The following is a 57,671-nucleotide window of genomic DNA, read 5'->3' on the forward strand; positions in this document are numbered from 1 at the left end:
GATGAATCCTTTGAAGATCAGTTAAGAGATATCATATATAACTAGACATCCATATTATTACAGTTTGAGATTAGTTCAATTTATTATTGCAATTTAGATAATATTGATTTTATATAAATAAAGAATTGATTTTAAAATTAAATCAATATTTAAAATTAAACTTAAAATTTAATAAATAATCCCTTTTAATTTTCTTATTAGTTCTTTCTGCAGTTTGAACAGAACCATAAATGTTACCAGCATAAAAACTCAAACCAAATGCACCAAGTAAAACTCCTAATTGATCATTATTGTTTTCAAATGATTTTGCAGCACTTAATATAAATAAACTATTAAGAACAAAAGCTGACATAGCACTTTTTTTATAACCACTATACCAGTAGCCTAAACCTGGGATAACTCCTAAAACACCTGCAAGTTGCGGATTCTTATATTTTAAGTACTTTCCATTATCAGCTAGGTACATTGATTTTTGAGCTATACTATATAATTTTGAAGAAGAATCAACTTTACTAAATTTAGATTTTGCTTCATCCCACCTTTCCTGTTGGGCGAAAGATAAACCATCCAGTAAATAAGCTTTATATTTTAGCTCTAAGTTGCTCCCTGATTCCAACTCTTTAAAATAATTCCTAGCTAATGTAAAATTAGCAATTCTAAAGTAAGAAGCACCTATTAAAAATTTAATATCTAAATTATCTGCTGAAGAATCATTCTCTTTAATGATTTTTTTACCAAAAGAAATTGCCTCTATATATTTCTCTTGTTGGTAAAATATATTAAAAATAGACTTTAATGCATTAATTCTATATTGACTTTGAGGATAATAGGATAATAACCTTTTATATTCTATAATTGCTCTTTCATACTCTTGGCTAACCTCTAATTCCTTGGCAAATTCATATAGGAGTTTAGCACTAATATCTTTATAATCTTTTATATCTTCCATACTTAATTCTTGTTTACTATTAGAGCTTAAAATAGTTTTAACACTACTATCATAACTAACTGGATCAGCATATCTTGTAAATCCATTGATATTTACAGTATCATAATTAGTTAAATCATTCCCACACCTTATTAATCTATCAGATGTTTTTAATATAGCTACTAGTGGATTATATTCTCTAAATACTCCTTTCGCATATCGTGAATCAGTAGGATACATGGGACAAGTAGCTTGATTAGCAGGGCTAATATATTCTTGATAAAAATTGATAAAACCAGAAGTCATAGGACGGTAATATGGATAAACTACAGAATTATCATTAACAATATCATTTTTGACTCCTTTAGAATATATATTATTACTTAAAATCACTACAACAAATACAATACAACAAAAAATTCTACTAATTTTTTTTTTCATAATTCCCTTCCTTTAATTAAGTTTAGTGTATACATTTCTATAAAATGTTTTTTATTCCAATTAAATTATATTATAACAAAAAGATAATAAACCTTCAATAAATATTTCCAATTATTAAAGTTCAATAAACACAAAATCTAATAAATTATATATACTAACAGTTAAAAAACAGCCAATAATTGGCTGTTATCTCAAGCAATAATTACTTGTACTTATCTTTTATACAATACCTTGATCTATCATAGAATTGGCAACCTTTAAGAATCCTGCAATATTAGCCCCTGCTACTAGATCTCCTTCTTTACCATACTCTTTAGCGATTTCACTTACAGTTTTATAAATATTAATCATAATATTCTTTAGTTGTTTATCAACTTTCTCAAAACTCCACGATTCCCACATTCTATTTTGGGTCATTTCAAGAGCTGAGGTAGCAACTCCACCAGCATTAGCTGCCTTTCCTGGAATATATCCAACATGACTATTTTGGAATATTTTAATAGCTTCTGGAGTACAGGGCATATTAGCACCTTCTCCTACAGCTATTACACCATTTTCTACAAGTTTCTGGGCTGCTTCTTCATCCAATTCATTCTGAGTAGCACATGGTAAAGCAATATCACAATCAACTGTCCAAATTCTAGAACTATCTGCTATAAATTCAGCTGAAGAATGTGTTTTAACATATTCTTTAATTCTACCTCTCTCTACCTCTTTAATTCTCTTTACTGTTTCAAGCTTTATTCCTTCTGGGTCGTATATATATCCGTCTGAATCACTCACAGCTACTACATTTCCACCCAACTGCTGTACCTTCTCTACTGCATAGATAGCCACATTACCAGAGCCAGAAATTACAACTCTCTTATCTTCAAAATCATCTCCCCTATCCCTTAATAACTCTTCTACTATATAAACCAGTCCATACCCCGTAGCCTCTGTTCTAACAAGACTTCCCCCCCAGTTCAAACCTTTTCCAGTCAATACTCCTGCATCAAAAGCATTCTTAATTCTCTTATATTGCCCAAACATATAGCCAATTTCACGCCCGCCAACACCTATATCTCCAGCAGGAACATCAGTACTTGCTCCAATATGACGATAAAGCTCTGTCATAAAACTTTGGCAAAATCTCATAACTTCACCATCTGATTTACCTTTTGGGTTAAAATCACTACCACCTTTTCCTCCACCAATTGGTCGACCAGTTAAGGCATTTTTAAAAATTTGTTCAAATCCTAAAAATTTAATAATTCCAATATATACTGATGGATGAAACCTTAAACCACCTTTATATGGTCCAATCGCACTATTAAATTCAATTCTAAATCCACGATTAACTTGAACATCTCCATTATCATCTACCCATGGTACTCTAAATATAATTTGTCTTTCTGGTTCAACAATTCTCTCTAAAACACCGACCTCTTTGTATTCAGGATACTTCTCAAAAACTACTTCTAAAGATTCTAATACTTCTTCTACTGCTTGATGAAATTCTGGCTCATTAGGATTTCTATCTATTACTTTCTCGATTACTTTAGATATATACTGACTCATATTACACTCTCCTCTCCATCTTTAGTCTCTAAAAAGAATTTAAACATACTAACTCATTTCTTACTTTGAATTTATATTATATAAAAGGAGTGAAAATTCCTGATTTATAATAAAAATATAATTCTATAGCTATCTGTTATATATTTTCCTAACTTCTTGACATAGTATCAATATATTGAACACTAACATAAGTAATAATATCAACATTTTAAATATATTAATAAAGGCAGACTAGTCTGCCTTTAATCTACAACTCTATTTAGCTTCATCTAATTCTTTCACTTTTTGTAAAATCAATTCTCCCTTAACCTTTATAACCTCTTTTGATTGCTCCTTAACTGCTTGCTCTAAATCTTCCACTGCTTTAATCAGTTCTTTAACCTTACTTTTCATCTTCTGATCTTTTTCAAATTTGAGCTCTATCTGAGGGAGTATCTCCTTAACTTTATTTATATCTTCTAATTGTTTGAAATTATTATTCTTAGTATCAGCAAGAAAATTTAGATACATTATATCTCTAGTATAAGCCTCTACTTTCTTTAAAAGAGTTTTAATCTTTGCATCATAATTACTATATAATTCTGCTATTTGCAGATTAAATTGATTTATCTGTAATAGAGTAGCGAGTAATTTTTCATTATTTGATATCTCTGTTAAATCATTCAATTCTCCTTCTATAGAATTTATCTTCTGCTTATCTATTAACTCTTTGCTCTCATAACTATTCCAATTTTGATGTAAGCTTTTAATCTCTTGATTAACCTTCTCCCAACTTTCAGTTAAAGTCTTCTCTAAATCCTTCATCTTTCTTTCATTATTACTCGAGCCTTGATTAACCTTTGATTCATCCTTTTTAGAACTCTTATTCTGAGAGTTATCTTGATTAGATTTGCTCTCTTTATCTTTTGATTTCTTCTCTTCTTGTACCTTCTCATAACCTTCTTCTAGCTTAGTGATAATCTTTTCAACACTCATACTGATATCTGTCAAAGAATTTGGAGGATGATTTCCACTACTCTTACTCTGCTTATTCTCTTCTTCTTTCCCACTACACCCTGCCAATTGAATGAAAACTAGACTTATCATTAATAATAACAGCACTTTTCTTATCTTCATTCTCGCCACTCCTAATTAGCTATTTTACTTTAGTATAATACTAATACTGATTTAATATTCAAAATAGGCAGATAGTAAAAAATAAAGCAACCAAATAGGCTGCCTTATGGATCTCCAAATCCAAAGTGTAATTTAATGGGAATATTGCGACATTTTTAAAATTAGCGTGAGTGGGTGTGTGTGTAAACCCCAATAAAAAGAAGTTTTACACACACTCACACTCATAGCTCACACTCGACACAAAAGTGTCACACTATCTTTCTATTGTTTCATTCTAAAGTTGGATGACTATGTTAACATAGCGGTATTCAATATATATCTATTTAACTACAGTATCGATTCCTTTCTCAATAAATATCTCTTTAAACTCTTCCATCTTCTCTTTGCTAGGTGGTTCAACATCCTTTAATTCATAATCTAGTCCGATTGTCTCCCACTTATGAACTCCCAATTGATGATAAGGAATTAACTCAACCTTTTCTAGATTATCTAATGTTACTAATAATTTACTTAACTTCTTTATATACTCCACCTTATCATTGATTCCAGGTACAACTACATGTCTAACCCAAAAGCTCTTCCCCTTCTCCTCTAATAAGTTTAAAATCTCTAAAATCTTCTGATTGCTAACACCTGTTAACTCCTGATGTTCAATATCATCTATATGCTTAATATCAAGCAAGACTAGATCAGTATAGGGCAATAACTTCTCAAATTTATCCTTATCAACATATCCAGAAGTATCTAAGGCAGTGTGAATCTCTTCCTCTTTACATCTCTTTAATAATTCTAAAACAAAATCTATTTGTAGAGTTGGCTCACCACCTGAAATAGTTATCCCACCCTTAGATCTGCTAATAAAAGGCTTACATCTTAATATTTTGTTCATTAACTCCTCTACTTCTATCTTTTGACCATCGGTCATACACCAAGTATCTGGATTATGGCAGTATTTACATCTAAGAGGACAGCCTTGAGTAAAAACAACATACCTAATTCCAGGACCATCTTGAGTTCCTAAACTTTCAACTGAATGAATAAAGCCTTTTGCCATTGTAATCCCCCTCTTTCTATAATTATCTGATTTTTAGCTCAAAGCTTAATGTCACAATATATGGGGATATTGCGACACTTTTAAAATTAGCGTGAGTGGGTGTGTGAGTGTGAGTAAACCCTAATAAAAAGAAGTTTTACACACACTCACACTCATAGCTCACACGAGTTAATCTGATAAAGTTTACAGCATATCCAGAAACTCTAATAGTTAATTGTGGGTATTTCTCTGGGTGATCTACTGCATCTAATAATGTTTCACGCTGTAACACGTTAACATTCAAGTGATGAGCATCTTGATCAAAGTATCCATCTAAGATAGATACTAAGTTGTTAACTTGTTCTTCTTCATTAGAACCTAATGCTTTAGGAACGATTGAGAAGGTATTAGAAATACCATCTTGACAATAATCATATGGTATCTTAGCTACAGAATTCAAGGATGCAACTGCACCAGAAGTGTCACGTCCATGCATTGGGTTTGCACCTGGAGCAAATGGCTCTCCTGCTTTACGACCATCAGGAGTAGCACCTGTCTTCTTACCATAAACTACATTAGATGTAATTGTTAAGACAGACATTGAATGTTTTGCATCTCTATATAACTTATGCTTCTGTAACTTAGTCATAAATCTCTTAACAACCTCTACAGCTAACTCATCTACACGGTCATCATCATTACCGTATTTAGGGAAGTCCCCTTCAATTTCAAAGTCAACAATAATTCCTTCTTCATTTCTAATAGGTTTAACTTTAGCGTATTTAATGGCACTTAAAGAGTCAGCAATAATTGATAATCCTGCTACACCAAAGCCCATAATTCTTCCTACTTCACTATCATGTAATGCCATCTGTACAGCTTCATAAGCGTACTTGTCATGCATATAGTGAATGATATTTAAAGCATCTACATATTGTTCTGTTAACCAATCTAAGAATCTATCAAATTGATCCATTACTTTATTAAATTCTAAAATTTCTCCAGTATACGGAGTAAATTCTGGTCCTACCTGTACACCACTCTTCTCATCGCGTCCACCGTTTAAGGCATAAAGTAATGTTTTAGGTAAATTACATCTAGCTCCAAAATACTGAATCTCTTTACCAGAATCCATTGCAGATACACAACATGCAATACCGTAGTCATCACCAAAATTAGGTCTCATGATACAATCATTCTCATATTGAACAGAGCTTGTATCTTTAGATACTTTGGCACAGAATTTCTTAAATCCTTCTGGCATTCTTTCAGACCATAGCACTGTTAAGTTTGGTTCTGGAGCTGGCCCTAAATTATATAATGTATTTAAAATTCTAAAGCTTGTTTTAGTTACTAATGGACGACCATCGATACCCATTCCACCAATTACTAAAGTTACCCAAAGTGGGTCTCCACTGAATAAATCATTATAACCTGGTGTTCTTAATTGGCGAGCTAATCTTAATTTAACCACAAAATCATCAACTAACTCTTGAGCTTCTTCTTCTGTCAATTTACCTTCTGCAATATCATTTTCAATATAAATATCGAAGAATTCAGAGACTCTACCTAAGGACATTGCAGCACCGTTATTCTCTTGGATAGCTGCTAAATATCCCATATAAGTCCATTGGATAGCTTCATAAGCATTCTCAGCTGGACGACCTAATTCCAATCCATAAGTCTCTCCTAATCCTTTTAATTTCTTTAAAGCTCTGATTTGATCAGATATCTCTTCTCTTAAACGGATAACTTCTTCAGTCATTGGTCCAGTTAAATGAGCTTTATCCTCTTGCTTAGCTTCAATTAACTTGTCAATTCCATATAAAGCTACTCTTCTATAGTCACCGATAATTCTTCCACGCCCATAAGCATCTGGTAAACCAGTAATTACACCAGAGCGACGAATTTCTCTTAATTGAGGGTTATATACATCAAATACACCATCATTGTGAGTCTTTCTATAAGTAGTAAAGATTTCCTTGATTTTATCGTTTACTTCATAACCATAAGCCTCAGCAGCTTGATTGGCCATTCTAATTCCACCATAAACATTTAAAGTTCTCTTTAAAGGAGCATCAGTTTGTAATCCAACAACCTTCTCTAAATCTTTATCTATATATCCTGCATCATAAGCATTAATATCAGCTACTGTATCAACATCAACGTCTAAAACTCCACCATTTTCAATCTCTTTCCAGATCAATTCGGAACATTTTTCCCAAACCTTTGTAGTTCTTTCTGTTGGACCTGCTAAAAAAGAATCATCACCTTCATAGGCTTTATAATTTTTTTGAACAAAATCCCTAACATCAATCTCCTGTTGCCATTTACCATTTTTAAAATTAGACATTGTTGTAATCCCCCTTCATCTTATATTCTTATATAATTGAAATGATAATAATTATCGTTACGAACAAATTATAACATATCATGATTATAATTTCAATTGATTCAATAATTATTAAGAATAAAACTCTTTATCAAAACCATTATACTTTATACTAACATACTTCTAATAAATAAAATGTGAATTATATCACACCTATCTCTTAAATATAGAAATTTGTTAAAAATTTATTCTTCTTTTTTAGTAATGATAACTATTTATCTCGCTTAAATAATAACATAAGCAATTTTTATAGTCAATTAAATTAATTTTTTAGTGAAAACATAAAATTTTCACGCAATTCAAACTCAAACAACAATTTTAATCAGAGTTTAAATGTTATTTATTTATCAAGTTATCAAGGTTCTAATTGAAGAAATTTTAACAAAAAATAAGCCCGTCTGAATAATGACTAATAACTCATTATCCAGACGGGCGATTTTAAAATAGATTATACTCCCCCATGGTTAATTCCATGCTTTCCGCCAGTTGTATAATCATTTTATATTCTTTTCATACTTTTATTATATCCGATTAATTAATAAATATCAATTTAATTAGTTATTTTCTAATAACTCATCTAATACTATTGTCTGGTTTCTCTTAGGTCCTATAGATATAATAGAAATTTTAGTTTTCGTTAATTCTGATATACGCTCTAAATACTTCTTAGCATTTTCAGGTAACTTATTATAATCTGCGATATCACTTGTTTTAGACTGCCATCCAGGTAAGGTTTCATATACTGGCTTACATTCTTTCAAGATTTCTTCTTTAGTTGGAAATTCTGTAATAATCTCACCTTGATACTCATAACCAGTACAGACTTTAATCTCCTCTAATTCATCTAACACATCTAATTTAGTAATTGCTAGACTAGTCAATCCATTAATTCGAGCAGCATATTTTACAATTACAGCATCAAACCAACCACAACGACGAGCTCGTCCAGTAGTTGTACCGAATTCATGGCCTACCTTTCTTAAATATTCACCCATCTCACCTGTTAATTCTGCAGGAAATGGCCCTTCACCTACACGAGTAGTATAAGCCTTAACTATCCCTAATACCTCTTGTATCTTAGTAGGTCCTACTCCTGTACCACTACAAACACCACCAGTTGTTGGGTTAGATGAAGTTACAAAAGGATAAGTTCCATGATCGATATCTAACAGTGTTCCTTGAGCACCTTCGAATAAGATATTATTACCCTTTTCTATCTCTTGATTAATTAATAATGAAGTATCTGTAATATACTCTTTAATTCTTTCAGCATACCCCAAATACTCTTCAACTATCTCACTAGCCTCAAAAGTCTCTAATCCATATACTTTATCTAAAATTAAATTCTTCAACTCAACAGCTTCTTCAACCTTTGTTTTGAACATATCAGCATCGAATAAATCTTCCATTCTAATACCCGATCTTCCGATTTTATCCATATATACTGGTCCTATCCCTTTACCAGTTGTTCCAATCTTACTGTTACCCTTTCTCATCTCTTCGGCCTTATCTAATACTCTATGATATGGCATAATGATATGAGCTTTAGAGCTGATGTATAGGTTATTAACCTCTACTCCCTTTTCAGCCAAATACTCTAATTCCTCAATTAATACCTTAGGATCTACTACTACACCATTACCAATTACACATTTAGTATCATCATATAAAATCCCAGAAGGAATTAAATGTAGCTTATATTCTTTCTCACCTACTACAACAGTATGACCAGCATTATTACCCCCTTGATAACGGACTACTAAATCAGCCTCTTTACCAATCATATCTGTTATCTTACCTTTTCCTTCATCTCCCCATTGAGTACCTACTACAACTATAGTTGACATTTAACAAGCCCCCTCTAAATAAGTTTACAGTATACAGTGTACAGTTGACAGTAGTTTAAGTAAAAATATACTAACTAAATCATCTATAAATAAATTCAATTAAATAAGATTATAAGTCAATAATTTTTAAAATGTTTTAACTGTAAACTATCAACTGTCAACTTTTAACTACTTAAGTCCAAGTCTCTGATAAATCACATCTATATTCTTTAAATGATAAGAATAATCAAATATCTGCTCTACCTCTTCTTCTTTCATATGCTCTATTAGTTCTCTATCAGCCAATAATAATTCTTTAAAGGTCTTCTCGCTATTCCAAGCTTCAAGAGCATTACGTTGTACGATAGCATAAGCATCATCTCTTAATAATCCTTTATCTACTAAAGAAAGCATTACTTTCTGTGAGAAGATAAGCCCCTTAGTCTTAGCTAGATTCGCGTCCATATTCTCTTCATATACAGCTAAATTATCGACTACATCAGTAAATTTATTTAACATATAATCAATTAAAGTACTACTATCAGCTAAAACTACCCTTTCAGGGGAAGAGTGGGTCAAATCCCGTTCATGCCATAGGTTTACATTATCAAATCCAACATTAGCATTTGCTTTAACTACTCTAGATAATCCTGAGATTCTTTCACAGGTAATTGGATTCTTCTTATGAGGCATTGCTGAAGAACCTTTTTGACCTTTTTTAAAACTCTCTTCAATCTCTAAAATATCTGTTCTCTGTAAATTACGAATCTCCGTAGCAAACTTGTCCAAAGAACTAGCAATAATAGCTAATACACTAAGATATTCAGCATGGCGATCTCTTTGCAAAATCTGAGAAGAGATAGCAGCAGCCTTTATTCCTAATTTTTCACAAGCCAACTCCTCTACCTCTGGACTAATATTAGCAAAAGTTCCTACTGCTCCAGATATCTTTCCGACACTAATTCTCTCTAATAATTGCTCTACCCGTTCAATATGACGATTAACTTCAGAGTACCAATTAGCTAATTTCAATCCTAAGGTTACCGGTTCCGCATGAACTCCATGAGTCCGTCCAATCATAACCCGCATCTTATACTTTTTAGCTTGTCTAGCTAAAACTTGATTTACTTCCTGCAAATCATCTAAGATCAACTCCAAACTCTCTTTCATCTGCAAAGCCCTTGCAGTATCTTTAACATCAGAAGAGGTCAACCCCATATGTATATACTTTGACTCCTCTCCTAAACTCTCTGCAACTGCTGTTAAGAAAGCTAAGATATCATGGCGAGTCTCTTTTTCTATCTCTTTAATTCTATCTACACTAAAAGATGCATTCTCTTTAATCTTCTCCATATCACTTTGAGGAATCTCTCCAGTCTCTGTTAAAGCTTCACAGACTGCTATCTCAATATCTAACCATTTACTAAATTTATTCTCTTCATTCCAAATCTTTTGCATTTTTGGTAAGGTATATCTACTTATCATTTATCTATCCTCCTAGCAATTAATTTTAACATTGCTTTATCCACAACTTTAGTTACTAACTATCATTTATAAAATTCAAAAAATCTAATAATTTATAAAAAATAATTAACAACCAAAATTCAATGTTAGTAAATTATTATTCAACATTAATATGATAGCAAACTATTAAATAAAAGTCAACGATAAGTCGAATTTTAATGATTATTGTATTATGAATATTCGTATATTTTATTATTTTAGTGTGATGAAGTAATTTTCTAGAATATTAATTAGCAATATACAATTAATATTCATTGATAACCTTAAAATTATGCCCATCAATTCAGAATAACTGTAATATTAACTCAAAAGATTCTACTTCTTTATTAACCCTCATCTTACTACAAATCTATCTCCTACATTTAAACAATTGAAAAAAAGGATTTTTAAGTAATAATGTATAATTATTACTTAGATATCACTTTTTATCAAAAAATAAATTTTAATGTCAATTTAAAGGAGGAGAATAATGAAAAAACCACTAATTTTATTTCTATTTATGACTCTGTTGTTCATATCTCAGGGTATCTTTGCCCAAGATATTGAGATAGTAGGAAAATTGACTTATAACACCTTTGATTTAAAGCAATATGTTAATGGAAAAGAAATCCCTATTTATACAGATAAAGAAACAGAAGAAAACTTTAAAGACCAAGCTAAAGAAGGTAAAGGCTATTATTTGGGGCTAATTTACTGGTTCAATAATAAATGGGGAGTTGAAGGTGGCTTTGATAGAGCTGATAGCACTTATGATGGAGCCTGCCCCCAAGAAACTGTTAATACACTTGATTTTAATGTAAACCGAGAAATAACTACACAAAAATTATATGGACCTTATCTAGGAGTAGTCTATTCTATTAATCGAATATTTAAGCTTAAAGCAGGAGTACTACAATACTACATAACACAAAAAGATACCTTCAAATATAATGGTCAAACCATGCGCTCCTCTACCACTGCCAAGTCTAAAGGAGAGGGGGCTCTTTTAGGAGGAGAACTGACCTACCATATTACAAAGAATCTCCTATTAAATAGTGATTTGACCTATCGAATAGCTAGATTAGAAGTAACCAAAGCTCCTGCTTATAATCGAGAAACAGGAAAATATGACCCTAATAACCTGGTAGATTATGATGAAGATTATCCTGGATATTTTGGAAAATATGAATCAAAAATGGATGGCTTCCGCCTTGGAATCTCACTTTCTTACTTATTCTAATATTTATATAAGCAAAAACAAAGGCTTGTCCAAATGGACAAGCCTTTGTTTTATGATTACTTCTCTTCTTTCAAAGCCTCTGGTACTTCTGGTTGATAGATAAACATCATACTAGCAGATTTAGAACTCTTTCTTGCAATTCCTTTTAATACTTTAGCAGCAATCTTTTTAGTCTTCATCTGTATCCCTCCTCTTTTTATATACTAACTCTAAGAGATAATACGCTACAGGAGTTAGTGTAAACAACTGCCAAGCCAATCCCAATAAAACTGCTGTAATAAGCTGATTAGAACCTTCTTTCAAGACTATATATATATATGATACCAAAATTATTAATAAGAAGATTATTAGTGACTCTCTTTTTAATTTCATCCTTCTCATCTCAGAATTAATAGGATTACTTTCAACATCAGCAGGAGCATAGAGATAAATTATGATAAAGCCAATTATCATAAAGATACTAAATATTAAAAAGGCATTACTCTCTATCTCTAAGATATTCAAAGATGCAATTAAGCCTAAGGAAGTAAAGACAGTGGTACTTGTTACAATACACTGCTTATAAGTCTTAGCATGAATTCCACCTGAGAATAATCTCAATATAGCAGCCACAATGGCTGCTGTAACAGCCAACCTAGTCACACCAATTAAAGATGATATTATAATGATTAATAATAAGGAGGTCATAGTAGATATTAGAGCCATTAAGCCAAATGCTAAGATATCCTTCTCTTCTTGGTCATAATCCTTAAAGAAATAATTGGTACAGCTATAACTAATACTTTCAAGACCATTTCTCTCTGCCATATCAACCCCCCCCCTGCTTATTACAAAATATCTTAAATTAATACTTCTACACCATTATAATACCATATTATTACATGAAAATCAATGGTTTTGATGGTATTTTTTTCTACAAAAGATATTGAATTATCTGTTTTTTCGACATTTATTATCTTCTTATTTTTGCTCAACCCTAGAACTAAATATCCTAAACTTAAATCTATAAATTAGTACTGCTGTAAGAACTAAAGGAACTTTGCTGATATAAGATAATGAAAAGTACCACTTTAAATCATGATTCATAACTTTAATATCAATGTTGAATAAATCAAAAAATATAGAAAAAGTTACAGTTTCCCCAATGTATAATATGATAAGGCTTATCAACATAGAGATGATCAACTTTTCTGTAGCCACCTCAATACTAGATTTTATTAATAAAATTATTGTAGCTATTAATATAAAAGAGTGAAGTCCAAACAAGCCAAATAAATCTCTAACAATCCATATTATAAAGACATTTACTATTGCTATCTTCAAATAATCCTTAATATCCATTTTAGCATCTATCAAACCTAAGGAAACATAGATTAGCAATATAGTTTCAGGAATACCATTAAATATATATTTAACTAATGATAACTTCATTATTTTATCCTCCAATCTCTTAATATTTATTTGATTTTCTTTAAATAACATGAGAATTCTGTACCAAAACCATTTTTACTTTCTAGCCTCAATTCACCACCAAACTCCTCGATTAATGATTTAATAATATATAAGCCAAAACCTCTATCTTCACCTTTGGTGGAGAAGCCTGGCTTGAAGATATTCTCTTGTAGCTCTCCACCAATGACAGAGCCACTATTATAGACAGATAATAAGTACTCTTCTCCTCTATCTGTTCCTTTCACAATAATACTCTCTTTATTACCAGAATCTTTGACAGCATCGATAGCATTATCGATCAAATTAGATAGTACCCTAAAGAGTTTGTCAATAGGAAAATTAACCTCTTCAACACCTACTTCGACCTTACAATCAAAGTTTATCCCAGCTTTAACTGCTTCTAACTTTTTAGAGATGAGGATTGAATCGAGAATAGAGTTAGATAAAATATCCTGCTTAAAATCAACCTTGGAGATATCTTTATTTAAAGACCTAATATACTCCTTAACCTTATCTTTCTTACCTAGCTGTACCATGCCATAGATCGTCTGTAGATGATTTAAAAAGTCATGCTTCTGGCTTCTTAGATTCTTAATTGACTTCTTACTCTCTTCTAGCTTGACCTGTTGAATCTTAAACTCAGTCTCATATTCGACCATCTTATATAACTCTGCAACCATAATTATCGATAAGATAGATAAACCAACCACCATAAAGATGATTATATTGAATAATTTATCATAAGAAACACCAAATAACTCTACTTCATTCCAACCTGTTATAAATAATAATAAGAGGGTCTGAGTTAATAAGATAATCATCACTTGATATAAGCTCTTTTTATTGAAACTATCCACAGTTATCACCACCAATAGCTAAAATTAATACCTTGCTTACCTTAATATTTTCGACTTTAATTGACAAATCCCTTTATATTCTAGAAGAAAGCAATAATATCCTTTTATTTATGTACAATCATCAATTTATATTAAAAACAATCTATACCAGTGGAATCAATTGTGTTAAAATAATAACTTTATTACATTTAATTCTTTAATAGTTAATAAAAACCTTTATATTTCTAAATTAATTTATAACCAGTTGTATAGAACAAAATGGGCTATCGCCCAGTCTGCTACTCAAAGCCTTAAAAATAATTCAAAACAATTTTTAGCAACGAATCTCACTAATTTACGCGAATTTAAGTCAAAACTTTTTTAAGACCTAATTTAGTTTTTAAATTTTAATTCGTGCTATTCGCGTTAATTCGTTGCTACTTTTTTTAACCCCTTTAAATAAGTTACCCACACCCTCTAAAAAGGCATAATTTCCTTAATAATAATAAAAAAAGAGTGAAATAACCGATAATCGGTTATTTCACTCTTTAAAATTTATTTCTCTTCTCTTTTAGATAAATCAACAAACTTGGTATACTCTTTTTGGAAGGCTAACTCAACAACACCTACTGGACCATTACGTTGCTTACCAATGATTATTTCTGTAATTCCAGCACGCTCAGAGTCTGGATTATAATAATCATCACGATAAATAAAAGCTACTACATCGGCATCCTGCTCAATAGAACCACTAGAACGTAAGTCACTAAGCTGAGGTCGTTTATCATTACGCTGTTCCACCGCACGACTCAACTGAGATAATGATACAACTGGAACACTAAGTTCACGAGCTAAACCTTTTAAGGAACGGGAGATATCAGAAACCTCTTGTTGCCTACTTTCAGAGCCTGCACCACCAGTCATTAGTTGCAAGTAATCAATTAAAATTAAATCTAGACCATGTTCAGCTTGAATCCGTCTGGCTTTAGCTCTCATTTCCATTACTGTAATACCTGGAGTATCATCTATAAATATTTTAGACTCCCCTAAGCGACCAGCACCTTGGGAGATTCTACGCCAATCATTTTCATTTAGAAATCCTGTTCTTAAACGGTGACTATCTACTTGCGCTTCAGAACACAACATTCTCTGTACTAACTGTGATTTTGACATCTCTAAAGAGAAGATAGCTACAGACTTCTTCTCTTTTACAGCTGCATGCTGGGCTATATTTAAAGCCAATGCAGTCTTTCCCATACTAGGACGAGCAGCTAAAATAAATAGGTCTGATGGTTGTAGACCTGATGTCATCTTGTCTAAATCCCTAAATCCAGTAGCAATGCCCGTTACATCACCTTTATTATTATATAATTTCTCTAAGTTATCAAAGGTATCCATTAAAATATCTTTAATTCCATCAAAGGTCTGAACGGTTCTTCTTTGGGAGAGATTAAAGACCAACTGTTCTGATTGGTCTAAGATATTATCTATCTCCTGGTCTCCTTTATATCCTAGTTGAGCAATCTGATCAGCAGTTTTAATCAATCTTCTTAAAATTGCCTTTTCTTCTACAATCTTAGCATAATGTTCCACATTAGCTGCCGTAGGAACACTATTAACTAAAGAGGTAATATAGGAAGCTCCTCCAACTGCTTCTAAATGTCCTGTCTCTTTTAAATCCTCACTTACTGTAACTAAATCAACAGGCTCTCCTTTATCAAATAGACGATTTATTGCATTAAATATAATAGTATGAGCTTCTCGATAAAAATCCTTAGGTTTTAATATTTCAATTACCTTGGCTATGGCATCCCTGTCTAACAACATAGACCCTAATGTAGATTTTTCAGCATCTATACTATTTGGAGGAACTCTATCAATTTCTTCCATTATGAAACCTCCTTCTAGCCATCCAACATCTTATCCAAGACTTCTTGGATATCTACTACTGGGCTTACTTTAATCTTCATATCCTCTAAATCTACTTTATTATCAACTGGAATTAAGACTTCCTCAACACCAGCTTGATATGCTCCATAAACTTTTTCAATGACTCCTCCAACTGGCTTAACCTTTCCATGTAATGAAATTTCACCAGTAATTGCTATATCTTGACGAACAGCAATATTCTCTAAAGCACTGATAATCGCTACTGAGATAGCTGACCCAGCCGAAGGTCCATCTACTTGACCTCCCCCGATAATATTAACATGGATATCATAATCACTGATCTCCTTACCAGTGACCTTACGGATTACAGAAGCAGCAGTAAAGATAGAATCCTTGGTCATACTACCTGCTGTTTGATTAAATCGTAAACTTCCTTTACCTTCTTTGCTAGCTGGGAAAGCAATGGCTTCTACCTCCAATACAGAACCTAAAAATCCACTAACTCCTAACCCTAAAACCCTACCTACTTGACTTTTATTACTAGCCTCTTTTTTATTGATAGGAACCAATCTACTTAGCTTAACAGCCTCTAAAACCTCTTTAGTAGTAATCTTATCCTTTTGATAGTACAATGCTAAATTATAAGCATCTATTAAAATATTGACAGCACTTCTTCCTTGAATTGTGTATTCACTAATAGATTCAGCAACTCCCTTAGCTACTTTCATATCTAACTTATCAGCAGCCTGATCGATAATCCTAATTATATCATCCTTAGTTAATGGTTCAAAAAATATACTAGTAGTTCTAGAGCGTAAAGCAGGATTTAAATCCTGAGGACTTCTAGTAGTTGCCCCTACCAAAATAAAATCAGCTGGAGCCCCATCTTTAAATAGCTTTTTAATATATTGTGGAACATTCTCATCATCAGGATCATAATAAGATGAATCAAAATGTACCCTCTTATCCTCTAATACCTTTAATAATTTGTTCTGTAATATAGGATCTAATTCTCCAATCTCATCTATAAATAATACTCCTCCATGGGCCTTAGTTACTAGTCCCAGTTTTGGTTCTGGAATCCCTTCTTGGGCCAATTTACCCTTAGCACCTTGATAGATAGGATCATGAACAGAACCTAATAAGGGATTTGTTACTTCTCTAGGATCCCAACGTAATGTAGTTGCATCAACTTCAATAAAATTAGCCTCGTCACCAAAAGGTGTTTTGTCTCTATCTTTAGCAATCTCTAATGCTAAACGAGCAGCTGTAGTCTTTCCAACCCCTGGCGGCCCATGAATAATAATATGTTGAGGATAGGGTGATGATAGTTTAGCTAATAGAGCCTTAATCCCTCTCTCTTGACCAACAATCTCTTTTAAAGTTTTTGGTCTCAATAGATTAGTTGCTGAGACATTAAGCCCTTTATCTTCCAAACACTCAAGTTCGATATATTTCTTTAAAGTAGCTGGATTATCAGCACCATCATCCTTACTTTCTTCTTTTATAATCTCTTCTTTTATCTCTTTAATATATTCTTGATGCCTTAATTCTAGTTTCTTATTGATTTTATCTTCTAGCTCTTCCTTAATTGATTTCTTCGCTAAATCATCAACTAAAATATCTTCTAACTCTTTTAAAAGTTTTAATTTATCTTCAAACTCATCAGGAACTTTATCTAACATGGGGTGATCTAAAATTATTTTCTGTAAAGCAACCAATTGATCTTCAATATCTTCAGATTCTAATATATCTAATATATCTAATTTACCTGCCTTTAATAATAGCTTCTCTGTTCCATATATTTCTGATAAAAGGTCAAAAAGGGCAGTAATTTTATGCTCTAACTGCCCTTTTTCATCCTGAGTTCGTTTATCTAGCATAGAATCCCCTTTCTAAATCACTAGGCCTCGGTCACTTTAACTTTTACATTAGCAGTTACATTTTTATGTAACTTTATACTTACCTTTTTCGTTCCTAAAGTTCTAATATTATCATTTAAATCTATTTTACGTTTATCAATCTTTTGACCAGTTTCCTGCTCAATCTTATCAGCAATATCATTTGTTGTTACTGAACCAAATAATCTACCATTCTCTCCAGCTTTGACTTTAAATGTGAACATCTCACCTTCTAGAGATTCAGCTTTCTCTTTTGCTTCTTCTAATTCTCTCTCTCTTCTTCTCTTCTTGGCCTTCTTCTTCTGCTTTAAATTATGAATATTTCCTTCACTAGCTTTTTTAGCTAGACCACGTGGAATAAGATAATTTCGTGCATGTCCATCAGAAGCATTTACAACTTCTCCTTTTTTACCTAATCCTTTGACATCTTTTTGTAAAATGACTTTCATAATACCCCTCCATTATCTGTTATTATATAATAACTATTTAACCTTGACAATAATCTATTAATAACAAGAGACTAACTTTTATGTAATTTACGAAAATCAATCCAAATATCTAAAAAACCTATTAATAAACTCAAATAATTAATCATTGGCGTAAAGAAAAATATAGTTAACAAAATTAATGCAATTAATCTTCTATTTCTAAATTTAAGAAAATAGTAATAAAGCACAGATAGCCCTTCCATAAATAATAAGAAGGTAATTATTACAAAAATATTTTTCCCTATTATATTATTAAATAATATAATAGATATAATATAAATAATAGCTAATATTCTAGAAAACCTAAGCGATCTAAAAGAAAAATCTGGTTTATAATCATAGCCTAATTTGTTTAAAGTCAAACTACTGAAATAATAGTTAAACACTGAATTTATTATGGCAATACAGAAAGAAAATGCTAGATAGGTCTCCTTTAAGAAATTAATAGTTTGATTTATAACTTGATCAATATTAAACAAGCCCTCTTCTGACAGTCCAAATTGTTGATAAAATTCAGAAGATAATTGTAATATATTCTTTGATTCAGTAAAAATATCTATATTTAATATATAAGTTAATGTAGCTAAAATTAATAAAATTGATATAAAAGAAGTAATGATTCCAATTACTATAATGATTCTAGAAGAAAAACCTTCTTCAAAAGCAGCTCCCATAACAACCCCAACAAATCCTATTGTCAGAATAAATACTAAAGAAATTAAAGGGTCAATGAATATAAATAATATAAAAGCAGCTAAGATACTAGCTATTATACTAAACTTACTCTCTCTTCTAACAGCCAAAATAATCAAAGGGACAGGAGCTATAATCCCTAAAAAAGGCAAGAATAAGCCTAAAACGACTAACATAACCGTTATCATCGCAAATAATACACTCTCTATTATTATCTTGCTTTGCACTCTTACCCACCTCAAGTTCTGTCTTTTAGATGTTCTAATAGCTCACTTAAATCACCATACCAAGCCTCTATTTGATGCTTATCATTAATATTTAGTTCCAATTGTTTTTCCAGTTTTCTGTCTAATTGATCAAAAGAATATCCTAATCTCTTAGCTAATAAATATGTAGACATAATTATATTAGTCAAAATTTCTAATAACTTTGCTTCATTTTGTTTAATCATTAATTTAAATAGTAAGGAAACATTACTTAATATTTCAGTCTTTAACCATTCTATTATTTTCAAGTTTTTAGTTATAGAACCCTCGATAGAGTTGAACTTCTTCATGAGGAACCTCCTAATAAAGCAATATACCAATCAATATCTATAACCTAATTCTTCTTAAATCCGATTTTTCCTGCAAAGTAAAAATAAAAGGAGGCATAGATTGCCCCCCCCATTTATTAGTCAATTTTATAAGGTAATAAAGCGATATTTCTAGCTCTCTTAATAGCACTAGTTAATTCTCTTTGATGTTTTGCACAATTACCAGAAATTCTCCTTGGTAAAATTTTACCACGATCTGTTATATATTTACGTAGGATATTGATTCTTTTATAATCAATTTTATCTACTTTATTGGCACAAAAATCACATGATTTTCTTCTTCCTCGAGCCATCTGTTTTTCCCTCCTTTTAAATTTTTAGAAAGGGACTTCTATATCTTCTTCCATAGATTGTATATTACTATTATTGCTATTACTATTGCTACTAGTATTATCATTTCTATTAGAATTAGAATTATTATTACCCCAGTCTAAGAAGGTAACATTATTTGCTACAACCTCTGTAACCTTTCTTCTTTGTCCCTCATTGGTTTCATAATAACGAACCTGCATTCTTCCATCAACAGCAACTAGTCTTCCTTTTTCTAGGTGGTTTGCACAATTTTCTGCTTGCTTTCTCCAAACAACAATATCAACCCAGTCTACTTCCCGTTCACCTTGGGAATTTGTGTAATCTCGTTGTACTGCGAGAGTAAAGTTACATACTGCGGTTCCATTAGGAGTATATCTTAGTTCTGGATCAGCTCCCAATCTACCAATTAAAACAACTTTATTAAGCAAAATAAAACACCACCTTGTTATTATTCGTCTTTTAAAATTAAGTAACGAAGGACATTATCATCAAGCTTAAAGATTCTTTCTAACTCTTCAACAGTTGCAGGTTCACCTGCAAAGTTAACTAGTACATAGTATCCAGTCTTATCTTTGTTGATTTCATAAGCTAACTCTCTAGTTCCCTTTTTATCTAGATTAGCTACTTCACCACCGTTGTTAGCAATAACACCAGTCATCTTCTCGATTACTGCTTCAGTAGCTTCTTCGCCTAAATTAGACTTAATAATAAACATAGTTTCATATTTTCTCATCCGTTTCACCCCCCATTTGGTCAATGGCCCTGTATAGAGCATGGAATAACATAATAAATTATAACACTAGCTTGTCTAGATTTCAACTATTTTTTATTAGTTTATAGCCTTCAATAAATTTATTATGCTAAACCTTTGAATTTAAGCTTCATTAACTCAGAATTTATCCACTTTATATGGAGCATTACACATTGAATTTAAAGTAACATACATCTCCATCTTCAACAATGTAGTCTTTGCCTTCAAGTCTTAAAGTTCCAGCTTCCCTTGCTTTAGCAAAAGAACTCGCTTCTATTAGATCTTCATAACTGACTACTTCTGCCTTGATAAACCCTCGTTGCATATCAGTATGGATAACTCCAGCTGCTTCTGGTGCTGTAGCACCTTTTTTAACAGTCCATGCTCTTACTTCCTTCTCACCAGCCGTAAAGTAAGTGATAAGACCAAGTAATTCATATCCAGCTCTGATTAACTTATCCAAACCAGATTCTTTTATACCTAGCTCTTCTAAAAACATATCTTTTTCTTCCCCTTCAAGTTCAGCAATCTCTGCTTCTAAGCGGGCACTAATAGTTACTACTTTAGCATCTTCTCCAGCAGCCTTCTCCCTGACCTTTTGAACTAATTGGTTATCTTCCTGAGTAATCTCATCTTCTCCTATATTAGCAGCATAAAGAACTGGCTTTAAAGTTAATAGATTCAAATCACGAATTAACTTTTGCTCATCATTAGATAATCCAACACTTCTTGCAGGATTTCCTTCTTCTAATACTGGAACCAACTTATCTAAAACAGCCATCTGCTCTTTATAAATCTTCTCTCCTGTTTTAAGCATCTTTTGAGTTCTATCTCTCTTCTTAGTAGCACTCTCTAAATCTGCTAAAACAAGCTCTAATTCTATAATTTCAATATCTCTTAAAGGATCCACACTACCCTCTACATGGGTAATATTCTCATCATCAAAACACCTTACCACATGAACAATCGCATCTACCTCTCGAATATTTCCTAAAAACTTGTTACCTAGCCCCTCTCCCTTACTAGCACCTTTAACCAAACCAGCAATATCAACGAACTCAATTGCTGTTGGTACTGTCTTTTTTGGATCAATAACCTCTGTCAATTTATTTAACCTTTGATCTGGCACCTCTACAATTCCAATATTAGGATCAATTGTACAGAAAGGATAGTTTGCTGATTCAGCACCTGCTTCTGTAATTGCATTAAATAATGTTGATTTTCCTACATTAGGTAAACCAACAATTCCACATTTCATTCCCATCTAATAAACAGCTCCTTTATTTTAGTTTACAGTGTATAGTTGGTAGCTAAGTTCAAGATATTAAAATAATTTATTTATTTCACTAGTAACTATACACTATCAATTATCAACTTTCTTTTTAACACTCTTCTCAAATTTAGGACGTGGGAGCATAATCACTCTACCACATTCTATACATTTTATTCTAAAATCCATTCCTGTTCGCAAAATCTCCCATCTATCCTCTCCACAAGGGTGTTTCTTTCTAAATTGAACCACTTCACCAACAGAAAACTTCATTCTGCCACCTCCTAAAATTGTAACTAGATAAAACAACAGCTTAAACAAATATCATTACATAACTTTTATGTATATAGATTGAATTAAATAATTTCATTAATTAAAAATCAATAATTCAACTTATTTAGCGACGAATATAGCGAATTTAAAACAAAGAAAATTATAAATTATTAATTTATTCTTTTTGCCTTTTATTCGTGTAATTTGTGTTAATTCGTTGCAAAAAAAACTTTTTGATTCTTTAAAGAAAAACATTAGTTCAACTTATATAGATTTAAATTCTAAAGTTGGATGACTATATTATGGTCACCTATCAGTATATAAATAATTAAGAAAAATTGCAAGACAGAAAAATAGCTTAAGCTTAAGTTTAAACTTAAGCTTAAGCCAAAATAGATACTTAATTATACTCAAACTCAATCTTCTCTCTAAACTACTGCTTATTCACTATAACCATATGATTATAAGGGATATCAATCCCCTTCTCATCAAATCTTTCTTTTACTCTTTGGCGTATAATCCTTGCTATTTGCCATGATTCTAAAGGTTCTACCATAGCCACTAATCTGATATTAACACTTGAGCCTGCAAGTTCTTGTACTCCTTGTACTGTAGGCCCTTCATAAATTACTGGGTATTCATCTTTTAATTCATTAGATAGCTCTTTTAGGATTTCAATAGCCTCTTTAATATCTTGATCATAATCTATAGGAGCATCAATTACTACCCTTCTAGCTTCTGAACTAAGATTTGTGACCTGCTCTATCTTACCATTAGGAATAATATGTAAATCTCCATCGAAATTTCTTACCTTTGTAACCCTTAGCCCAATCTCTTGAACCACACCATCTATTCCTGCTACTTTGATATAGTCACCAATAGAAAATTGCTTTTCAAATAAGATAAAAAAACCTGTAATTACATCACGAACAAGGTTTTGAGCACCAAAACCTACAGCTAGTCCAACTACCCCTGCTCCTGCAATAATAGAAGTAGTTGGTACTCCTAAAACATCTAGTGCCATTGTTCCACCAAAAAAATAAAGGGTATATCTTAAGGCACTCTTTAAAACAATCTGTAAAGTTTTATTTCGTCTCTTTATATACTTGTCATGCCTTTCCTTCTCCTCAAATAAGCGATCAATTAAATAATTACCAAATTTTAAAATTAGCTTTCCAGCTATTAAAATACCTGCAATCTGCAATAAACCTATCCCAACCTTCATCAATAAATTAGGGTCTAAAATTTTAGCCAGAAACCGATTGAATAATTCTCCTAAATCAGTTATATTTTCCATAAATTTCACCCCTCCTTAAAGCCAATAATTTTTTGATCTTTATAAAAGATTCTAGGTACTCTTAAACCAATTCTACTAATAACTTCATAATTTATAGTTCCTAACTTGTAAGCCAGCTCATTTGCCGAAATCTCTTCTCCTCCTTCCTTCCCAAGCAGGGTTACTACATCTCCTACCTCTACTTCCATTCCAGATACATCTATCATCATCTGATCCATACATATATTACCAATCACTGGAACCCTCTGCCCTTTAAATAAAACCTCTACCTGACCAGATAAAGCCCTAGAATAACCATCATGATATCCTACAGGTAATGTAGCTATCTTAGTCTTAGATTTAGTTACATAAGTACATCCATAGCTAATTGCAGTTCCTGTCTTTACCTCTTTTACATGGACAATCTTGGCCTTCCAACTCATCGCCGACTTTAACTCTATTTGATTAGATAAAGTCTGGTCAGGATATAGTCCATATAAGATTATCCCCATTCTCACCATCTTATAATGAGCTTTAGGACAATTGATAATAGCTGCACTATTTGAAGTATGTATTATTGGAACCTCAATACCATTATCCTTTAAAAAATCGATTAACTGATTAAATCTATTTAATTGCTTAGCAGTATAAGCCTTATCTACATCAGATTTAGCAAAATGAGTAAAAATACCCTCAATTTTGATATTAGCTAAATTGGCAATTTTAAGTATCTCTTCTCCAGCCTCTTCAGCTATCAGTCCTATCCTTCCCATCCCTGTATCTATTTTAATATGTATTTTTATATCTATCCCTATTTGAGATAATTTTTTAGCTAAATCATAGGTGTAAACTGTTGGTGTTAAATTATATTCAACTATATCATCAATCTGATTAGATAATAAAGTTCCTAAAACTAAAATAGGAGCCTCTATTCCCGCTTCACGTAATTCCACTCCTTCATGTACTGTAGCTACTCCTAACCAGCCTACCCCCTCTTCCAAGGATACCTTAGCAATTTCACTAGCCCCATGACCATAACCATTTGCCTTAACAATTGCCATTATCTCTGTCTCTGGGCTTATAATTTTTTTTACCTGTCTGAGATTAAATTTGATGGCATCTAAATCTATATTTAACCAAGTCGGTCTTAAGTTTTTAATCTCCATAAATTCTCCTTCTTTCATAATAATATAATAAAATATTTAAATTATCTTTTGTAAATAACTATAAATCTCATAATTTATGAATATCTTCTAAAACTACTAAAATAACTAAAAATTAAAAATAGTAATAACCCTAAACTTAACTTCCCTAATTGCGGGTAAATTAATTCAACTAACCTAGCAAAAGGCATTTTTATAAAAGGAAGTACAAAAATCAAGATAATAAAGGTAACCTTTCTCTCAGATAATTCTAAACTGTCATTTAATCTGCTAGTTAAAGCATATAAATTACAACTAGCAGTTGTTAACATCGCTAACCATAAAGTACTTGAATAGATGTAATATAGATTATATTTGTAATCTGCAATGATATCTATAATAGGAATCTGACTATTTACTATCTCATTATAAAATTGAGATAAAAGATAATAAAGGAAAAAAGCTATCATCCCCAGAACTAATCCCCCACCAAAGATTCCACAGAACAACTCTCCTCTTTCTACCTCCAAACTCAAAGGAACTAATACTGTTAGTGCTAAAATCAGATTATATCCAGTATAAATAAAAGAAGAGGCTAGCCAATTTAATTCTAAATAATCATGTGGGAGAGTAATATCCAAATCATCTATAATCCCTCCAAGTACAGCTATTATAATAATAATTAATAGTGGAATTAAGATTGTATTTAGCTTCATAATACCTTCTACTCCATAGTAGTTGGACCAAAGAATAATTATTATTGTTAAGATTATTCCAAAGTTTATCTTATAATTAAAAAATTGATTAAATATCTCTTTACTACCTGCTAACATTACAATTAAACTACCTAATAAAAATAAAGTTAAGATTAAATCAGCTATAAAGCCAAATTTGCTTCCAGCAAGACTGTAAAATAAATCTTTATAATTACTTGCTTGTAAAGTATAACTGATTTGAACAATCAAAATACCTAAAACACTAAATAGTAACCCAGATAATATTATTCCTAATAAACCGTTATTACCATAAATAACAAAAAACCGTAATATTTCCTGTCCTGAAGCAAAACCTGCTCCAATAATCGCTCCAATATAGGTTACAGCTATCTGTAAACTTTTGCTTATCTTCACTTTATCCCCCCCTCAATCATTTATATGAAGGGAAAAAGAAATAAATTTAGGTAAAAGTTTACAGTTTAAATAAGATTAGATTTCCACATCTTAAGAAAGTAGCTAGTTTATAGTTAAAACTATATCTTTAATTAAAAAGTGGTGGATAAAAATGGATAAAAATATTTCCAATAAAGAAAACTATTACAAAAAATTAAATAATAATCCTAAAAACATAGCATCTACTAGCTTTAACAGACAGGAGCTATTAGAACAAAGTAGAGTCCATATCGATGATCCATTAGCAATTAGTCATCTTAAAAAGATTATTAGAAATAAATTAAAAACAAGATATAATCCCCAAAATCAAGAATTAATAGTAATATGTATTGGAACAGATAGATCGACTGGAGATTCTTTGGGTCCTTTGACAGGTTCAAAGTTATTAGATTTCCGTTTTAGAAATAACACAAAAATTTTTGGATCCCTAGAAAAACCTGTTCATGCTACAAATCTAGAAGAACATCTAAAATATATTAATATAAATTATTCTAATCCATTTATTATAGCAATTGATGCTAGCTTAGGAAGAAGTAGTAGTGTAGGTTCTATCAGTGTCAATGATGGACCTTTAAAACCAGGCTCTGGCGTCAATAAGAATCTCCCTCCTGTGGGAAATATACACATTACCGGTTTAGTAAATGTTTCTGGATATATGGAATATTTTGTACTGCAAAGCACTCGCTTAAGCTTAGTTATTAAAATGTCAAAAATAATTGCTTACTCTTTATTTCAGGAATTAAGAGAATACAATAGCTAAAGGCTTTGATTTATTTATTTAAATCAAAGCCTTTCCTTTATAGTATTTTATTCATCTTTAAATGTGCTATACCTGCTTCTTCAATTATATCATCTGAAAGTACATTAAAGCCATTATTCTTATAAAAATCAACAGCATGAGTTTGAGCATGCAGCAGCAACTCTTTAAGCCCTTCTTGTTTAGCAAAATCCATAACCTCAGATAATAATCTAGAACCTACTCCCTTGCTACGATACTCTTTTTTAATTGCCATCCTCTGTACTTTAGCCAAACTATCGTTAACTAACAACAATCTACAGGTTCCAACAACTGCTTCTGGTGTCTGAACTATAAAATGAATTGCTCTCTTATCATCTTCATCAAGCTCTAATTCAACTGGTACACTTTGTTCCTCAATAAAGACTTCCCTTCTCAATTCAAAGACTCTTTTTAACTCTTCTTCAGTAGTTACTCTTTTAAATTTCATATTAACCCTTCTTCTTATCTTTATCTTCTACTCTTTTAAAGATATTAGTAGAGTCATCATTAGAGTCTTGCTTGGATTTATTATCATTTACTTCTTCTTTACCTTTATTAGTTAACGATTTCTTAGATTCAGACATCTTCTGTTCAATATCTGCCTTAGAAGTGCTATTACCTTGGAAAGTTGCTCCATCATGAATAATTAAGTTACAGATAGATATATCACCGATTAACTTACCTGTCTCTACTATCTCTAATCTACCTTCAGCTTTTACATTACCTTCTACAACCCCAGCAATCATTATATTATCACCTTGGACATTAGCAGTTAACCTTCCTTCTTTACCTACGTAGATATCTCCTTGTACGATTAACTCTCCATCTAATTGTCCATCAATTCTAATTGATTCAGCCACTTGAATTGTTCCTTCAACATGTGTACCAGCACTAATAATTGTCCCGATACCCTTTGCTCTTTTATTTTTCTTCTTCTTTCCGAACATCTATAGCCCTCCTATTTGTAAAATAACTATTTTATATAGTCCATTGGATTAACTACTTTTCCTTTGTATCGAATTTCATAATGTAAATGAGGTCCGGTACTACGTCCAGAATTACCTGATAGTGCAATTACATCTCCTCGTTCAACCCATTGTCCACTCTTTACTAATACCCTATTATTATGTGCATATACGGTCTTATAGCCATAGCCATGGTCAATTACAACCTTTCTGCCATAACCGTCATTTCTATTACCTGCAAAGATTACTCTACCTTTCCCTGTGGCAATAACCTTATGATTATACCAAATTCCGATATCTATCCCATCATGAAATAGCCTCTTTTTTAATACTGGATGATAACGATATCCAAAAGGTGAAGTAATTCGGCCTTGTCCACTTCTAATTGGCCACCCTTGAGGTTTAGCCTCTATAAACCTATTATGTTCTACTACCTTCTGTTTTAAATTATATAATTCTTTTTTTTGTTTCGGCATTACTTCTTTTAGCATAACTAAATTGGCTTCTATATACTGGATCATATCACTGCCCTTATCATCGGAGTTCTCAAAATCATAATATCCAATATTATTACTCATATCAGTTTGCATTTCATCGCTTTTACTGATATCATCTTTACCATTAATCAACTCTCTAATCTCTTGTTTTTCAGTTATAATATCTCCAAATTCATTATTTATCTTCTCTATCTCATTAATAAACTCCGATAACCTCTGTTCATAATACTCTTTCTCTTCTTTGAGAACCTGGTTCTTCTCCTTGTAAGGAATTAAATTATCAATCTCACTTTGAGCTTGGTTATACTCTCCATAATAATACAATAAACAGCCTAATAGAACAGTAACAGAAATAAATATACATAAAAAGATAAACTTAATACTACTTTTAGAGATACGTAAGGTTCGAATATCACCATCGGTATGGGGAACAATTGTTAAAGTTATTTTGCGTTTTCCTTTATTGTAAGACATAATACTGTCCCCTCCATTTTATAGATTAAGTATACACTATTAAAACTAAATACCTGACTAAACAACTAAACTTATTACAATTATTCTACATAAAAAACATTTTTCCTCTTTTTTATCAACATTTCAAATTAATTATTTTATTGAATAAAGTTTATATTATTTAAGATAAAAGTACTATAATGTCATAACTTATAATATAATCTTACTGATTAGCAAATTAAATTATAACGGTTATTTATTATAGTTACGGAACAATTTGGATGTTAGGAAAGGAAGATAGCTAATTGGGTAAAAAGTTTAAAACCTCACCTTCTAGCCACCTAATTACCCAAATAAAAAACTCTCTCAATCTACATATTCCCCTACCATCCATATTCATATTTAACTAAGACAAGATACTTTACATAATTAGAATAAGTAAACTAAAGCAATTACTACAAAAATAGCCGGCAATAAATTCCCAACTTTAATTTTGGTTATATTTAGCATATTTAAAGCAATTGCCAAAATTAATAGTCCCCCTGTTGCTGTCATTTCAGTAATGATAGGGTCGGTCAAAAAGACCTTGACCTGACTTGCTAGTAAAGTAATAGCACCCTGATATAAGAAGACAGGTATTGCTGATAAAATAACTCCTATGCCTAAAGTAGAAGCAAAGGCTATTCCAGAAAACCCATCTAATAAAGCTTTGGCATATAATGTAGAGGGGTCATGCTGTAATCCATCCTGAATAGCCCCCATTATTGCCATAGCACCAACACAATAGATTAAGCTACATTGGACAAAACCTTCCGCTACTCTACCTCTATTTCCTAGCCTTCTCTCAAACCATTTACCGATACTTTCTAATTTATCCTCTATGTTAATTGCTTCTCCAATCAATCCACCTATTAATAAGCTAAAGATAATATAAGTTGGGTTGTTAGTACTTAATGCCATCTGTATACCTATCAGTAATACTGATAAACTCAATCCCTGCATAACAGTTTCCTTAAATCTCTTCTTTAACTTAGCTCCAAGCATTATTCCTAAACTACCTCCTATGATAATCGAGATAGTATTAACTATAGTCCCCTTCATATTCTCTCTCCTTCATTATTCCTTGATTTTATAAAGAAATTATACTTTTATCTCTTAATTCCTGCTAAAACAGTAAAAAGAGAGGATTTTTCCTCTCTTTTTTGCACTAATCCTTTATCTTCCATTCTTTATACAATTTCTCTGCTGCTATCCCTGGATGGGTCATCTCATTTGGACTCAAAATTTGCTCCAGCTCTTCTTCACTAAAGAGTCCTCTCTCTAACACAGACTCTCTGACCTTCTTTTCTCCTGTTAAAACCTCTTTAGCAATCTCTGTTGTTAATTTATATCCTAAATAAGGATTTAATGCTGTTAGTAGTCCCAAACTATCTTCTAATAGCTCTTGGCATCGCTCTTGATTAGCTTCAATTCCTATAATACATCTCTCTCTAAAGATTTTTACACCATTTTTTAAGACTGTTAAACTCTCTAGTAATTTATCGGCTAATAACGGGGTCATTACATTTAGCTCCAATTGACCTGATTGAGCAGCCAAGGTAATGGCTTGATCATTACTGATTACTAGAAAAGCTACTTGATTGATCGCTTCAGGAATTACTGGATTAATCTTACCTGGCATAATTGAAGAACCTACCTGTACTTGAGGTAATTTAATCTCACCTATTCCTCCTTTAGGTCCTGAACTTAATAACCTTAAATCATTAGCAATTTTATTTAAGTTTACAGCTAAAGCCTTCAATAAACCTGAAACCTCTACAAAAACATCTAAATTTTGTGTATTATCTATCATATTCTCTGCATGAGCCAAGTTTAGACCTGTTATGTTTCTAATTTCTTTGACAACTTTGAAGATATACTTACGGGGAGCATTTAAACCTGTACCTATAGCTGTCCCACCTAAATTAATCTGCTTTAATCGCTCAGCTACTTTAAATAATCTCCACCTGTCACGACTAATCGTTTCTGCATAAGCAGAGAACTCCTGTCCTAAAGTAATAGGGACAGCATCCTGTAGTTGAGTCCGACCTAATTTGAGATAATTGGCAAATTCCCTCTCTTTTTCTTGTAATGCTTCCTGTAAGTTAGCCACCTCTTCACTTAAGGGTATCAATAATTTTAAAGCAGAAATTCTGACAGCAGTCGGATAGACATCATTGGTAGATTGGCTTAGATTAATATCTTCATTGGGGTGAACTAGACTGTAATCCCCCTTCTGTCCACCTAACAGCTCAATTGCTCGATTAGCAATCACTTCATTAACCATCATATTGGTCGATGTCCCAGCCCCACCCTGTAAGGCATCTAAAATAAACTCCTCATCAAATTTTCCTGCTAAGATTTCCTTACAAGCTTTTAGGACAGCTTCTTTCTTCTCTTCACTGACCTTATCCAACTCATAATTAGTAATTATAGCAGCCATTTTAATTTGAACTATCGCCTTAATCAACTCTAAATTGACCTTTCTGCCAGTAAAGTTAAAGTTTTCAGCAGACCTTAAAGTACTAATTCCATAATAGCTTTCATCTTTAAGTTCTCTAACCCCTAATAAGTCCTCTTCAACTCTCATTAATCTTCCTCCCAGACCATTTGAGCCAAGGGAAAAGGTTCTAAGGCTCTATCTAAAATACCATGTACATAAGCAATTAGCATCCCATAATTAACGATTGGAACACCTAAACTATCAGCCTTCTTCAACCTATATAAAATCTCTTTGCGATTGGTCATACATCCGCCACATTGAACAATTAAACTATACTCCTCAACATTATCAGGAAATTCCCTTCCAGCCACATGGTCAAATTCCAACTCTCCACCTACTTCTTGGCGTAACCAGCGAGGAATTTTGACAGTTCCAATATCATCAGCAGTCCGATGGTGGGTACAGCTTTCACAGATTAACACCTTATCTCCTACCTTAAGTTTAGAGATTCCTTTAGCACCTCTAGTAAAGATCTCTAAATCACCCTTATAGCGAGCAAATAAGACTGAGAATCCAGTCAACATAATATCTTCTGGTACATCGGCAGCCACCTTCATAAAGGCTTGAGAATCAGTAACTACAATTTTAGGCTTCTTTTTAAGACTATCTAAAGCACCTTTTAACTCTGTTTCTTTAACTACTACTGCTTGGGCATCATTATCGAGAATATCTCGCAAGGTTTGAACCTGTGGTAAGATTAATCTACCCTTAGGAGCAGCCAAATCTATGGGAATAACCAATACGACTATATCTTGAGGTTTGATTAAATCTCCAATAATATGGGGTTCTTCAAATTTCTCTGGAGCTTGTAGGATTATCTCTTTCTTTAGCTCTTCTATCCCTGCCTGCTCTTTAGCACTGACTTTCAATAATTTAATACCTAACTCTTTCATTAAAGAATTTAATTCTAACTGGTCAAATTTGTCCTCTTTATTGACTACACCTACAACCGAAATCTCCCGTTCCTCTAATTCAGCCAGTAAGTTCTTCTCATATTCATCTACTCCTACTTCAGGATCAATTACCAATAAAGCTAAATCTGTCCTACTTAAAGCCTCTTTGGTCTTTTTAATTCTTAATTCACCTAGCTCACCTACATCATCAATTCCTGCCGTATCAATCATAGTCACTGGTCCAATCGGTAAGATTTCCATTGACTTATAGACTGGGTCAGTTGTTGTTCCTGCTACATCAGAAACCACAGCCAAATCCTGATTGGTCAGTGCATTGATTAAGCTAGATTTACCAGCATTTCTCCTCCCTAACAGAGCAATGTGTAATCTATTAGCCTGTGGTGTGTTTTGCATAATTCTTCACCTCCGAAGTTATATGAAAAGTGTGAGTTATTAGTGTTAGTGTAAGTAAATTCTAATATATAGTACTCACACTAACACTCACACTATCCACTTATTTTTCATTAATTCTTTTAAAATAATGTGGTGAATCTCCCCACTCACCATACACAATCTCATCACCTACTGTGCCTACTCTAGCAGCTAAGCAGTTCTTACAGTCAGAAGCCTCTTCATCAATACAGGGCTTATTCTCATAAAGCTGATATTCAGTTCTATATTTTCTATGAGTAATAATCGGCATTAGGATATTAGCTCCTGCCTTTAATGCCATCTCACGCCCTACTGGATTTAGAGCCTGTAAAGCAGTAGTTGCTGCAATATTAATATCCTTCATTAATAATCTTAAGATTGCTACCATCTTCAATCCCCAATTAAGGTTTCTAGTCTTTAAAACTTTATTATCTTCAACATCCTTAGCTGTCGGGGTATCTTCATGGAGAACATAAGGTCCCATCCCAACCATATCAATATCATTTTCTTTAAAGAAGATTAAATCATCAACTAAATTTTCTATAGTCTGACCTGGGAATCCAATCATTACTCCAGTACCTACTTGATAACCAATCTCCTTCATCTCTGCTAAACATTCTAATCTACGTTTAAAGTCATGGTCATCTGGGTGAAGGGAATTGTATAACTCTTGATTAGAACTCTCTATTCTAAGTAAATAACGATGGGCTCCTAAATCATACCAACGCTGATAGGTTTCCTTACTCTGCTCCCCTAAGGACAAGGTAATCCCCAATTCATCATTACTTAATTCTTTAATCTTTTTAATGATATTATCAACAAATTCAATAAACTCTTTATCACTTCTCTCACCGGATTGGAGAACGATTGACCCATAGTTATTTTCATAAGCCCATTTAGCTCTATCTAAGATTTCTTCCTCCGTCATAGTAAATCTATCTACCTTATGATTATCCTTTCTGATTCCACAATAATTACAGTTCTTAACACATACATTACTGAACTCTATTAAACCCCGATAGTAAACCTTCTGTCCTATATATTCAGCTTTAACCTCATAAGCTTTATCATATAATTTCTGCAAATCTTCTTTATCTTCTAAATTCATTAAATCGATTAAATCATCCCTAGTCAATTTATCTTTGTTCAAAATAGCTTCTAACTCCATATAATACCCTCTTTCTGCTTTATTTTTTATCTGAATTAAAATAATTATTAAAGAGTAAACTTAACTCCTCTTTTAATTCATCATCTATATTCTGTCCTAATAGTAGAAAATCCTTATTTTCGCCTATTACTCTAGAGTCAGTAAATTGTTCTTCTCCAATCTTAAAAAGATAATCAATCCTCTTTCCTTCCTTCTTATTAAGCCAGACTTTGACATTATCTTGATTAACAGCATTGCTTAGCTCTTCTTTAAAAGTATAAATCTCTTTTTTCATCTTCAATCTCCCCTAATTTAGCTTCAATCTTCTCTTTAGTCTTCTCATCTTCTATCTCAGCCAATTTTTCTTGGATCAACTTCTCCCCAACCTCTTTAGTCTTCTTAGAAGCATAATCCTCTAAGTATTCTTTAAAGGTTAATAGAGCATTAGGCCCACAGTATCTTTTGATAAAGCCAGGAATAGCAAATTCCATAAAATGTTCTCCTGTCCTTCCTAAGCGATAACAGGCAGTACAGAAGGAAGGAATATATCCATCACTAAGCAATTCATAAATTACATCATCTAAAGAACGACTATCTCCTATCATAAACTGCTCACGGTTTATATCTTGTTCATCATCAGCATCAGCATAACCATTTATCTCTATCTTAGTTCCAGCATCAATCTGTGAAACCCCTAATTTAATAGCTTCTCTTCTTAATTTAGCATCTTCACGTGCGGTTAAGATTAAACCAGTATAAGGAACAGCAAGTCTTAAGATAGCTATTATTCGTTTCAGTTCTTGGTCATTAACAAAGTGTTTATCATCTATGCTTACATTACTAGCTTCCTTTAATCTAGGAAAAGAGATTGTATGAGGACCAACATTGTACTTCTCTTCAAGGTGAATTGTATGCTCTAATAGTCCCATTACTTCATACTTCCAATCATATAGCCCAAATAATACTCCAATCCCTACATCATCAATTCCAGCTTCCATTGCCCTATCTAGTCCTGTTACTCGCCATTCAAAGTCTTTTTTAGGTCCAGAATGGTGTACCTTTTGATAAGTTTCATGATGATAAGTCTCCTGGAAGATCTGATAAGTTCCAATACCAACCTCTTTTAATTTCTTATAGCCCTCTACATCTAAAGGAGCAGCATTGATATTAACCCGTCTAATCTCTCCTTTATCCTCTCGAGTATCATACACAGCCTCTACAGTCTTGGCAATAAAGTCTGCATCATAATCTGGACTCTCTCCATAGACTAAGATAGAACGTTTCTGCCCTTTTTTCTCCATCGCCTTGACTTCTTCCTGCAATTCTTTAATAGTCAAAGTACAGCGATCAATTTCAGTATTAGAAGCCTTAAAACCACAGTATTCACAGTTATTGATACATTTATTTCCTACATATAAAGGAGCAAATAATACTATTCTATCACCATAAACTTTGTTCTTTAACTCCTCAGCACCTTTAAATATTCTCTCAATCCATTCTGGCTTGTCAGCTTGTAACAAAGTAGCCGTCTCTTCTAAAGATAATCTCTCTTTATTTAATGACTTATTAATAATTTGCTCTATCTTCTCTTCTGTCGGTTTTGCCTCTGCTAAAATCTCCTCTAACTTCCCATCATCAATAAAATCCTTTGACATATTTATCACTCCTCTTGAGATTTTTTTCACATTTATAAATAAAAAAAGACTTACCACAGAGATAAGTCTTGACATACTAGCCCTAAGACACTCTCTCCCTATGATTAGGATACCCCTTTCATTTAGAGAACTTGTATTAATATTTCACTTCATCCCTCTAAACCAGGAAAAATCCCAATCTATTAGGATGTTTCATGTGAAACATCAAGATATTCAGATTTAGTTATATTATACATCATGAAAAAGAAAGTTTCAAACAACTTCTTCCTATTTATCTAATACCTCAATGATTCTAGATAAGTCATCATTAGAATAATATTCAATAACTATCTTACCCTTCTTCTTGCCAGATTGTATTGCTACCTTAGTTCCTAAAATACCTCTTAACTTCTCTTCAACTATAGTTACGTTTGGATCTTTTTTAGTTGTATTTTTCTTCTTAGGTTGACTTGATTTACTCTTTAACCATTTAATCAATTTCTCAGTTTCTCTTACACTTAATTCTTTATCAATAATTTCTTGAGCTACTTCCTTCTGCAGATCAATATCTTCAATAGCCAATAATGCACGAGCATGTCCCATTGCTAGAGTTCCACGTGAAACATACTCTTTGATTTCATCAGGTAATTTTAATAATCTTAAAGAATTAGCTATACTAGAACGGCTTTTACCAACCCGTTTAGCCAATTGAGCTTGTACCAAATTAAAAGTATCAATTAATTGTTGATAAGCCTCAGCCTCTTCAATCGGATTTAAGTCTTTTCTCTGTAAATTTTCAATTAAAGCAATCTCCATCATCTGTTGTTCATCAATATCTGTAATAATTGCTTCTATCTCTTTTAGTTTTAAACTCTTAGAAGCTCTATATCTTCTCTCCCCTGCCACAATCTGATAACCTGAATCACTCTCAGCCTTTCTCACTATGATAGGTTGAATCAATCCATGCTCTTTGATAGACTGAGTCAACTCATCTAATTCCTCCTGATTAAAGATCTTTCTTGGTTGATAAGGATTAGGCTCAATCAACTTTAAATCAATCTTCTTTACCTGTGAATTCTCACCTTCTATTAACTTAGTATCGGAATTACTAATTAAAGCATTTAACCCTCTTCCTAATCTTCTTTTAGACACGCACAATCACTTCCTTTGCCAATTCTAAATATGCTTTAGCACCTGTAGATCTCTTATCATAGACATTAATCGGTTCTCCAAAACTTGGTGCTTCACTTAAACGTACATTTCTAGGAATAACAGTCTTATAAACCATCTGACCAAAATGATCTTTAACTTCATAGCTAACCTGCTCTGATAAATTTGTTCTAGAATCATACATTGTTAATAAAACACCATTTATATCGATATCAGGGTTTAATCCCTCTTTAATTAAGTCAATGGTACTTAATAGCTGACTTAATCCCTCTAAAGCATAATACTCACATTGAATAGGAATCAATACAGAATCAGCTGCTGCTAATGAATTCAAAGTCAATAATCCCAAAGAAGGAGGACAATCTATTAAGATATAATCATAATCTTCCTTTACCTCATTTATTGCATTCTTAACCTTATATTCTCTAGAGATACTCGATACCAACTCAATCTCTGCCCCTGCTAACTCTAAAGTTGCAGGAACAATATCCAACCCTTCTATAATAGTACTTTTCATTATTTCACTCAGCTTCTTTCCTTCTATTAGCACTCCATAGATGCAATCTTCTATCTTAGACTTGTCCACTCCAACACCACTAGTCGCATTCCCTTGAGGGTCTATATCCAATAATAGAACCCTCTTACCTAACTCTGCTAAATAACTTCCTAAATTGACAGTTGTAGTACTCTTTCCTACTCCACCTTTTTGATTAACAATTGCAATAGTCTTTCCCATCTTTTTCACCTCTTAACTCCAATTATTTTATCTAAAATTAATATCAATTACCTCTTCTGATAATCCATTTTATTCCTAATATACTATTAATAGTTCGTGAAATAAAGATAAATTCCTTTTGAGATAATTATAAATAAAATAATTTTAATTAGATATAGAGTTAAGAAGTTATAGATATTTTAAATAAATAGGAAGCAGATTATCTGCTTCCTATTTACTGACCTTAAATTTGCTAATAGCAAGAAGTTTATCATCAACATAAAAATAAATAGAATATTCTCCAAACAAGCTTGGTACCATAAACTGACTTTTATTCTTACTAATAAAACTAATATAGTCTCTAACTACAGAATCTGAAAAATCACTTAGATTCAAGTAATTAATTAATCTATCTTTGGGATCAAACCATTTAATTGAAATATCATGATTCTTATTATCAGGAATCCACTCAATATAGTATTGGACTCCTTTATGGTTACTTAAACTAAATTCATCTCTATATGTAACGGGAAAACCTTCTTTATTCAAACCTTCAGTTGTCAATAAAGTATTAATCCTTATCTGAGCAAATACCGATACTGAACTCACTGATAGGATTAAAAATAATAAAAAAAATTTGATTATGGCTCCTTTAATAAAATCCTTAAAATTAATTTGAAAAATATTATATCTAAACAATAAAATCACCCTTTCGGAAGATATAGCTATATCTATTTTCTCCAAAAGGGATAATTTTATAAATGATTATATATGTTCACATAGATGAGCAATTCTAAAGTAAGACTCAATGGAGATATTACTACATTAGTGGGAATCAGGAGTCAGGAACCAGTTATCAGTAAAACAGACTGATTCTAGATTCCCGATTCCTGACACGAAAGTGTTGTACTCTCTATAGCGACATTTTAAAATTAGCTGGCTATAAAGGTTTCTTCTTTGGCTTTCCTGCTCTTCTTGGATAATTATTAGGAGTAGCTACTACCTTATCGATAATTACTAAATTTCTCTCTGCATCTGTATAAGGCAAGTCTACCTCTACAACATCCATAATCATACCTCCCAAGATTTCAATAGCATTTGTCCCCTCTACTACCTCTTCTTTCACATTAGTACCACGCTGAGCAACAAAAGAACCCCCAACCTTAACAAAAGGAAGAGTATACTCAGATAATACATCTAATGAAGCTACTGCTCGAGCTAAGACATAGTCATATTTTTCTCGATATTTTTTATCTTGCCCATAATCTTCAGCTCGACCATGAATACACTCTACGTCCTTTAATCCAAGCTCTATAGCAACATGCTCTAAGAAGTTAATTCTCTTTTTTAAAGAATCAAGCAAAGTCACTTTTAAATCAGGATAGATAATCTTTAGAGGCATTCCTGGAAATCCAGCCCCTGTCCCTACATCAATAATTCTCTCATTACCATCTATATCCATACCTTCTACACAAGAAATTGAATCTAAAAAATGCTTAATTACAATCGCATCTGGCTCTTCTAGACCAGTTAAATTCATCTTTTGATTCCATTCATTTAAGATATCCATATAGTTAATAAATTGTTCCACTTGCTTTGCTGTTAATTCAATCCCAAACTGCTTTGCACCTTCTACTAACTTCTCCTTATAATCCACTAATCTCTCCCCTTACTTCTTTCTAGTTGTTCTAAATAGATAGTAAGTACTGAAATATCAGCTGGTGATACTCCAGAAATTCTGCCTGCTTGACCTAAAGATAGAGGCCTAATCTCATTTAACTTCTCCTTAGCCTCTAATCTCAAGCTCTTTACTTGGTTGTAATCTATATCTTCAGGTAATTTCTTATTCTCTAATTCCTGTTGCTTTTTAATCTGCTCTTGTTGCTTTTTAATATATCCTTCATACTTAAGCTGAATCTCTACCTCTTCTCTAACTGAATAAGGTAATCGAGGTCGATCTTGGTCCAACTTAGCTAAGACTTTATAACTTAACTCTGGACGTCTAATTAACTTTGCTAATGTCACCTTATTATTAATTTTGGTACTTCCCAATTGAACTAAATACTCCTGTACCCCTTCATCTGTTGGATAGATCTCTGTATTCTCTAATCGTTCTATCTCTTCCTTAATTGCTTCTTTTTTAGCTAAAAACCTTTGATATCTCTCTTCAGATATCAAACCTATCTCATATCCTAATTTAGTTAATCTCAAATCAGCATTGTCTTGGCGTAATACCAAGCGATACTCAGCACGAGAGGTCAACATCCGATAAGGTTCATGAGTACCTTTAGTTACTAAATCATCAATTAATACCCCAATATATGCCTCTGATCGTTTTAAAATAAAAGGTTCTTTACCCTGAATATCTAAGACCGCATTGATTCCAGCCATCAATCCCTGTCCGCCAGCCTCCTCATAACCACTAGTTCCATTGAGTTGTCCTGCTGTATAGAGATTCCTAATCATCTTAGTCTCTAAGGTTGGCTTTAAAGTAGTTGGATCAATGCAATCATATTCAATAGCATAGGCTGGACGAATAATCTCAGCCTGCTCAAAGCCAGGTAAGGTTCTTAACATCTCTACCTGTACATCAACAGGCATACTAGTAGAGAAACCAGATAAGTACATCTCATAGATATATTCTCCTTCAGGCTCTACAAATAATTTATGGCGACCTTTATGTTGAAACCTATATACCTTAGTCTCAATAGAAGGACAATATCGTGGACCCTCTCCACTAATATCACCATTGAACATTGGAGAACGGTCAATATTATCTAAAATAACTTTATGGGTGTCCTCATTAGTATGGACAATCCAGCAATCTTGTCTTTGAAGATTATTCTTGATATTATCATTTTCAAAAGAAAATGCAATCTTATCTTCAAATTCAGGTTGTAATTCCAACTTACTAAAATCTATAGTTCGCTTATCAACACGTGGTGGAGTTCCAGTCTTAAATCTAAAGAGCTTAAACCCTATCTCCTTTAGATTATCCGATAGAGCATTTGATGGGAATTGATTGTGAGGACCAGAGCTATATCTAGTCTCTCCAATAATAATCTCCCCCTTTAAGAAGGTTCCTGTAGTTAAAATAACCTTCTTAGCCTTAAAAGTTATTCCTGTCTTTATCTTAACACCAGTAACAGCACCATCTTCAACTATCAGCTCTTCTACCATAGCTTGGCGTACATCTAGATTCTCCTGCTCCTCTAAGACCTTCTTCATCTCAATATGGTACATCTTCTTATCTGCTTGAGCTCGCAAAGCATGGACAGCAGGACCTTTACCTGTATTAAGCATTCTAATTTGGATACAGGTCTTATCAATATTCTTGGCCATCTCTCCACCTAAAGCATCAATTTCACGGACAATATGGCTTTTAGCGGGTCCTCCAATGGCTGGATTACAAGGCATCAAGGCAATATTATCTAAATCAACAGTTAATGCTAAGGTCTTAGCACCCATTCTAGCAGCTGCTAAGGCGGCTTCACAACCTGCATGCCCTGTTCCAACTACTATTACATCATACTCTCTCATTCTTCTCCTCCTCTCTGCATCTCCTCTAAATAAATCATCAATACTGAAATATCAGCTGGAGATACCCCAGAAATCCTTGAAGCCTGTCCAATTGACATCGGTCTAATGTTATCTAACTTCTCTCGCGCTTCTTTTCTTAAATTAGTTAATTGGTGATAATCGATATCTTGAGGAATCTTCTTCTCCTCCATATATTTAAACTTATCAACTTGCTTTAACTGTCTACTGATATAACCACGATATTTAGTCTCAATCTCTAACTGTTCTCCTACCTCTTCATCTACCTCTGGAGCTTCTTGACTAAACCTCTTTAAATCCTTGTAACTAACTTCTGGTCTTTCAAGAATAGTAGCTAAACTAACGGCTTTCTTTAAGCCACCACTACCTAATTCCTCTAAAAGTCCACGAACCTCTTTAGTTGGAGTAACCGTTATTTCATTTAATTTAGCTAAGTTCTCTTTAATTGCAGTTCTTTTAGCTTCAACCTTATTATAATTCTCTTCACTGATTAATCCAAGCTTATATCCAATTGGGGTTAACCTTAAATCTGCATTATCCTGGCGTAAAATCAAACGGTACTCTGCTCTAGATGTTAACATACGATAAGGTTCACTAGTACCTTTAGTAACCAGATCATCAATCAATACTCCAATATAAGAATCAGAACGTTTTAAAATCAATGGCTCTTCACCTTTTATATCTAATACAGCATTAATCCCTGCCATTAATCCTTGAGCAGCAGCCTCTTCATATCCACTAGTTCCATTAAGCTGACCTGCTGTATATAAACCAGTTATAACCTTATTCTCCATCGTTGGCTTTAGTTGATATGGTGGAATATACTCATACTCTACTGCATAGCCTGGTCTCATAATCTCAGCCTTCTCTAACCCCGGAACACTACGGACAACCTTTAGCTGAATCTCTTCTGGCATACTTGTAGTTAATCCATTAAGGTAAAGTTCATTTGTATATAGGCCTTCTGGCTCAACAAAGACCTGATGGGTCAACTTATCAGGAAATCTCATAATCTTGCGGTCAATTGATGGACAATAGCGAGGACCACTCCCTTCCACAATCCCTGTTGATAAAGGGGAGTGTTCAATATTCTCTACCATCACCACTCTTGTCTCCTCTCCAGTATAGGTTAACCAGCAATCACGAGTCTCTCTTTCTTCATATTTTCTAAAAAAAGAAAACTTAAGTGGCTCTTGGGAGCTTGGATGAAGAGTCATCTTTTCAGGTTCTATAGTATTTCTATCTATTCTAGGTGGAGTTGCTGTCTGGAACCTCTCCAAACTAATTCCTGCTTCTTTCAAACTTTTAGCTAAATCAGTAGCAGCAAACTCCCCTTGCCTTCCTCCTGTATACTTAACATCACCAATAATAACTTTCCCATCAAGGGAAGTACCTGTAGTTAGGACTATTTTCTTAGCAGCATAGGTGACTCCAGTAATTGTTTTTATACCTTTTACTATATTATCTTCTATTACTAGATCTGTTACTATAGTCTGCTTTAAATCTAAATTCTCTTGCTCTTGTAAAACCTTAGTCATTTCAAATTGATACTTCTGCTTATCAGCTTGAGCTCTTAAAGCATGAACAGCAGGACCTTTAGATGTATTAAGCATTCTAATATTGATATAAGATTTATCTATATTCTTAGCCATCTCTCCACCAAGAGCATCTATCTCACGGACAATATGCCCTTTAGCAGGACCTCCTATTGATGGATTACAAGGCATTAAAGCAATATGATCAGCATTTAATGTCAAAATTAATGTTTTAGCACCCATCCTAGCAGCAGCTAAAGCTGCTTCACAACCAGCATGCCCTGCACCAACCACTATAATATCATAGTCTGTCATCATTACTCCTCCTATATAACAAGTTACTTATTACTATTATTTTTCTAAAAATCCCCTTCGAGTCTCAAGAGACTCTTCGTAGTCGTAATTCTTTATTATAAAATAATGAAGAATTACTTCCCTAGACAAAAATCAGCAAAAATTTGGTCGATAATATCCTCTCCAATAGTATCACCAGTAATCTCTCCTACCGCCTCCAAAGCAGCTCTTAAATCAATTGTAATAAAATCATTTGGTAAATCCATTTCAAAGGTCTTCTTCACATCTAATAACATCTGATAAGCCCTATCTAGAGCATTCTTATGCCTCATATTTGTAATTAAAGTCTGATCCTCATTTTTGACCTCACCACTAAAAACTAGATTAGAGATAACATCTTCTAACTCATCAATACCCTGATTTTCAACAGCTGCAGTCTTAACAATAGGTTTATCTTTTAAAATCTCTTCAATCTCTGTAAAATCTAACTTGCTATCAAGATCTAATTTATTAGCAATAATTACAGCATCTTTCTCTTTAATTGAATTCATTAATTTACGATCTTCTGCTGTAATCCCTTGATGAGCATCTAACACTAATAAGACTAAATCAGCCCTATTTAAAAACTCTTCAGACCTCTCTACACCTATTTTCTCTACAATATCCTCAGTATCACGAATTCCTGCTGTATCAATAATTTTAACTGGGATACCATCAATATTAATTACCTCTTCAATAATATCTCGTGTAGTTCCTGGAATCTCAGTAACAATCGCTCTCTTCTCTCTTAGCAAAGCATTTAATAAACTAGACTTACCGACATTAGGTCGCCCAATAATAGCAGTTTCTATTCCCTCTTTTAATATCTTCCCTTTTTGGCTTGTCTTTAATAACTTATCTACCTTCTTAGCTATTCCATCTATTCTATCAGAAAGCTCATCAGAATTAAAGTCTTCAATCTCATCTTCAGGAAAATCGATAGTAGCCTCTAAATGGGCTAACAATTTAATTAAATCTTGTCTAATCTCTCCTACTTTTTGAGAAAGTCCTCCTTCTAATTGGTTGATAGCAACCCTTAACCCAGTTTCAGTTTGAGAACGAATTAAATCGATAATAGCCTCTGCTTGGGCTAAGTCTATCCTTCCATTTAAAAATGCCCTTTTAGTAAATTCCCCTGGGTCAGCTAAACGAGCCCCTTCTTTTAAAACCAAATCTAAAACCTTTCTTAAAGGAACCATCCCTCCATGACAATTTATCTCAACAATATCTTCAGTCGTATAGGTTTTGGGAGACTTCATCACCAAAGTAATAACCTCATCGACAATCTCCTCTGTTGAATTAACTATATGCCCATAATGGGCTGTATAACTATCAACCTCCAATAAGCTTTTACCTCTAATACTTCTAAAGATTTTATTGACAATTTCAATCGCTTCTGGGCCACTAACTCTTATAATTCCGATTCCACCTTCACCAATAGCAGTGGAAATAGCAGCAATTGTATCTTTAACATACATATTTATCACCTCTAGTTTATAAGTTACCCAAATTTATTTTTTCAATAAATAATTAAACAGACCCAGTATTTTAAAATACTGGGTCCCCAAATTATTGCTTTACAATAACTACTTTACGATAAGGCTCCTTGCCTACACTATAAGTATTTATATCAGATTTATTATGCAAAGCAGCATGAATTACTTTTCTCTCTTGAGCAGGCATTGGCTCTAGCATAACTTTACGCCCTGTTTTTTGAGCCTTGTGAGCCATTTTAAGAGCTAAATTCTTTAAAGTATCTTTTCTACGACTTCTATATCCTTCTGCATCTAAAGCTACCCTTAAATAATCTTCTTTGCCTTTATTAACCGCTAAATTAGTTAAGTATTGTAAAGAATCTAATGTCTTTCCTCGATGACCAATTATAATCGCTAAATCGTCACCTATAATATTTAACAAGGCATCTTTTTCATTATTATCTTGAATAATTTCAACTGTAAGATTTAAATCCATCTCTGCTAATAACTCTTCTAAAAATTCTTTAGCCTTCTCTTTCTTATCAACTTTCTTTATAAGCTCTAGTTTAGCATCTTTTCGTCCAATCAGACCTAAAAAACCGCTCTGAGCTTCTTCTAAAACTCTATACTCTACCTTATCTTCTGTAGTATTTAATTCTGCTAATCCTCTACTAAGGGCCTCTTCTATTGTTTTTCCTGTAATAATGACCCTTTCCATATTAATTCGATTCCTCCTTAAACTCCACATCAGGCTCCTTTGATATTAAGTATTGCTGTATTACCATAATTAAATTAGAGATAAACCAGTATAATAATACCCCTGCTGGTAAACTAGCTCCAATAAAGATAATAAATAATGGCATAAATAGAGCCATCTTATTGTCAGCTAAAGCTTTCTGTGGATTAGACTTGATATCATCTAAAGAAATATTTTGAGTTAATAAACTCTGAATTGCTGTAATTACTCCTGTTAATAAGACTAAAGGCATATACCCCTGACTTAAATCCGGTATTATTAAAAATGATTTACCAGCTAAAGCTTCCCACCCTCTTAAAGCTCTATATAATGCAATTAGAATGGGCATTTGAACAACCATCGGTAAGCAACCTGATAATGGATTAATTTTATGTTTTTGATATAACTTCATAGTCTCTTCCTGAAACTTCTGCTGATTATCTCCATATTTCTCTCTTAACTTCTCAATTTCAGGCTGTATTTGTTGCATCTTCTTCATAGAACTTGTCTGTTTATGAGTTAAAGGATATAATATCAGCTTAACAGCTAAAGTTAAGATTATGATTGACAGACCATAACTTTTAGTAAAATTATATAATAATCCTAACAAATTCTGCATTAAATCACCTAGCCAACCAAACATCCCACCTCTACTACTACCTTTTGTAAATTTAACACCTACTGTTGTATCACTAAAGTTAGCTATAACTTCCTTAGAATTATCAACAATAAACTCCTTTGGATTTTCAGTGTAAACATCCTGATTCTCTTTATCACCCAACTTATTAACATTCCAACTTTTAAACTGGTCTTTAGGATAAGCAGTTAAAGTTACTTTATCCCCCTGTGCATACCCCTGTTGATTAGGCTCAATAACAACTGTACTTTCACCAGTATAATCATCTGCTTTACTAATATCTAATTTATATTCTGGATTTGTCGAACATCCAGTTAATATAATTACTACTAAAATTAATACTAAAAATAATCTTTTATTTCTAAACATCATACTCCTCCTAAATAAATTTAGTCTACGGGGTCATATCCACCAGGATGAAAAGGATGGCAACTTAGAATTCTCTTAATTGCCTTAGCTCCACCCTTTAATAATCCATACTTATCTAAAGACTGAATCGCATATGTAGAACAACTAGGATAAAATCGACAAGTACTTTTTGGTTTTAAAGGTGAAATAAACTTTTGATAAAATTTAATTATTATAATTATCATTTTTAAAATTATCCTCATCAATTTCATTCCTTAATTATCTTAGCTTTTTTAAAAAGACGATTTAAAGATTTCTCTATTTGTTGATAATTAGCATCTACAATGGGCTTACGAGCAATTAAAACAATATCAATACCTGTAACTAATTTATCTTTATTATGCCTATAAGTTTCTCTAAAAACTCGCTTAATTTTATTTCTAACTACAGCTTTACCTATTTTTTTACTAACTGAATAACCTACTTTTCTGTAAGAACTATTATTTTGTAGAATATACAAAACAACATAACGATCAGCAATAGATTTTCCATATTTATAAACCTTTTTGAATTCGTAGGTCTTTTTTAACTTTTCATCAATACTCATTTAAAATAATCCTCCTCAGAAATAACAAACTAACCCTCCTCTGTAGTTATTCACAAAGTGTCTTATACAATTATAAATTATCAGCTTGTGTAATGTCAAGAATAAACACCTTACAAACAATTTATCCACAAAAACTGTTGATAAATTGTTTATAATTTGTTATCATTAGTCTGTCTATCTAACTTAAAAGATAAATATTAGTGGTAAAATACCAATAACAGGATTAGTTATCCACAAAACAATATGTTAATTGTGGTTAACTAATCATTTTTTTAGCGTTTAAATTAAATAATCCATAGTTATCCACAGGTTATTCACAATTTCTGTGGATAACTTTGCTTAGGAGGTTATATTTTGAAAAAACAAGATATTAAAGAGATTTGGAAAAGTACTCTTGGTAATATTGAGAATCAATTAAGTAAACCAAGTTTTGAAACATGGTTTAAACCTACTGAAATAGTAGCCATTCAAAGTAATACAATTATAATTGAAGTGCCTAATGAATTTGCTAAAGATTGGCTAAAAACAAAATATTCTAATCTTATCAAAGAAACACTTCTAAAAATTACTGATAAATCTTATCAAGTAAAATTTGTAATTCCTGAAATGACTCAAGAAGAAATTTTTATAGAAGAGGAGAAGGAGGAACAAATAGAACAAACTAAAACTGATACCACCAAAAAAGAAGAACTTGGTAATTCTATTTTAAATCCAAAATATACTTTTGATACTTTTGTAATAGGAAATAGTAATCGTTTTGCACATGCTGCTTCATTAGCAGTAGCTGAAGCACCAGCTAAAGCTTATAATCCCTTCTTCATTTATGGAGATGTTGGTTTGGGAAAAACACACTTAATGCATGCTATTGGACACTATATACTAAAACATAATTCTAATATGAAAATTATGTATTTAACCTCAGAAGAATTTACTAATAGATTAATCAATTCAATTAGATATGATCAAACTGTAAAATTTAGAAATCAATATAGAAATATAGATATCCTCTTAGTAGACGATATACAGTTTTTAGCGGGTAAAGAACGAACTCAAGAAGAGTTCTTCCATACATTCAATGCTCTTCATGATGCTAATAAGCAAATAATAATCTCCAGCGATCGACCACCTAAAGAGATTCCAACTTTAGAAGAACGTCTACGATCAAGATTTGAATGGGGTCTTATTACTGATATACAAGAACCAGACTTAGAAACAAGAATTGCAATTTTAAAGAAAAAAGCAACTTTAGAAGATTTGGAAGTACCAAATGATGTTATTGTCTATATTGCCAATAAAATAGAATCAAATATTAGAGAATTAGAAGGTGCCTTAATTAGAATAGTAGCTTATTCATCATTAACAAATGAACGTATCAGTGTAGATTTAGCCAAAAGTGCACTTAAAGGAATCGTTGTTGATAATAATGTTGAATATCATACAAAAGAGATAACAGTAGACTTAATCAAAAAAGTTGTTTCCCATCACTATGGAATGAGAGTTGAAGAGATGGATTCTAAAAAAAGGACTAGAGCCATATCTTTTCCACGTCAAGTAGCAATGTATATCTCAAGAGAATTAACCGATTTATCTCTACCACAAATAGGTAACCGCTTCGGGGGAAGAGATCACAGTACTATTTTACATGGTTATGATAAAATAAAAAATAAGATACAAGAGGAAACAAATTTCAAAAAAACTATAGATACCTTAATAGATAAAATAAGGAGAAATTAGCTGTGGATAACCTGTGGATAACCTGTGGATAACCTGTGGATAATATAATTTTTCTGTTGATAAATCAACCTGGAAAATTATAGGCTGTGGAATTGTGGATAATTATCAACAACTTATCAACAACTTATCAACAGGCATAAACCCTTATAGCACAATGGCTCGTCATGGTTTTCCACATTATCCACAACACCTACTACTACTACTACTATCTTTTTATATAATATAAAGTATTAATAGATTTTTTTAATAAGAAGGTTTAAAATAAAAGTATAAGGAGGTGCAATATGAGAATAGAGATCAGTAAAAAAGATTTTTTTGAAGGAATTCAAACAGTTAATAGAGCAGTTTCTTCAAAAACAACCTTACCTATACTTTCAGGTATTTTATTAAAAACAGAAGAAGATAAAGTAAAGTTAGTTGCTACAGATTTAGAAATAGGAATTGAATTCTATGTTAAAGCAAATATTATAAAAGATGGAGCTATAGTTTTACCAGCAAAATATTTTACAAGTATAGTCAGAGAATTATCTGATACTCAAATTATATTAACAGCAGATTTATCCAATAATACTGCACAGATTAAATGTGGACAAGCACAGTTTAATATACATGGATCTTCATCTGATGAGTTTCCTTTATTGCCAAAAATAAATTCAAAAACAAGATTTACCATTTATCAAAATACACTTAAGGAAATGATTAATCAAGTAAAGTTTGCCATCTCTGACGATATAAGTAAACCATTTTTAACAGGTGGTTTATTGAAGTTTGAAGAAAAAAACCTCCTACTAGTAGCAACAGATACATATCGTCTATCCTACAAAAAGGTTAAATTTGATAGAAAAGATATAATTGGTGAAGAAGTTATTATTCCTAATAAAACTTTGAATGAAATTTCAAAACTATTAAATAACAATGAAGACTTAGTAGAGATATCAATTACAAGTAATCAAATTTTATTTAAGTTTTCAGGAGTAACTATAGTATCTAGATTAATAGATGGTCAATTTCCTAATTATAAACAAGTAATTCCAAAGAAGAATAATACAAAAGCTATAATAAATAAAGTTGAGCTATTAAACGCTACTAAGAGAGCATCTTTATTGGCTAAAAGAGATTCTAATATTATTAAGATTAATTTACAGGAGGATCAATTAATTATTACCGCCAATGTCCCTGAAATAGGTCAGGCGTATGAAAGAATTTCTATCTCTTTAACAGGTCAAGAGACTGAAATAGCTTTTAATGCTACCTATTTGATGGATTGCTTGAAAGTAATAACTAGTGAACAGGTCATTTTAGAATTATCAGGTTCATTATCACCTGGAGTTATAAAAGATAGCTCTGGTGATGAATATATATATATTATTATGCCAGTAAGAAGTACTTAAAAATAAAGAAGGAGTTGTATAATATGAGAGAGATTAAATTAAATACAGAGAGCATAAAATTAGATCAATTTCTTAAATGGGCTAATTTGGTATCAACAGGTGGTGAAGCTAAAGTAATAATTAAAGCAGGAGATGTTAAGGTAAATGGCGAAATAGAAGAAAGAAGGGGTAGGACGCTAAAAGAGAATGATGTAATTGAATATCAAGATATAGAATATAAAATAATTACCTCTTAAGGGGTGAATGAATTAAATTGTATTTGTCCCAGCTTTACTTAAAGAATTTTAGAAATTATACGGAAGAGCATTTAAAATTTAATAAAAATATTAATCTATTAATTGGTTCTAATGCACAAGGAAAGACAAATATTTTAGAATCAATTTATTTAATTGGAACGGGAGGTTCCCATAGAACTAATATTGATTCAGAATTGATTAATTGGCAGAAAGATGGGTTATATTTAAAGGGCGAATTAATAAAAGATAATCAAGATTATCAATTAGAATTATCACTGTTAGGAAGAAATAAAGAAATTAAGATTAATTCTAATCGTTTGGGTAGAATTAATGATTTAATTGGATATTTAAATATAGTGATATTTTCTCCTGAAGATTTAAGTTTAGTAAAGGGTAGTCCTAATTTAAGGAGAAAATTTATTGATTTAGAGATATCACAAATTAGTCCTTATTACAGGCATTTAATATCTAAATATGGCAAAGTGCTAAAGCAACGCAATAATTTACTAAAAGAAATTAGAGATAATAAGGCTCCACAGGAAATGTTATTGGTTTGGGATCAACAATTAATTGATTTAGGAGCTAAGATAATTAAGAAAAGGCTAGAGTCTTTGATTAAATTAGGGATTTTATCTAAGTTAATGCAAAGAAAAATTACTAATGGTCTAGAAGCTTTGGAATTAAAGTATGATACTGAATTAGAATTAGATAGCAATAGTTCAGAAGAAGAGATCAAGAAATCTTTTAAATTGAAATTAGAAGAAAAGAGAGAGAGAGAGATTTATCAAGGTGTAACGACATTAGGCCCTCATAGGGATGATATCTCGTTAATTGTCAATAATATAGATATAAGAAAGTTTGGCTCACAAGGCCAACAAAGAACTGCAGCTTTAGCTTTAAAATTGGCTGAGCTTGAATTTATGAAAGGAGAAATTGGAGAATATCCAATTTTATTGCTTGATGATGTTTTTTCAGAACTTGACCTTGGTAGAAGAAACCATTTATTAAATACAATAAGAGATAAGATTCAAACTTTTATTACTAGTACTGATTTAAAGAATCTAACTGGTCTTAAAGGAAATTATAAGATTTTTGAAATAAAAAATGGATCAGCAATAGAGGTGTGAGCATGGCTGATTTAATTGAGAATATTTTAAGTAAAACTTTAAATAAATTAGGAATAGAGGAAAAGATTAAAGAAAAAAGAGTGTTGGATTTATGGTCTGAAATAAATGGTAATGAAATAACAAAACATACTGAGGCTAAATATATTAATCAAGGAATTTTGTTTGTTGCAGTGGATAGTCCAGTATGGGCCCATCAATTACTTTTTATGAAAAAAGAGTTTATTAATAAGATAAATAGTAAGATTGGTAAGATAATAGTTAAAGATATTAGGTTCCAGTCTGGAAAGGTTTTCAATGCTAAGACTAAAGTGAGAGAAGAGATAAGTTATAAAGATATTGAACTTAATAATTTAGAAGTACAGGAGATTTCTGATATTGCAAATTGTATTTCTGATAATGAATTAAAACAAAAATTTAGTAATCTATTAGAAATAGAAAGAAAAATAAAGAAGTGGAAACAAATAAATGAGTGGGTTCCTTGTCCAGACTGTTCAGTTTTAATTGATCCTAATGAAAGTAAATGTGTAATCTGTGAATTAAGGGAGAAGAATAAAAAGATAGATATAAATAAACTAGAAGAGATACTAACTAATACTCCTTGGTTGGGTTATAAGGAGATATTAAATATTTATCCAAATATTTTACAAGAAGAGTTTGAAAGAATAAAGAATCAATTGATTGTAAAAATAAAAATTAAATTAGATGAATTAATAACTGATGTTTTGAAAAAAGAGGTTAATTCCAAAGAAGTAAAAGTATTTATTCAAAAATATGTTATGCTAGAAGCAAATGTTCATCCTAAGCATCTTAATAATAGATTGATTGAAAAAATTATTGGTGAAAATTATATGAAGATATATCGTTCTTTGTAAGGAGGGGTTATATTTGTTGCATTTAGGTGCTGGTTATATTATTCCTGCTAAGGATGTAGTTTTGATAGCTGATTTTGAATCAACAACCCATTCTAAAAAAACTAGAGAGTTTTTACAAGTAGCTGAAGAAGAGGGGTTTATTACTGACTTTTCTGAAGGAAATCCAAAATCTTTTATTGTAACTGATGAGACAATTTATTATTCTATGATATCATCTAGTACATTAAGCAAAAGAGTAAATTTTGCTTATAATCTAAACCGTGATGAGTAAGGTCACGGTTTAATAAGTTTAATATGGAGGTTTTATATTTATGGGAAAAGAGATAAATTATGATGCAGAGCAGATACAAGTATTAGAGGGTCTTGAGGCTGTTCGTAAACGTCCAGGAATGTATATTGGTAGTACTAGTCTTAAAGGATTACATCATTTAGTTTATGAAATTGTGGATAATAGTATAGATGAGGCTCTAGCAGGATATTGTAATCAGATTATAGTTAAAATTCAAAAAGATGATATTATAACAGTCGAAGATAATGGAAGGGGTATTCCTGTATCTATCCATCCTAAAATGAATCGACCAGCTGTAGAAGTTGTAATGACTATATTGCATGCTGGTGGTAAATTTGGTGGCGAGGGATATAAAGTATCTGGGGGACTACATGGAGTAGGTGTTTCAGTAGTAAATGCTTTATCAGAGTGGTTAGAAGTAGAGATTAAAAGAAATGGAAAGGTTTATTATCAAAGGTATCATAGAGGTATTCCCCAAGCAGATTTAGAAGTAATTGGAGAGACTGATGAAACAGGAACTAAGATTGCTTTTAAAGCAGATTCTGAAATTTTTGAAGAGATCAAATATAAGTATAGTGTTTTGAGTCAACGCTTAAAAGAGTTAGCTTATTTAAATCGTGGTATTAATATAAATATAATTGATGAAAGAAAAGAAGAGAAAGTAGAGGATAGCTTTGAGTTTGAAGGTGGGATAATTTCTTTTGTTGAAGAGATTAACAATCGTCAAGATCCAATTCATGATGAAGTAATCTATTTTGAAGCTGAAAGTGATGAAGCCCATATAGAGATAGCTATGCAATATAATAATGATTATGTTGATAAAATATTCACCTTTGCTAATAATATTAACACCCATGAAGGGGGAACCCATTTAAGTGGATTTAAAAGTGCATTAACTAGAACTGTTAATGACTATGCTAGAAAGAATAATTTACTTAAGGATAAAGATGAGAATTTATCTGGGGATGATATTAGAGAAGGTCTTGTAGCTATAATTAATGTCAAATTATCTGATCCACAATTTGAAGGTCAAACCAAAACTAAATTAGGAAATAGAGAGATTAGAGGGATAGTTGATTCAGTAACCTCGGAAAAATTGAGTACACTTTTAGAAGAAAATCCACAGATAGGTAAAATTGTTGTGGAGAAAGCAGTAACTGCTGCTAGAGCGAGAAAAGCAGCTAAAAAGGCAAGAGAGTTAACTAAACGTAAAAGTGCATTATCTAGTACTTCATTACCAGGTAAATTGGCTGATTGCTCTTCTAAAGATCCTGAAGAATGTGAAATTTATATTGTTGAGGGTGATTCTGCAGGTGGTTCAGCTAAGCAGGGACGTGATAGAGAATTTCAAGCTATTTTACCTCTGAAAGGTAAGATATTGAATGTTGAGAAGGCTAGATTAAATAAGATTTTAAGTAATGATGAGATTAGAGCATTGATTACAGCCTTTGGAACAGGTATTTCTGATGATTTTGATTTAAGTAAAGCTCGCTATAAAAAGATTATCATTATGACCGATGCCGATGTTGATGGTGCTCATATTACAACCTTATTATTAACTTTCTTCTATCGGTATATGAGGCCTCTAATTGATGAAGGAAATGTCTACATAGCACAGCCACCTTTATATAAAATAACTAAGGGTAGAGGAGAATATTATGTTTATAATGATCGCCAATTAAAAAAATTATTAGAAGAGATTGGCGATAGCGGTATCTCGTTACAAAGATATAAAGGTTTAGGAGAGATGAATCCAGAGCAGTTATGGGATACTACAATGGACCCTGAAAATAGAACATTAAAACAGGTACAAATTAGTGATGCTATTATTGCTGATGAAGTATTTACAACTCTAATGGGGGATAAAGTTCAACCAAGAAGAGAATTTATTCAAAACCATGCTAAAGAAGTCAAGAATTTAGATATTTAGGGGGATATTTATGATAGAATTTGATAGTGAACGGATAAAACCAGTAGATATTGAAGATGAAATGCAAGAAGCCTATATTGATTATGCGATGAGTGTAATTGTTGCTAGAGCTTTACCAGATGTTCGTGATGGTTTAAAACCAGTTCATCGTCGTATTTTATATGCAATGCATGATTTAGGTATGAAACCTTCAAAATCTCATAAAAAATCTGCTAGAATTGTTGGAGAGGTACTAGGTAAGTATCATCCTCATGGTGATAGTGCTGTTTATGATACAATGGTACGGATGGCCCAAGATTTTTCTTACAGATATCAATTGGTTGATGGTCATGGTAACTTTGGCTCTATCGATGGTGATTCTGCTGCAGCCATGCGTTATACTGAAGCACGAATGGCTCAAATAACAACAGAATTATTATCTGATATCCACAAGAATACTGTGGATTTTGTGGATAACTTTGACGGAAGCTTGAAGGAACCAGATGTTTTACCTTCTAAAATACCTAATCTGTTGATAAATGGGACTTCAGGAATTGCTGTAGGAATGAGTACTAATATTCCACCCCATAATTTAGGAGAGGTTATTGATGGGGTAATTACTATAATTGAGAACCCTGATATTAAGATTACTGATTTAATGAAGATTATTAAAGGTCCCGATTTTCCAACTGGTGGTATTGTTATGGGACGGAATGCCATTAGAAGGTACTTTGAAACTGGTAGAGGAAAAGTAAAGGTCAGAGGTAAGACAGAGATTGAGGAATTACCTAATGATAAATCTCAAATAATTATAACAGAACTTCCATATCAAGTTAATAAGGCTAGATTAGTTGAAAAGATAGCTAGCTTGGTTAGAGAGGATAAAGTAGAAGGTATATCTGACTTGCGTGATGAGTCTGACCGGCGAGGTATGAGAGTCGTTATTGAATTAAAAAGAGGAGTAAACCCTAAAATCACTCTAAATCAATTATATAAACACACTAGACTAAAGGTTACCTTTGGTACTATTATGCTAGCTCTAGTAGATGGAGAGCCTAAAGTGCTAGGGATTAAGGATGTATTAAAGCACTATGTGGAGCATCAAAAGGAAGTAGTTACTAGAAGAACACAATATGATTTAGATAAGGCAGAAGCAAGAGCACACATTCTAGAAGGTTTTAGAATTGCTTTAGATAACATTGATAGAATTATTAAAATTGTTCGTTCTGCTGATGATACTGTTGAAGCACAAGAGAACTTAATAAGTGAATTTTCTTTCTCTGAAAAACAGGCAAAGTCTATCTTAGACATGAGGTTACATCGCTTAACTAATTTAGAGAGGGGTAAGATCGAGGAAGAATATAAAGGTCTTCAAGAAAGAATAGAGTATTTCCTATCAATTTTATCTGATGATTTAAAATTATTAGCAATTATTAAAGAAGAATTATTAGAACTGAAAGATAAGTATAGTGATGAACGTCGGACTGAAATTAGTGATGAAATAATTGATATAGATACAGAGGATTTAATTCCAGAAGAGGATATAATAATCACTTTAACTAATGATGGATATATAAAACAACTTCCTTTAGATACTTATCGTAATCAACGGCGTGGAGGAAAAGGTATCATTGGTATTAAGACAAAAGAAGATGATATAGTACAAGATATTTATACTACTTCAACCCATGATTATATATTATTTTTTACCGATAAAGGTCGTGTTTATCGACTTAAGGGCTACCAGATTCCATCAGCAGGTAGACAATCACGAGGAACAGCGATTGTTAATCTCTTAGATATAGAGGCTGATGAGAAAATTACTACGGTTATTACTATTTCAGAATTTGAAGAAGATAGTTATTTATTTATGGCTACCAAAAATGGAATAGTTAAAAAGACAAATCTAGAGGACTATAATACAAATTACACTGGATTAATTGCCTTAAACTTAGATGAAGACGATGAATTAATTGATGTGAAGTTGACTGATGGTAATTCTGATATTATTCTTGGAACTAAAAAGGGAATTGCTATACGCTTCTCAGAAGATAATGTTAGAAGTATTGGACGAACTGCCCGCGGTGTTAAAGGAATTGATCTAGATGAAGATGATAAGGTAGTAGGTATGGATGTTGTAGATGAAGCTAAAGAGTTATTAGTTATTACTAATAACGGTTATGGTAAGAGAACACCTCTTAAGAAATATCGAAGTCAAAGTAGAGGTGGAAAAGGACTAATTACCCTAAATAGAACTGAAAATAATGGAGATTTAATTGATATTAAAGTTGTTACTGAAGATGACGAGATTATGATAATTACTGCTGAAGGAATTTTATTAAGAACTTCTGTTGCAGAAATTTCATCTATGGGACGTAATACCCAAGGTGTTAGAGTTATGAAGTTAAATGAAGGTGATGAAGTTGTATCTATTGGTTATATAAATACTAATGAAGATATTGAAGAAGCTGAAGAAGTTGAAGAAGCTGAAGAAGTTGAAGAAGTTGAAGAAGTTGAAGAAGTTGAAGAAGTTGAAGAAGTTGAAGAAGTTGAAGAAGTTGAAGAAGTTGAAGAATAAAAACAGGTGGGGCATGCCCCACCTGTTTTTATTCTTCTTTAGGTAATTGACCCCAACGCTCTTCTAAAGTTTCAATATTGTATTTGTCAATTAATTTAACAGGAGAAATTATTAACTTAATATTATCTTCTCCATTCTTTATTGTCCGATCCCAATTCCAATCTATTCCTCTTACAATAAAGGATGCCACCATCAATGCTTTTTTGCCCATAGTATAGGGCATCTTATCTACAGTTGCATCTAATTCCCCCTTAGCTACAGCTGTGGAGGCTTCTTTACTTGCATCTGATCCAACCACAACTATTTTTCCCTTCATATTATGTTCTTCTATTGCATCTATAGCTCCTAAAGCTAATTTATCATTATTAGCTAAAATACCATCAATTTTTTTATTGGATTTTAAAATTTCATTTATACTTGCTTTAGCCAATTTTCTTGACCAATTATGATGAAATTTTTCTTTAATTATTTTAATATCCTTATTCTTTTTTAATTCACTTTTATTTCCTATTGTAATATTATCAGTGACATTTGTATTTTTATCACCTTTTAAGATGATAATATTCCCCTTTTTATCTATTTGATCAAGTAGGTAACGGGCTTGTAGTTGACCAACTTTAAAGTTATCAGCACTAATATAAGCATCAACTTTTGATTTTTTCGGTAATCTGTCTAGAGCTACTACAGGAATATTATTTTTATTTATTAATTCAAGTAATTTTTCTCCTTGTTCATCGGTTCTAACAGCATGAACAATAATTATATCTACTTTCTGTTCAATTAGAGATTTAATATCTTCTTCTTGCTGTCTAATATCATTATTTGCATCTTTCCAAATAACATCTGCATTTACTTTTGTTTTATTCTTCATAATTGCTTCTTGCATAACCTTATATACATCTTCTTTCATATTACCCATACTAACTCCTATTACTATCGGGTTTTTAGATTTGCTAGGAATTGTAAAAGGATTTATTTTTTCTGCACTGAATT

Annotated in this window: 55 protein-coding genes and 1 riboswitch (1 of these 56 running past the window's edge); of the genes, 10 read left to right on the top strand and 45 right to left on the bottom strand. The window is 32.1% G+C overall.

The window, feature by feature from the left end; genetic code table 11:
* Positions 1-142: 142 nt before the first annotated feature.
* From yidD (ACTCDL_RS00005) to purB, 7 genes are all read right to left on the bottom strand, one after another.
* Positions 143-1,369 carry a membrane protein insertion efficiency factor YidD gene (gene yidD / locus ACTCDL_RS00005; protein ID WP_463173116.1) on the bottom strand — a complete coding sequence of 409 codons (1,227 nt, stop codon included), beginning with the start codon at positions 1,367-1,369 and terminating at the stop codon, positions 143-145.
* Positions 1,370-1,588: 219 nt separating this feature from the next.
* Positions 1,589-2,929 carry an NADP-specific glutamate dehydrogenase gene (gene gdhA / locus ACTCDL_RS00010; protein WP_463173118.1) on the bottom strand — a complete coding sequence of 447 codons (1,341 nt, stop codon included), beginning with the start codon at positions 2,927-2,929 and terminating at the stop codon, positions 1,589-1,591.
* A 255-nt stretch (positions 2,930-3,184) separates the two neighbouring features.
* Positions 3,185-4,045, bottom strand: coding sequence for a hypothetical protein (locus ACTCDL_RS00015; RefSeq protein ID WP_463173119.1), 861 nt, complete (start codon positions 4,043-4,045; stop codon positions 3,185-3,187).
* Positions 4,046-4,364: 319 nt separating this feature from the next.
* Positions 4,365-5,099, bottom strand: a complete 735-nt coding sequence (pflA, locus tag ACTCDL_RS00020) for a pyruvate formate-lyase-activating protein (RefSeq protein ID WP_463173121.1) — start codon at positions 5,097-5,099, stop codon at positions 4,365-4,367.
* A gap of 136 nt (positions 5,100-5,235) precedes the next feature.
* Entirely contained in the window at positions 5,236-7,431 is a 2,196-nt protein-coding gene (gene pflB, locus ACTCDL_RS00025; protein WP_463173124.1) for a formate C-acetyltransferase, read from the bottom strand.
* Between the two features lie 454 nt (positions 7,432-7,885).
* Positions 7,886-7,970, bottom strand: a riboswitch (ZMP/ZTP riboswitch).
* A gap of 54 nt (positions 7,971-8,024) precedes the next feature.
* Positions 8,025-9,317: an adenylosuccinate synthase gene (locus ACTCDL_RS00030; protein ID WP_463173127.1), complete on the bottom strand. Its 1,293-nt coding sequence runs from the start codon at positions 9,315-9,317 to the stop codon at positions 8,025-8,027.
* A gap of 168 nt (positions 9,318-9,485) precedes the next feature.
* Positions 9,486-10,781, bottom strand: a complete 1,296-nt coding sequence (gene purB, locus ACTCDL_RS00035; protein ID WP_463173128.1) for an adenylosuccinate lyase — start codon at positions 10,779-10,781, stop codon at positions 9,486-9,488.
* A 508-nt stretch (positions 10,782-11,289) separates the two neighbouring features.
* Here purB and ACTCDL_RS00040 point away from each other — a divergent pair.
* Complete coding sequence (locus ACTCDL_RS00040; RefSeq protein ID WP_463173130.1) at positions 11,290-12,039, top strand: hypothetical protein; 750 nt, start codon at positions 11,290-11,292, stop codon at positions 12,037-12,039.
* 56 nt (positions 12,040-12,095) lie between these two features.
* Here ACTCDL_RS00040 and ACTCDL_RS00045 read toward each other — a convergent pair whose 3' ends face one another.
* The 17 genes from ACTCDL_RS00045 to ACTCDL_RS00125 form a co-directional block, all read right to left on the bottom strand.
* Positions 12,096-12,218, bottom strand: a complete 123-nt coding sequence (locus tag ACTCDL_RS00045) for a cyclic lactone autoinducer peptide (protein WP_463173131.1) — start codon at positions 12,216-12,218, stop codon at positions 12,096-12,098.
* Positions 12,208-12,846, bottom strand: coding sequence for an accessory gene regulator ArgB-like protein (locus ACTCDL_RS00050; RefSeq protein ID WP_463173133.1), 639 nt, complete (start codon positions 12,844-12,846; stop codon positions 12,208-12,210). Before ACTCDL_RS00050 ends, ACTCDL_RS00045 begins: the two co-directional genes overlap by 11 nt.
* 153 nt (positions 12,847-12,999) lie before the next feature.
* Positions 13,000-13,470 carry a hypothetical protein gene (locus ACTCDL_RS00055; protein WP_463173134.1) on the bottom strand — a complete coding sequence of 157 codons (471 nt, stop codon included), beginning with the start codon at positions 13,468-13,470 and terminating at the stop codon, positions 13,000-13,002.
* A gap of 26 nt (positions 13,471-13,496) precedes the next feature.
* Positions 13,497-14,348, bottom strand: a complete 852-nt coding sequence (locus tag ACTCDL_RS00060; protein WP_463173136.1) for a sensor histidine kinase — start codon at positions 14,346-14,348, stop codon at positions 13,497-13,499.
* A 534-nt stretch (positions 14,349-14,882) separates the two neighbouring features.
* On the bottom strand, positions 14,883-16,217 hold the full coding sequence (gene dnaB / locus ACTCDL_RS00065; protein ID WP_463173137.1) for a replicative DNA helicase: 1,335 nt from the start codon (positions 16,215-16,217) through the stop codon (positions 14,883-14,885).
* A gap of 14 nt (positions 16,218-16,231) precedes the next feature.
* Positions 16,232-18,100, bottom strand: coding sequence for a Lon family ATP-dependent protease (lonC, locus tag ACTCDL_RS00070; protein ID WP_463173138.1), 1,869 nt, complete (start codon positions 18,098-18,100; stop codon positions 16,232-16,234).
* Between the two features lie 20 nt (positions 18,101-18,120).
* On the bottom strand, positions 18,121-18,567 hold the full coding sequence (gene rplI / locus ACTCDL_RS00075; protein ID WP_463173140.1) for a 50S ribosomal protein L9: 447 nt from the start codon (positions 18,565-18,567) through the stop codon (positions 18,121-18,123).
* Between the two features lie 71 nt (positions 18,568-18,638).
* On the bottom strand, positions 18,639-19,526 hold the full coding sequence (locus ACTCDL_RS00080; protein WP_463173142.1) for a DUF2232 domain-containing protein: 888 nt from the start codon (positions 19,524-19,526) through the stop codon (positions 18,639-18,641).
* Positions 19,527-19,537: 11 nt separating this feature from the next.
* Positions 19,538-19,855 (bottom strand): MazG-like family protein, encoded by a 318-nt coding sequence (locus ACTCDL_RS00085; protein ID WP_463173143.1) that lies wholly within the window; start codon positions 19,853-19,855, stop codon positions 19,538-19,540.
* A gap of 116 nt (positions 19,856-19,971) precedes the next feature.
* The gene (gene rpsR, locus ACTCDL_RS00090) at positions 19,972-20,187 is read right to left on the bottom strand and encodes a 30S ribosomal protein S18 (protein ID WP_068714555.1); all 216 of its coding nucleotides are present in this window, start codon (positions 20,185-20,187) and stop codon (positions 19,972-19,974) included.
* Positions 20,188-20,211: 24 nt separating this feature from the next.
* Positions 20,212-20,634, bottom strand: a complete 423-nt coding sequence (locus ACTCDL_RS00095) for a single-stranded DNA-binding protein (RefSeq protein ID WP_463173144.1) — start codon at positions 20,632-20,634, stop codon at positions 20,212-20,214.
* A 20-nt stretch (positions 20,635-20,654) separates the two neighbouring features.
* Positions 20,655-20,939: a 30S ribosomal protein S6 gene (rpsF, locus tag ACTCDL_RS00100; protein ID WP_463173146.1), complete on the bottom strand. Its 285-nt coding sequence runs from the start codon at positions 20,937-20,939 to the stop codon at positions 20,655-20,657.
* A 184-nt stretch (positions 20,940-21,123) separates the two neighbouring features.
* Positions 21,124-22,221: a redox-regulated ATPase YchF gene (ychF, locus tag ACTCDL_RS00105; RefSeq protein WP_463173147.1), complete on the bottom strand. Its 1,098-nt coding sequence runs from the start codon at positions 22,219-22,221 to the stop codon at positions 21,124-21,126.
* Between the two features lie 99 nt (positions 22,222-22,320).
* A complete protein-coding gene (locus ACTCDL_RS00110) occupies positions 22,321-22,500 on the bottom strand; it encodes a DUF951 domain-containing protein (RefSeq protein ID WP_463173148.1) in 180 nt (59 codons plus the stop codon).
* A 433-nt stretch (positions 22,501-22,933) separates the two neighbouring features.
* A complete protein-coding gene (locus ACTCDL_RS00115) occupies positions 22,934-23,797 on the bottom strand; it encodes a mechanosensitive ion channel family protein (protein WP_463173149.1) in 864 nt (287 codons plus the stop codon).
* Positions 23,798-23,802: 5 nt separating this feature from the next.
* Positions 23,803-24,960 (bottom strand): alanine racemase, encoded by a 1,158-nt coding sequence (alr, locus tag ACTCDL_RS00120; RefSeq protein ID WP_463173150.1) that lies wholly within the window; start codon positions 24,958-24,960, stop codon positions 23,803-23,805.
* A gap of 56 nt (positions 24,961-25,016) precedes the next feature.
* Positions 25,017-26,048, bottom strand: a complete 1,032-nt coding sequence (locus ACTCDL_RS00125; protein WP_463173151.1) for a YkvI family membrane protein — start codon at positions 26,046-26,048, stop codon at positions 25,017-25,019.
* Between the two features lie 151 nt (positions 26,049-26,199).
* Here ACTCDL_RS00125 and yyaC point away from each other — a divergent pair, with 151 nt between their 5' ends.
* The gene (yyaC, locus tag ACTCDL_RS00130; RefSeq protein ID WP_463173152.1) at positions 26,200-26,847 is read left to right on the top strand and encodes a spore protease YyaC; all 648 of its coding nucleotides are present in this window, start codon (positions 26,200-26,202) and stop codon (positions 26,845-26,847) included.
* A gap of 37 nt (positions 26,848-26,884) precedes the next feature.
* Here yyaC and ACTCDL_RS00135 read toward each other — a convergent pair whose 3' ends face one another.
* The 20 genes from ACTCDL_RS00135 to rnpA form a co-directional block, all read right to left on the bottom strand.
* Positions 26,885-27,313, bottom strand: a complete 429-nt coding sequence (locus ACTCDL_RS00135) for a GNAT family N-acetyltransferase (protein ID WP_463173154.1) — start codon at positions 27,311-27,313, stop codon at positions 26,885-26,887.
* Between the two features lies 1 nt (position 27,314).
* Positions 27,315-27,812 (bottom strand): bactofilin family protein, encoded by a 498-nt coding sequence (locus tag ACTCDL_RS00140; RefSeq protein WP_463173156.1) that lies wholly within the window; start codon positions 27,810-27,812, stop codon positions 27,315-27,317.
* A 26-nt stretch (positions 27,813-27,838) separates the two neighbouring features.
* Positions 27,839-28,801, bottom strand: coding sequence for a peptidoglycan DD-metalloendopeptidase family protein (locus ACTCDL_RS00145; RefSeq protein ID WP_463173157.1), 963 nt, complete (start codon positions 28,799-28,801; stop codon positions 27,839-27,841).
* Between the two features lie 408 nt (positions 28,802-29,209).
* The gene (locus ACTCDL_RS00150; RefSeq protein ID WP_463173159.1) at positions 29,210-29,881 is read right to left on the bottom strand and encodes a DUF554 domain-containing protein; all 672 of its coding nucleotides are present in this window, start codon (positions 29,879-29,881) and stop codon (positions 29,210-29,212) included.
* 106 nt (positions 29,882-29,987) lie between these two features.
* Positions 29,988-31,409, bottom strand: a complete 1,422-nt coding sequence (locus tag ACTCDL_RS00155) for an aspartate ammonia-lyase (RefSeq protein ID WP_463173161.1) — start codon at positions 31,407-31,409, stop codon at positions 29,988-29,990.
* A complete protein-coding gene (hydF, locus tag ACTCDL_RS00160; RefSeq protein ID WP_463173162.1) occupies positions 31,409-32,629 on the bottom strand; it encodes a [FeFe] hydrogenase H-cluster maturation GTPase HydF in 1,221 nt (406 codons plus the stop codon). The genes ACTCDL_RS00155 and hydF overlap by 1 nt, the downstream gene beginning before the upstream one ends.
* 100 nt (positions 32,630-32,729) lie before the next feature.
* Entirely contained in the window at positions 32,730-33,815 is a 1,086-nt protein-coding gene (hydE, locus tag ACTCDL_RS00165) for a [FeFe] hydrogenase H-cluster radical SAM maturase HydE (protein WP_463173164.1), read from the bottom strand.
* Between the two features lie 19 nt (positions 33,816-33,834).
* Positions 33,835-34,089, bottom strand: coding sequence for a hypothetical protein (locus ACTCDL_RS00170; RefSeq protein WP_463173166.1), 255 nt, complete (start codon positions 34,087-34,089; stop codon positions 33,835-33,837).
* Positions 34,064-35,449: a [FeFe] hydrogenase H-cluster radical SAM maturase HydG gene (hydG, locus tag ACTCDL_RS00175; protein ID WP_463173167.1), complete on the bottom strand. Its 1,386-nt coding sequence runs from the start codon at positions 35,447-35,449 to the stop codon at positions 34,064-34,066. The genes ACTCDL_RS00170 and hydG overlap by 26 nt, the downstream gene beginning before the upstream one ends.
* Positions 35,450-35,716: 267 nt before the next feature.
* Positions 35,717-36,580, bottom strand: coding sequence for a ParB/RepB/Spo0J family partition protein (locus ACTCDL_RS00180; RefSeq protein WP_463173168.1), 864 nt, complete (start codon positions 36,578-36,580; stop codon positions 35,717-35,719).
* The gene (locus ACTCDL_RS00185; RefSeq protein ID WP_463173170.1) at positions 36,573-37,334 is read right to left on the bottom strand and encodes a ParA family protein; all 762 of its coding nucleotides are present in this window, start codon (positions 37,332-37,334) and stop codon (positions 36,573-36,575) included. The genes ACTCDL_RS00180 and ACTCDL_RS00185 overlap by 8 nt, the downstream gene beginning before the upstream one ends.
* 210 nt (positions 37,335-37,544) lie before the next feature.
* Positions 37,545-37,922 carry a hypothetical protein gene (locus ACTCDL_RS00190; RefSeq protein ID WP_463173172.1) on the bottom strand — a complete coding sequence of 126 codons (378 nt, stop codon included), beginning with the start codon at positions 37,920-37,922 and terminating at the stop codon, positions 37,545-37,547.
* Positions 37,923-38,253: 331 nt separating this feature from the next.
* A complete protein-coding gene (gene rsmG, locus ACTCDL_RS00195) occupies positions 38,254-38,970 on the bottom strand; it encodes a 16S rRNA (guanine(527)-N(7))-methyltransferase RsmG (protein ID WP_463173173.1) in 717 nt (238 codons plus the stop codon).
* A complete protein-coding gene (gene mnmG / locus ACTCDL_RS00200) occupies positions 38,970-40,853 on the bottom strand; it encodes a tRNA uridine-5-carboxymethylaminomethyl(34) synthesis enzyme MnmG (RefSeq protein ID WP_463173175.1) in 1,884 nt (627 codons plus the stop codon). Before mnmG (ACTCDL_RS00200) ends, rsmG begins: the two co-directional genes overlap by 1 nt.
* On the bottom strand, positions 40,850-42,721 hold the full coding sequence (mnmG, locus tag ACTCDL_RS00205; RefSeq protein ID WP_463173177.1) for a tRNA uridine-5-carboxymethylaminomethyl(34) synthesis enzyme MnmG: 1,872 nt from the start codon (positions 42,719-42,721) through the stop codon (positions 40,850-40,852). Before mnmG (ACTCDL_RS00205) ends, mnmG (ACTCDL_RS00200) begins: the two co-directional genes overlap by 4 nt.
* Positions 42,722-42,834: 113 nt before the next feature.
* Positions 42,835-44,217: a tRNA uridine-5-carboxymethylaminomethyl(34) synthesis GTPase MnmE gene (gene mnmE, locus ACTCDL_RS00210; RefSeq protein WP_463173178.1), complete on the bottom strand. Its 1,383-nt coding sequence runs from the start codon at positions 44,215-44,217 to the stop codon at positions 42,835-42,837.
* A gap of 91 nt (positions 44,218-44,308) precedes the next feature.
* Positions 44,309-44,932: an RNA-binding cell elongation regulator Jag/EloR gene (gene jag / locus ACTCDL_RS00215; protein ID WP_463173179.1), complete on the bottom strand. Its 624-nt coding sequence runs from the start codon at positions 44,930-44,932 to the stop codon at positions 44,309-44,311.
* Position 44,933: 1 nt separating this feature from the next.
* Positions 44,934-45,956, bottom strand: coding sequence for a membrane protein insertase YidC (gene yidC, locus ACTCDL_RS00220; protein WP_463173180.1), 1,023 nt, complete (start codon positions 45,954-45,956; stop codon positions 44,934-44,936).
* Between the two features lie 20 nt (positions 45,957-45,976).
* Positions 45,977-46,180 carry a membrane protein insertion efficiency factor YidD gene (gene yidD, locus ACTCDL_RS00225; protein ID WP_463173181.1) on the bottom strand — a complete coding sequence of 68 codons (204 nt, stop codon included), beginning with the start codon at positions 46,178-46,180 and terminating at the stop codon, positions 45,977-45,979.
* Between the two features lie 23 nt (positions 46,181-46,203).
* Entirely contained in the window at positions 46,204-46,542 is a 339-nt protein-coding gene (gene rnpA, locus ACTCDL_RS00230) for a ribonuclease P protein component (protein ID WP_463173183.1), read from the bottom strand.
* Positions 46,543-46,896: 354 nt separating this feature from the next.
* Between rnpA and dnaA the strand changes: the two genes are divergently transcribed.
* The 8 genes from dnaA (at position 46,897) to gyrA (ending at position 56,678) form a co-directional block, all read left to right on the top strand.
* Complete coding sequence (gene dnaA / locus ACTCDL_RS00235; protein WP_463173184.1) at positions 46,897-48,276, top strand: chromosomal replication initiator protein DnaA; 1,380 nt, start codon at positions 46,897-46,899, stop codon at positions 48,274-48,276.
* A 284-nt stretch (positions 48,277-48,560) separates the two neighbouring features.
* Complete coding sequence (dnaN, locus tag ACTCDL_RS00240) at positions 48,561-49,667, top strand: DNA polymerase III subunit beta (protein WP_463173186.1); 1,107 nt, start codon at positions 48,561-48,563, stop codon at positions 49,665-49,667.
* Between the two features lie 23 nt (positions 49,668-49,690).
* Entirely contained in the window at positions 49,691-49,903 is a 213-nt protein-coding gene (locus ACTCDL_RS00245) for an RNA-binding S4 domain-containing protein (RefSeq protein WP_097016827.1), read from the top strand.
* Positions 49,904-49,920: 17 nt separating this feature from the next.
* On the top strand, positions 49,921-51,030 hold the full coding sequence (gene recF / locus ACTCDL_RS00250) for a DNA replication/repair protein RecF (RefSeq protein ID WP_463173188.1): 1,110 nt from the start codon (positions 49,921-49,923) through the stop codon (positions 51,028-51,030).
* A gap of 2 nt (positions 51,031-51,032) precedes the next feature.
* Complete coding sequence (locus tag ACTCDL_RS00255) at positions 51,033-51,902, top strand: DciA family protein (RefSeq protein ID WP_463173189.1); 870 nt, start codon at positions 51,033-51,035, stop codon at positions 51,900-51,902.
* A gap of 13 nt (positions 51,903-51,915) precedes the next feature.
* Positions 51,916-52,173 carry an extracellular matrix regulator RemB gene (gene remB, locus ACTCDL_RS00260; protein ID WP_068714488.1) on the top strand — a complete coding sequence of 86 codons (258 nt, stop codon included), beginning with the start codon at positions 51,916-51,918 and terminating at the stop codon, positions 52,171-52,173.
* Positions 52,174-52,213: 40 nt separating this feature from the next.
* Positions 52,214-54,121, top strand: a complete 1,908-nt coding sequence (gene gyrB / locus ACTCDL_RS00265; protein WP_463173190.1) for a DNA topoisomerase (ATP-hydrolyzing) subunit B — start codon at positions 52,214-52,216, stop codon at positions 54,119-54,121.
* Between the two features lie 10 nt (positions 54,122-54,131).
* Positions 54,132-56,678 carry a DNA gyrase subunit A gene (gene gyrA, locus ACTCDL_RS00270; RefSeq protein WP_463173191.1) on the top strand — a complete coding sequence of 849 codons (2,547 nt, stop codon included), beginning with the start codon at positions 54,132-54,134 and terminating at the stop codon, positions 56,676-56,678.
* Positions 56,679-56,706: 28 nt separating this feature from the next.
* On the opposite strand, the gene ACTCDL_RS00275 is transcribed toward gyrA, so the two are convergent.
* Positions 56,707-57,671, bottom strand: the 3' portion of a protein-coding gene (locus ACTCDL_RS00275; protein WP_463173193.1) for a substrate-binding domain-containing protein. It continues 61 nt past the right edge of the window; only the last 965 of its 1,026 coding nucleotides appear in the window; its start codon lies beyond the right edge, outside the window — the gene reads right to left on this strand; the stop codon is at positions 56,707-56,709.

It is taken from the genome of Orenia sp. (assembly GCF_055140805.1).

Bases quoted from the DNA above. Each gene is read 5' to 3' on its own strand.
- rplI (WP_463173140.1), bottom strand. From the start codon at position 18,567: ATGAAAGTCATTTTACAAAAAGATGTCAAAGGATTAGGTAAAAAAGGA.
- yyaC (WP_463173152.1), top strand. From the start codon at position 26,200: ATGGATAAAAATATTTCCAATAAAGAAAACTATTACAAAAAATTAAAT.
- ychF (WP_463173147.1), bottom strand. From the start codon at position 22,221: ATGGGAATGAAATGTGGAATTGTTGGTTTACCTAATGTAGGAAAATCA.
- alr (WP_463173150.1), bottom strand. From the start codon at position 24,960: ATGAAAGAAGGAGAATTTATGGAGATTAAAAACTTAAGACCGACTTGG.
- pflB (WP_463173124.1), bottom strand. From the start codon at position 7,431: ATGTCTAATTTTAAAAATGGTAAATGGCAACAGGAGATTGATGTTAGG.
- ACTCDL_RS00255 (WP_463173189.1), top strand. From the start codon at position 51,033: ATGGCTGATTTAATTGAGAATATTTTAAGTAAAACTTTAAATAAATTA.
- rpsR (WP_068714555.1), bottom strand. From the start codon at position 20,187: ATGGCTCGAGGAAGAAGAAAATCATGTGATTTTTGTGCCAATAAAGTA.
- ACTCDL_RS00030 (WP_463173127.1), bottom strand. From the start codon at position 9,317: ATGTCAACTATAGTTGTAGTAGGTACTCAATGGGGAGATGAAGGAAAA.
- ACTCDL_RS00050 (WP_463173133.1), bottom strand. From the start codon at position 12,846: ATGGCAGAGAGAAATGGTCTTGAAAGTATTAGTTATAGCTGTACCAAT.
- jag (WP_463173179.1), bottom strand. From the start codon at position 44,932: ATGGAAAGGGTCATTATTACAGGAAAAACAATAGAAGAGGCCCTTAGT.
- purB (WP_463173128.1), bottom strand. From the start codon at position 10,781: ATGATAAGTAGATATACCTTACCAAAAATGCAAAAGATTTGGAATGAA.
- gyrA (WP_463173191.1), top strand. From the start codon at position 54,132: ATGATAGAATTTGATAGTGAACGGATAAAACCAGTAGATATTGAAGAT.
- mnmE (WP_463173178.1), bottom strand. From the start codon at position 44,217: ATGTATGTTAAAGATACAATTGCTGCTATTTCCACTGCTATTGGTGAA.
- ACTCDL_RS00110 (WP_463173148.1), bottom strand. From the start codon at position 22,500: ATGAAGTTTTCTGTTGGTGAAGTGGTTCAATTTAGAAAGAAACACCCT.
- hydF (WP_463173162.1), bottom strand. From the start codon at position 32,629: ATGCAAAACACACCACAGGCTAATAGATTACACATTGCTCTGTTAGGG.
- ACTCDL_RS00115 (WP_463173149.1), bottom strand. From the start codon at position 23,797: ATGGAAAATATAACTGATTTAGGAGAATTATTCAATCGGTTTCTGGCT.
- ACTCDL_RS00145 (WP_463173157.1), bottom strand. From the start codon at position 28,801: ATGTCTTACAATAAAGGAAAACGCAAAATAACTTTAACAATTGTTCCC.
- ACTCDL_RS00085 (WP_463173143.1), bottom strand. From the start codon at position 19,855: ATGAAGAAGTTCAACTCTATCGAGGGTTCTATAACTAAAAACTTGAAA.
- mnmG (WP_463173175.1), bottom strand. From the start codon at position 40,853: ATGAGAGAGTATGATGTAATAGTAGTTGGAACAGGGCATGCAGGTTGT.
- ACTCDL_RS00185 (WP_463173170.1), bottom strand. From the start codon at position 37,334: ATGGGAAAGACTATTGCAATTGTTAATCAAAAAGGTGGAGTAGGAAAG.
- dnaB (WP_463173137.1), bottom strand. From the start codon at position 16,217: ATGGAAGAAATTGATAGAGTTCCTCCAAATAGTATAGATGCTGAAAAA.
- ACTCDL_RS00150 (WP_463173159.1), bottom strand. From the start codon at position 29,881: ATGAAGGGGACTATAGTTAATACTATCTCGATTATCATAGGAGGTAGT.
- rnpA (WP_463173183.1), bottom strand. From the start codon at position 46,542: ATGAGTATTGATGAAAAGTTAAAAAAGACCTACGAATTCAAAAAGGTT.
- ACTCDL_RS00135 (WP_463173154.1), bottom strand. From the start codon at position 27,313: ATGAAATTTAAAAGAGTAACTACTGAAGAAGAGTTAAAAAGAGTCTTT.
- ACTCDL_RS00045 (WP_463173131.1), bottom strand. From the start codon at position 12,218: ATGAAGACTAAAAAGATTGCTGCTAAAGTATTAAAAGGAATTGCAAGA.
- yidD (WP_463173181.1), bottom strand. From the start codon at position 46,180: ATGATAATTATAATAATTAAATTTTATCAAAAGTTTATTTCACCTTTA.
- yidC (WP_463173180.1), bottom strand. From the start codon at position 45,956: ATGTTTAGAAATAAAAGATTATTTTTAGTATTAATTTTAGTAGTAATT.
- ACTCDL_RS00170 (WP_463173166.1), bottom strand. From the start codon at position 34,089: ATGAAAAAAGAGATTTATACTTTTAAAGAAGAGCTAAGCAATGCTGTT.
- ACTCDL_RS00140 (WP_463173156.1), bottom strand. From the start codon at position 27,812: ATGTTCGGAAAGAAGAAGAAAAATAAAAGAGCAAAGGGTATCGGGACA.
- lonC (WP_463173138.1), bottom strand. From the start codon at position 18,100: ATGCTAGATAAACGAACTCAGGATGAAAAAGGGCAGTTAGAGCATAAA.
- dnaN (WP_463173186.1), top strand. From the start codon at position 48,561: ATGAGAATAGAGATCAGTAAAAAAGATTTTTTTGAAGGAATTCAAACA.
- gdhA (WP_463173118.1), bottom strand. From the start codon at position 2,929: ATGAGTCAGTATATATCTAAAGTAATCGAGAAAGTAATAGATAGAAAT.
- rpsF (WP_463173146.1), bottom strand. From the start codon at position 20,939: ATGAGAAAATATGAAACTATGTTTATTATTAAGTCTAATTTAGGCGAA.
- pflA (WP_463173121.1), bottom strand. From the start codon at position 5,099: ATGGCAAAAGGCTTTATTCATTCAGTTGAAAGTTTAGGAACTCAAGAT.
- yidD (WP_463173116.1), bottom strand. From the start codon at position 1,369: ATGAAAAAAAAAATTAGTAGAATTTTTTGTTGTATTGTATTTGTTGTA.
- hydG (WP_463173167.1), bottom strand. From the start codon at position 35,449: ATGTCAAAGGATTTTATTGATGATGGGAAGTTAGAGGAGATTTTAGCA.
- ACTCDL_RS00015 (WP_463173119.1), bottom strand. From the start codon at position 4,045: ATGAAGATAAGAAAAGTGCTGTTATTATTAATGATAAGTCTAGTTTTC.
- ACTCDL_RS00155 (WP_463173161.1), bottom strand. From the start codon at position 31,409: ATGAGAGTTGAAGAGGACTTATTAGGGGTTAGAGAACTTAAAGATGAA.
- hydE (WP_463173164.1), bottom strand. From the start codon at position 33,815: ATGGAGTTAGAAGCTATTTTGAACAAAGATAAATTGACTAGGGATGAT.
- ACTCDL_RS00040 (WP_463173130.1), top strand. From the start codon at position 11,290: ATGAAAAAACCACTAATTTTATTTCTATTTATGACTCTGTTGTTCATA.
- gyrB (WP_463173190.1), top strand. From the start codon at position 52,214: ATGGGAAAAGAGATAAATTATGATGCAGAGCAGATACAAGTATTAGAG.
- mnmG (WP_463173177.1), bottom strand. From the start codon at position 42,721: ATGACAGACTATGATATTATAGTGGTTGGTGCAGGGCATGCTGGTTGT.
- ACTCDL_RS00245 (WP_097016827.1), top strand. From the start codon at position 49,691: ATGAGAGAGATTAAATTAAATACAGAGAGCATAAAATTAGATCAATTT.
- ACTCDL_RS00055 (WP_463173134.1), bottom strand. From the start codon at position 13,470: ATGAAGTTATCATTAGTTAAATATATATTTAATGGTATTCCTGAAACT.